This is a genomic window from Bacteroides sp. AM10-21B, from assembly GCF_003472565.1.
Lineage (GTDB): Bacteria > Bacteroidota > Bacteroidia > Bacteroidales > Bacteroidaceae > Bacteroides > Bacteroides propionicigenes.
This window is the reverse complement of sequence record NZ_QRME01000006.1, coordinates 173,015-230,685: the sequence shown is the minus strand read 5'-3', so window position 1 is coordinate 230,685 and position 57,671 is coordinate 173,015. Positions and strand designations below refer to the sequence as shown.

General features: G+C 46.3%; 36 protein-coding genes, 1 tRNA gene and 4 pseudogenes (2 of these 41 running past the window's edge). 13 read left to right on the top strand and 28 right to left on the bottom strand.

What is annotated here, in order from left to right; genetic code table 11:
• The 3 genes and pseudogenes from DW121_RS09840 to DW121_RS09830 form a co-directional block, all read left to right on the top strand.
• Window positions 1-601 carry the 3' portion of a radical SAM mobile pair protein B gene (locus tag DW121_RS09840; RefSeq protein ID WP_004329298.1) on the top strand. 275 nt of this gene lie to the left of the window's left edge, so 601 of the gene's 876 nt are visible here — the last part of the coding sequence; the start codon falls outside the window, past its left edge; it ends in the stop codon at window positions 599-601.
• Window positions 602-1,963, top strand: a pseudogene (locus DW121_RS09835) (hybrid sensor histidine kinase/response regulator); the annotation flags it as partial.
• Window positions 1,956-3,278, top strand: coding sequence for a sigma-54-dependent transcriptional regulator (locus tag DW121_RS09830; protein WP_005775887.1), 1,323 nt, complete (start codon window positions 1,956-1,958; stop codon window positions 3,276-3,278). The pseudogene DW121_RS09835 and the gene DW121_RS09830, both read left to right, overlap by 8 nt.
• Window positions 3,279-4,051: 773 nt before the next feature.
• Here DW121_RS09830 and DW121_RS09825 read toward each other — a convergent pair.
• The 3 genes and pseudogenes from DW121_RS09825 to DW121_RS09810 all read right to left on the bottom strand — a co-directional run.
• Window positions 4,052-6,688: pseudogene (locus DW121_RS09825) on the bottom strand (helicase-related protein); the annotation flags it as partial.
• A gap of 115 nt (window positions 6,689-6,803) precedes the next feature.
• Window positions 6,804-8,606, bottom strand: coding sequence for a reverse transcriptase domain-containing protein (locus DW121_RS09820; RefSeq protein ID WP_117589787.1), 1,803 nt, complete (start codon window positions 8,604-8,606; stop codon window positions 6,804-6,806).
• 564 nt (window positions 8,607-9,170) lie between these two features.
• Window positions 9,171-9,866: pseudogene (locus DW121_RS09810) on the bottom strand (DNA methylase); the annotation flags it as partial.
• 4 nt (window positions 9,867-9,870) lie between these two features.
• Here DW121_RS09810 and DW121_RS09805 point away from each other — a divergent pair.
• Window positions 9,871-10,488: a helix-turn-helix domain-containing protein gene (locus DW121_RS09805; protein ID WP_158573925.1), complete on the top strand. Its 618-nt coding sequence runs from the start codon at window positions 9,871-9,873 to the stop codon at window positions 10,486-10,488.
• Between the two features lie 96 nt (window positions 10,489-10,584).
• Here the strand turns inward: DW121_RS09805 and mobA are convergent, their stop codons facing one another.
• On the bottom strand, window positions 10,585-11,007 hold the full coding sequence (mobA, locus tag DW121_RS09800; protein WP_118294543.1) for a conjugal transfer protein MobA: 423 nt from the start codon (window positions 11,005-11,007) through the stop codon (window positions 10,585-10,587).
• A gap of 281 nt (window positions 11,008-11,288) precedes the next feature.
• Window positions 11,289-11,798 carry a DUF3408 domain-containing protein gene (locus DW121_RS09790; protein ID WP_118294544.1) on the bottom strand — a complete coding sequence of 170 codons (510 nt, stop codon included), beginning with the start codon at window positions 11,796-11,798 and terminating at the stop codon, window positions 11,289-11,291.
• A gap of 271 nt (window positions 11,799-12,069) precedes the next feature.
• Between DW121_RS09790 and DW121_RS15615 the strand changes: the two genes are divergently transcribed.
• Genes DW121_RS15615 through DW121_RS09780 form a run of 3 tightly spaced genes read left to right on the top strand, consistent with a single transcriptional unit; the run spans window position 12,070 to window position 12,938 of the window.
• Window positions 12,070-12,216 carry a hypothetical protein gene (locus DW121_RS15615; protein WP_158573924.1) on the top strand — a complete coding sequence of 49 codons (147 nt, stop codon included), beginning with the start codon at window positions 12,070-12,072 and terminating at the stop codon, window positions 12,214-12,216.
• 52 nt (window positions 12,217-12,268) lie between these two features.
• Entirely contained in the window at window positions 12,269-12,580 is a 312-nt protein-coding gene (locus DW121_RS09785; protein ID WP_118294793.1) for a helix-turn-helix domain-containing protein, read from the top strand.
• 52 nt (window positions 12,581-12,632) lie between these two features.
• A complete protein-coding gene (locus DW121_RS09780; RefSeq protein WP_118294545.1) occupies window positions 12,633-12,938 on the top strand; it encodes a helix-turn-helix domain-containing protein in 306 nt (101 codons plus the stop codon).
• 147 nt (window positions 12,939-13,085) lie between these two features.
• On the opposite strand, the gene DW121_RS15720 is transcribed toward DW121_RS09780, so the two are convergent.
• The 3 genes from DW121_RS15720 to DW121_RS09765 are packed head-to-tail and all read right to left on the bottom strand — an operon-like array spanning window position 13,086 to window position 14,866.
• Window positions 13,086-13,310, bottom strand: coding sequence for a hypothetical protein (locus tag DW121_RS15720; protein WP_187120024.1), 225 nt, complete (start codon window positions 13,308-13,310; stop codon window positions 13,086-13,088).
• A complete protein-coding gene (locus tag DW121_RS09770) occupies window positions 13,279-13,653 on the bottom strand; it encodes a hypothetical protein (protein ID WP_118294547.1) in 375 nt (124 codons plus the stop codon). Before DW121_RS09770 ends, DW121_RS15720 begins: the two co-directional genes overlap by 32 nt.
• Window positions 13,625-14,866 (bottom strand): site-specific integrase, encoded by a 1,242-nt coding sequence (locus tag DW121_RS09765; protein ID WP_118294548.1) that lies wholly within the window; start codon window positions 14,864-14,866, stop codon window positions 13,625-13,627. The genes DW121_RS09770 and DW121_RS09765 overlap by 29 nt, the downstream gene beginning before the upstream one ends.
• Window positions 14,867-15,149: 283 nt before the next feature.
• On the opposite strand from DW121_RS09765, the gene DW121_RS09760 reads away from it, so the two are divergent.
• The gene (locus DW121_RS09760; RefSeq protein ID WP_410492040.1) at window positions 15,150-17,363 is read left to right on the top strand and encodes a TonB-dependent receptor domain-containing protein; all 2,214 of its coding nucleotides are present in this window, start codon (window positions 15,150-15,152) and stop codon (window positions 17,361-17,363) included.
• A gap of 9 nt (window positions 17,364-17,372) precedes the next feature.
• On the opposite strand, the gene DW121_RS09755 is transcribed toward DW121_RS09760, so the two are convergent.
• From DW121_RS09755 to DW121_RS09700, 12 genes are all read right to left on the bottom strand, one after another.
• Window positions 17,373-18,728, bottom strand: coding sequence for a glucoamylase family protein (locus tag DW121_RS09755; RefSeq protein WP_118323668.1), 1,356 nt, complete (start codon window positions 18,726-18,728; stop codon window positions 17,373-17,375).
• A 199-nt stretch (window positions 18,729-18,927) separates the two neighbouring features.
• The gene (gene bglX / locus DW121_RS09750) at window positions 18,928-21,261 is read right to left on the bottom strand and encodes a beta-glucosidase BglX (protein WP_118323667.1); all 2,334 of its coding nucleotides are present in this window, start codon (window positions 21,259-21,261) and stop codon (window positions 18,928-18,930) included.
• Window positions 21,262-21,580: 319 nt separating this feature from the next.
• A complete protein-coding gene (locus DW121_RS09745; protein ID WP_117711652.1) occupies window positions 21,581-23,104 on the bottom strand; it encodes a RagB/SusD family nutrient uptake outer membrane protein in 1,524 nt (507 codons plus the stop codon).
• Window positions 23,105-23,173: 69 nt separating this feature from the next.
• On the bottom strand, window positions 23,174-26,212 hold the full coding sequence (locus DW121_RS09740; protein WP_118323666.1) for a SusC/RagA family TonB-linked outer membrane protein: 3,039 nt from the start codon (window positions 26,210-26,212) through the stop codon (window positions 23,174-23,176).
• Window positions 26,213-26,391: 179 nt separating this feature from the next.
• Window positions 26,392-26,473, bottom strand: a tRNA-Leu gene (locus tag DW121_RS09735).
• An 80-nt stretch (window positions 26,474-26,553) separates the two neighbouring features.
• Window positions 26,554-27,585: a S41 family peptidase gene (locus DW121_RS09730; RefSeq protein WP_117711707.1), complete on the bottom strand. Its 1,032-nt coding sequence runs from the start codon at window positions 27,583-27,585 to the stop codon at window positions 26,554-26,556.
• A gap of 26 nt (window positions 27,586-27,611) precedes the next feature.
• Window positions 27,612-28,457 carry a DUF3316 domain-containing protein gene (locus DW121_RS09725; protein ID WP_118323665.1) on the bottom strand — a complete coding sequence of 282 codons (846 nt, stop codon included), beginning with the start codon at window positions 28,455-28,457 and terminating at the stop codon, window positions 27,612-27,614.
• Window positions 28,444-31,158, bottom strand: coding sequence for a DNA gyrase/topoisomerase IV subunit A (locus DW121_RS09720; RefSeq protein ID WP_117711649.1), 2,715 nt, complete (start codon window positions 31,156-31,158; stop codon window positions 28,444-28,446). The genes DW121_RS09725 and DW121_RS09720 overlap by 14 nt, the downstream gene beginning before the upstream one ends.
• 260 nt (window positions 31,159-31,418) lie before the next feature.
• The gene (locus tag DW121_RS09715) at window positions 31,419-32,870 is read right to left on the bottom strand and encodes a family 43 glycosylhydrolase (protein WP_117711648.1); all 1,452 of its coding nucleotides are present in this window, start codon (window positions 32,868-32,870) and stop codon (window positions 31,419-31,421) included.
• A gap of 2 nt (window positions 32,871-32,872) precedes the next feature.
• Window positions 32,873-33,571, bottom strand: a complete 699-nt coding sequence (locus DW121_RS09710; RefSeq protein WP_117711647.1) for an acetylxylan esterase — start codon at window positions 33,569-33,571, stop codon at window positions 32,873-32,875.
• A 27-nt stretch (window positions 33,572-33,598) separates the two neighbouring features.
• Window positions 33,599-34,759 carry an alpha/beta hydrolase-fold protein gene (locus tag DW121_RS09705; RefSeq protein ID WP_117711646.1) on the bottom strand — a complete coding sequence of 387 codons (1,161 nt, stop codon included), beginning with the start codon at window positions 34,757-34,759 and terminating at the stop codon, window positions 33,599-33,601.
• A 49-nt stretch (window positions 34,760-34,808) separates the two neighbouring features.
• Entirely contained in the window at window positions 34,809-35,864 is a 1,056-nt protein-coding gene (locus DW121_RS09700; protein ID WP_233514890.1) for an alpha/beta hydrolase-fold protein, read from the bottom strand.
• Window positions 35,865-36,165: 301 nt separating this feature from the next.
• On the opposite strand from DW121_RS09700, the gene DW121_RS09695 reads away from it, so the two are divergent.
• The 3 genes from DW121_RS09695 (at window position 36,166) to DW121_RS09685 (ending at window position 42,489) form a co-directional block, all read left to right on the top strand.
• Window positions 36,166-37,299, top strand: a complete 1,134-nt coding sequence (locus DW121_RS09695) for an esterase (RefSeq protein WP_117711644.1) — start codon at window positions 36,166-36,168, stop codon at window positions 37,297-37,299.
• A 20-nt stretch (window positions 37,300-37,319) separates the two neighbouring features.
• On the top strand, window positions 37,320-38,474 hold the full coding sequence (locus DW121_RS09690) for an esterase (RefSeq protein ID WP_118323664.1): 1,155 nt from the start codon (window positions 37,320-37,322) through the stop codon (window positions 38,472-38,474).
• 190 nt (window positions 38,475-38,664) lie between these two features.
• Window positions 38,665-42,489 carry a response regulator gene (locus tag DW121_RS09685; RefSeq protein ID WP_233555796.1) on the top strand — a complete coding sequence of 1,275 codons (3,825 nt, stop codon included), beginning with the start codon at window positions 38,665-38,667 and terminating at the stop codon, window positions 42,487-42,489.
• Window positions 42,490-42,603: 114 nt separating this feature from the next.
• Here DW121_RS09685 and DW121_RS09680 read toward each other — a convergent pair whose 3' ends face one another.
• From DW121_RS09680 to DW121_RS09660, 5 genes are all read right to left on the bottom strand, one after another.
• Entirely contained in the window at window positions 42,604-44,274 is a 1,671-nt protein-coding gene (locus DW121_RS09680) for a RagB/SusD family nutrient uptake outer membrane protein (protein ID WP_117711705.1), read from the bottom strand.
• A gap of 48 nt (window positions 44,275-44,322) precedes the next feature.
• The gene (locus DW121_RS09675; protein WP_233514888.1) at window positions 44,323-47,457 is read right to left on the bottom strand and encodes a SusC/RagA family TonB-linked outer membrane protein; all 3,135 of its coding nucleotides are present in this window, start codon (window positions 47,455-47,457) and stop codon (window positions 44,323-44,325) included.
• A 223-nt stretch (window positions 47,458-47,680) separates the two neighbouring features.
• A complete protein-coding gene (locus DW121_RS09670; RefSeq protein ID WP_117711641.1) occupies window positions 47,681-48,685 on the bottom strand; it encodes a glycoside hydrolase family 43 protein in 1,005 nt (334 codons plus the stop codon).
• A gap of 152 nt (window positions 48,686-48,837) precedes the next feature.
• On the bottom strand, window positions 48,838-51,282 hold the full coding sequence (locus tag DW121_RS09665) for a glycoside hydrolase family 9 protein (protein ID WP_118323663.1): 2,445 nt from the start codon (window positions 51,280-51,282) through the stop codon (window positions 48,838-48,840).
• 41 nt (window positions 51,283-51,323) lie between these two features.
• Window positions 51,324-52,652 carry a family 43 glycosylhydrolase gene (locus DW121_RS09660; RefSeq protein WP_118323662.1) on the bottom strand — a complete coding sequence of 443 codons (1,329 nt, stop codon included), beginning with the start codon at window positions 52,650-52,652 and terminating at the stop codon, window positions 51,324-51,326.
• 527 nt (window positions 52,653-53,179) lie between these two features.
• Between DW121_RS09660 and DW121_RS09655 the strand changes: the two genes are divergently transcribed.
• Window positions 53,180-54,721, top strand: coding sequence for a glycine--tRNA ligase (locus DW121_RS09655; RefSeq protein WP_117711638.1), 1,542 nt, complete (start codon window positions 53,180-53,182; stop codon window positions 54,719-54,721).
• A gap of 32 nt (window positions 54,722-54,753) precedes the next feature.
• Window positions 54,754-55,401 carry an FKBP-type peptidyl-prolyl cis-trans isomerase gene (locus DW121_RS09650; protein WP_117711637.1) on the top strand — a complete coding sequence of 216 codons (648 nt, stop codon included), beginning with the start codon at window positions 54,754-54,756 and terminating at the stop codon, window positions 55,399-55,401.
• Between the two features lie 87 nt (window positions 55,402-55,488).
• Here the strand turns inward: DW121_RS09650 and DW121_RS09645 are convergent.
• From DW121_RS09645 to DW121_RS09635, 3 genes and pseudogenes are all read right to left on the bottom strand, one after another.
• Window positions 55,489-56,091 (bottom strand): annotated as a pseudogene (locus tag DW121_RS09645) (GDSL-type esterase/lipase family protein); the annotation flags it as partial.
• Between the two features lie 100 nt (window positions 56,092-56,191).
• The gene (gene murQ, locus DW121_RS09640; protein WP_117711636.1) at window positions 56,192-57,007 is read right to left on the bottom strand and encodes an N-acetylmuramic acid 6-phosphate etherase; all 816 of its coding nucleotides are present in this window, start codon (window positions 57,005-57,007) and stop codon (window positions 56,192-56,194) included.
• A 16-nt stretch (window positions 57,008-57,023) separates the two neighbouring features.
• Window positions 57,024-57,671, bottom strand: the 3' portion of a protein-coding gene (locus tag DW121_RS09635; protein WP_118323661.1) for a BadF/BadG/BcrA/BcrD ATPase family protein. The gene runs 195 nt beyond the window's last position; 648 of the gene's 843 nt are visible here — the last part of the coding sequence; the start codon falls outside the window, past its right edge; the stop codon is at window positions 57,024-57,026.

Genomic DNA, 57,671 nt, shown 5'->3' with positions numbered 1-57,671 from the left:
AGAATTCCACCGTACCCGAAGGCTGCTCGAAGAGCTGCGAGGAAGCGATGCCGAGATTATGATATGCACAAAGTCCGATCTTGTCCTTCGCGATCTCGACCTGTTGAAGAGTTTTCCCAAAGTGACTGTGTCATGGTCTGTCAATACGCTCGACGAGCAGTTCTGCGCAGATATGGACAACGCCGTAAGCATTGAACGCCGTCTGAAAGCGATGCGTCAGACATACGAGGCAGGTATCCGCACCGTATGCTTCGTCTCGCCCATATTCCCCAGAATAACAGACGTGAAGGCAATAATAGAGGAGGTAAAAGATTATGCTGATTTAATCTGGCTTGAAAACCTGAATTTACGCGGGCAGTTCAAAGGCGGGATAATGACGTATATCCGTGAGAAGTATCCTGACCTCATACCGCTTTACGAGGAAATTTACAATAAAAAAAGGCTTGAATACTGGCAGGCATTGGAGCAGGACATTTCAAATTACGCCAAGGAGCAGGGCTTCCCGTATCGTATAAACGATCTGCCATACGGACGCTCGGAAAAAGGCAAACCTGTCATCGTAAACTACTTCTACCACGAAAAAATACGATTGACAAAATGAGGCTATGCCGGACTGATGCAGAAAAGTTGTAGCGCGGATAAAAGCACCATGTATGTGGATAATATCCGGCAATCTTCCGAGCGTATGCGGGAGATGCTCAACACGCTGCTGGATTTCTTCCGTCTGGACAACGGCAAGGAGCAACCCAACCTTTCCCCTTGCAGGATTTCCGCAATCACGCATATTCTTGAAACGGAGTTCATGCCCATTGCCATGAACAAGGGTCTGACTTTGATAGTGGAGAGCCACACCGATGCGGTGGTTTTGACCGACAGGGAACGTATCCTGCAAATCGGCAACAACTTGTTGTCAAACGCCATCAAGTTCACGGATAACGGTAGTGTATCATTGGCAGCGGATTATGATAACGGTTTGCTGAAACTTATCGTTGAAGATACCGGTACGGGCATGACCGAAGATGAGCAACAACGAGTATTCGGTGCATTTGAACGTCTTTCAAATGCCGCCGCAAAAGACGGCTTCGGATTAGGATTGTCCATCGTGCAGCGTATTGTGGCGATGCTCGGTGGAACTATACGCTTGGAAAGCGAGAAAGGCAAAGGGAGCCGCTTCACGGTGGAAATTCCCATGCAGACAGCCGAGGAACTGCCGGAACAGACAATTCAAGCGCAAATGCGCCATAATCATATCTGCCATGATGTGATTGCCATCGACAATGACGAGGTACTTCTCCTTATGTTGAAAGAAATGTATGCCCATGAAGGGATGCACTGCGATACCTGTACCAATGTTTCGGTACTGATGGAGCTGATACGAAAAAAGGAATACAGCCTGCTTCTGACGGATCTGAATATGCCTGAGATAAGCGGTTTTGAACTGCTGGAACTGTTGCGCTCATCCAATGTAGGCAACTCGAAGAGTATTCCCATAGTCGTGACAACCGCTTCGGGCAGTTGCAGCAAGGAGGAACTTATAGGGCGTGGATTTGCCGGATGCCTGTTCAAGCCGTTCTCCATATCCGAACTGATGGAGATTACGGATAAATGCGCATTAAGCAGCATATTGGATGAAAAGCCGGATTTTTTCACTCTGCTATCTTATGGCAATGAATCCGTCATGCTGGACAAACTGATAGCGGAAACCGAAAAGGAAATGCAGGCGGTCAAGGATGCAGAACAGCGTAAAGACCTCCAAGAACTGGACACACTTACACACCATCTGCGAAGTTCATGGCAGATTCTCCGTGCCGACCAGCCATTGAGGGAACTTTACGCCCAACTTCATGGAAGTGCCACTCCAGATGACGAAGCGATATGCAAAGCGGTGACCGGCTGTGCTGGATAAAGGTGCTGAAATTATCCGGCAGGCAAAAGAAGAAAGGAAAAATACGAAAATGGATAAAACAAGAATCATCGTGGTGGAGGACAATATCGTGTATTGCGAGTTTGTCTGCAACCTGCTGGCACGGGAAGGATTCCGTACCGTGCAGGCTTACCACCTCTCGACCGCGAAGAAACTTCTGCAACAAGCCTCAGACGGGGACATCGTGGTTTCTGACCTACGACTACCCGACGGTGACGGCATCGACCTATTACGATGGATGCGCAAGGAAGGCATGACACAACCGTTAATCATCATGACCAACTATGCCGAAGTGCATACGGCAGTCGAAAGTATGAAACTCGGCTCGCTGGACTATATCCCCAAGCAGCTTGTGGAGGATAAACTTATGCCTCTGCTTCATACCATCCTGAAAGAACGGAGTATCGGACGAAATCGTATGCCCGTTTTTGCCCGTGACAGTTCCGCCTTTCAGAAAATCATGCAACAGATAAGATTAGTTGCCCCTACTGATATGAGCGTGCTGATATTCGGAGAGAACGGCACGGGCAAGGAGCATATCGCCCACCATCTGCATGATAAGAGCAAAAGGGCAGGGAAACCGTTTGTGCCTGTGGACTGCGGTTCACTCTCCAAAGACCTTGCGCCCTCGGCATTCTTCGGACATGTCAAAGGCGCGTTTACGGGTGCGGACAGCACAAAGAAAGGATACTTCAATGAGGCAGAGGGTGGCACATTGTTCTTGGATGAGGTAGGCAATCTCGCATTGGAAACCCAGCAGATGTTACTCCGTGCCATACAGGAACGGAGATACCGCCCTATAGGTGACAAGACGGACAAGAGCTTCAATGTCCGCATCATCGCCGCCACCAACGAGGATCTGGAGAAAGCGGTCATTGAAAAACGTTTCCGACAGGATTTGCTGTACCGTTTGCACGACTTCGAGATAACTGTTCCGCCCTTGCGTGACTGTCAGGAGGACATCATGCCGTTGGCGGAGTTCTTCCGTGAGATTGCCAACAATGAATTGGAATGTAGCGTGACTGGGTTCGATGCGGAAGCCCGTAAGACATTGCTGACCCATCCGTGGCCGGGTAATGTCCGTGAGCTTCGGCAGAAGATAATGGGCGCGGTGTTGCAGGCACAGACGGGAGTTGTCATGAAAGAGCATCTGGAACTTGCCGTAACGAAACCGACCTCACCTGTCAGCTTCGCCTTGCGAAACGATGCGGAGGACAAGGAACGCATCTTACGCGCGTTGAAGCAGGCAAACGGAAACCGCAAGGTTGCCGCCGAATTGCTCGGAATCGGACGTACAACGCTGTATAGCAAGTTGGAAGAGTATGGATTAAAGTATAAATTTCAGCAATCATAGCCCGCAACTTGCCGAAAATAGAAGTAACGGTCAAACCGGATTATTCAGCGAAGATAAAAAACGTCCTGTGATAAAAATCATGGGACATTTTGATGTGTATCCGATTTTTATTGCTACTTTTGTACCAAGACGAGAGACATTGACAGCAACTCACAGCAGAACGTAGAAATAGACAGGGTTGCCAAATCATTACCTCATTTTTACCTTATCCTCAGAACTGCTTGCTAATAAAGTGGTTATAAAAATCTTCCAGAATTACGAAAAAAAATATATCTAACAAAAGTGGGAGGATTTTTTAACTTTTTACCATAGACATTTTATTAGGGAAGCGTAGGTTCAACTGGCAAGTACAAATAAGTAGAAATGTTTGAACAACACCGTTTTAGGAAGTTGAAAAATCAAGTTTCTCTCTCGGTATAGCGTTTATTTTGGCCAATATCTTCTTTAGTTTAGCATTTGTGTATTTCCCATTCGTGTTCTATTTAGCTCCTTATTATGAGTATGTAGCAAGTTACTTATCAAATTCAGCCTCTTTGAGGGTCAAATATGGTTTTGCAAATGGTGACTGACAAGACATAAACAAGGTCAGCAGGAATTTTTTACATAAATGGACATGAATGTATATAACCTAAAATAAGAATAAATTTTAATAAGGGCTGCCCAAAAAGAAAAAAATGCAGTTGCCATCCTATAGATACTTGCAGAAAGGATAAAATTTACTTTTAGACCTTTTGGGATAGCCCTTATTAATACTTCAGATAAAATTCCTTAGGTTATATTTTCAATCCTTTGGACCGGGTTTCCTCCTTGGCATACAGTCCCGGACGCCCGATTATGACATGGTTGGCAACGATACTATCCGCCGGACTGCGTATCTGCGGCGGTGCATTTTCGGGATATTGCGCCTGCCTGTTCCTCACATCTTCCGCTTCCGGCTTGAGCTGTTGCCCTTCATTCTCCTTTTCTGCGACTTCGGGCGTGGGTGGCGCAAGCTCCAGCTGAATTTTTCGGTCAAGGGCGGCAAGTTCGGACTTCAACTGCTTCAGCTCGTCCTCCTTCTTCCACACCTTACCCGCTATCTCCTGTAACTGCGGTATCTCCATCTCCAGCACCTCGTTCTTCGCCTTGTACTGGTCGATGATGGAGGGTATCCTCTCCATCGCGTTGAGGAAGTTGCGGGCGGCGGCCAACGGGTCAGCCATCGCCAGATGCCCGTTGTTGTAGGTGTACTTGTAGTTCCCCTCGACCACGAAGCGGTTGTCGGTGAACTCCAATCCCTCTTTGAGTATCCTTTCGCTCACCACCTTTATCGGAAAACCGTAAAGTTCACCGACCTGCGTGTACAACCCTCCGGTCGTGGCATTCTTGGCTATCTCCTGCAAACGCTTTCCGATGACCTTCTCATCGGCGGAATCCACTCCGTCCACCTTTATTATATTAAGGCGGTTGCCCTCCTTGTCGGTCTGCACCACCGACAGGAAGCGGTTCCAGTCCTCCGTCATGGCATCTATGAAAGCCGTGTTGTTGCGCAACTCGCCGGTCTTTGACTCCAGCTTGAACTCCGAATCACGCTTGCCCTTGTTGAACGACTTGCGTTCCCCTTCGAGCGATGCGATCCGCTTTTCCAGTTTCGCCTTGTCCAACAGGTCGGTATTGCCGGAGAGCAACGCCATGTATTCCGAGAAATTCATGCCCGATTTTTCGTCCATTGCCCCCTCGTCGATGGTACGCGCACCCATCGCACCGCTTTTGAGCTGGCTTATGAAAGTCTGCTTGCAGTGCAGGAGGTTGAACTTGTAGCTGTCCAGTGACTTCTCCACCGCGTAGATGATTACATCCACGTTGTTCCCGGCGAAATGTTTGGCAATCTCATTACCTGCCCTAACTCCGCGTCCGTCACGCTGTTGCAAGTCGGACGGTCGCCACGGCGTATCGAGATGATGGATAGCCACACACCGTTTCTGGGCGTTCACACCCGTTCCGAGCATAGAGGTAGAGCCGAACAGCACACGCACCGTCCCGGCGTTCATGGCGTCTATCACCGCCTTCCGCGCCTTGTCGGTCTTGCACTCCTGAATGAAGCGCACCTCGCTTGGCGGTATACCGTAGTCCTCCGTCAGTTTGCGCTTGATTTCCGAATAGACGTTCCACCCGTCGCCCGGCTGGTATGTCCCCAAATCAGAGAAAACGAACTGCGTGCCTTTCTGGGCGTCGTATTTTTGATAATACTCCGCGATCATCTTGGCACAGTGACTCGCTTTGTTGTCGGGATGATCTTCGTAATTCGGGTCTATCATGCGCATGTCGAGTGCCATTTTCCGGGCATAGTCCGTGGCGATGAGCATCTTCGCCTTTTCTTCCGTTTCCGAAAGCGGCAGCCTGCCCAACAAGGTGGCATCGCCCGTCTTGGCGAACTGCATCAGTTTCTGTATGAAGTCCTCCTGTTCCGGCGTGGGCGGTATATGGTGCAGTATCTCGTTCTTGGCAGGACGGTCAACGCCCACATCCTCCGCCGTGCGGTAGTCCGTGATTTCATTATAGAAGGCGGCAAGCTCCGGCACTTTGATGAAGTAGCGGAAACGCTCCTTCTGGACCACATTGTTCGTCACGTTAAATTCAAAATCCGTCGTCTTCTTGGCAAATATCGCCGCCCAAGCGTCGAAACACCTTATGTCCTGCCGTTCCAGCTCCTTCGGGCGCAGGTACTTGAACAGCAGGTACAATTCAGTCAGTGAGTTGCTGATAGTCGTGCCGGAGAGGAAGGTCGCACCCAAGTCTTTTCCTGTGCGCTCCTGTATGGTGCGTATGGCAAAGAGCATGTTAAGTGCCTTCTGGCTTCCCTCGCTGTTTCCCAATCCCGCCACACGGTCGTGGCGCGTGTTGAAAGTCAGATTCTTGAACTGGTGGCTCTCATCTATGAAGATGTGGTCGATGCCCATCTGCTTGAAATCCACCACGTCGTCCGTGCGTGACTTTATGGCGTGTTCCACCTTCTCCAGCTTCGCTTCAAGGTTGTGCTTGCGCTTCTCCAATCCTTTCAGCATCGCCCGCGACACGTTCTTTCCCTGCTGCCGTAGCACTTCGAGGTTTTCCTCCACCGTGTCAAGCTCTGCTTGCAGGATGCGCTGCTGCAATTCCGGCGACTGCGGTATCTTGCCGAACTGGTCGTGCGACATGATGACGCAATCGTAGTCGTTGTTCTTTATATTATTGAAGAAGCGCACACGGTTGGCGGTCGAAAAGTCCTTCTCCGAAGCGTACAGAATACGTGCGTTGGGATATGCCGCCTGATAGGTGGCTGCAATCTCCGCAACGTTGGCTTTCAGCCCGATAATCATCGGCTTGTGTGCCAAATTCAGACGCTTCATCTCATGCGCGGCGATGCACATTATCAGCGTCTTACCGGTTCCACAGGCTAAGCGCAAAGCGCCTTGCCGTCCTTTCGGACGGTAGGTTTCTAAACGCTCGCCACCGAACCGTACGTACACGTCTCCATGTATACGGCTCTCCATGGTTATTTTCAGTCTATTTCTTTTCATGAATCTTACGATAACAATTTTCACATACTGCTATTGTTTTTCTCTGTCTGGCAATCATGAAGCGTTCCCACTCCTGTTTGCCTTTCAGGTCTTTTAGCTTGCGGACATGCACCATTCTAAGGTTGTCCTCCGCTCCGCAATATTCACATTCACGGGCTTTCAACCGAGCCATAAGGCTGGTACTTTCAGTCCCGCGATAACTGGGCATGATATGCGCATTGTCAATACGCGCGTCTTTTCTCTGCTTGAACCCTCCATGATAAATAGTACGTTCCAACATTTCGCCCTTGTTGTTTTCATACCTTACTGTAAAGACTTTATTCCGGCAATATTTACGGATTATTTTCCTTACGGTTGATTCATACTTGGATGATAATGTTTTATACATACTCTCTTTCATGTAGTAATAGAAACTATTGAGAATGTTGACATTGTTTGCAATACAGTAGTAGTTATAGATTCCCCGAATTTCCGAATTGTATCGGTTGAGTATTTCAAGGTCATCATTACTACGGAGATACGGGCGTGAGGTCGATTCCCATGCTTCCTTGCCATTCTTGATTATTATGCGCATCGCATTATAGTCAAGCAGTTTCTTTCTCATAACCTCATAAGGCAGGAGAAGAACCACTTTATGGTCAAGTGAGCGTATGGGGATTCCTCTGAAATCCTTTCTCGTCTTGTCCGTACTGCGGACTGTAACATCAAAGCCGAGAAATTTGGCTGCGTCGTGTGAGTTGGTGATTAACGTCTTTTCATCCGAAAGTTCGAGTTTCAACGTATCTTGCAGAAAGGTCTTAATGTCCCCCTTTGCTTTTACACAGTCCTCTTTACTTCCGATTACGCAAATCAGAAAATCATCGGCATAGCGTACATACCTCATGCGTTTGAAGTTTTCGTCCATGTCAAGAGTTGCAGGAAGTTGTTGCATCTCACGGTGGAGAATGGCTATCTCCTTGCGCAATGCTTCTTTCTTCTGCTCGTCTGTTTCATTCTTCAGTTTCTTTACACGTTTGTCCTTACGATTTGCAACCCTTTTATATTCGGGGTTGCGTACACGTGCTTTACCTTTATTGAAGACGTTTATGTAGTTCCGCATAAATTTATCGAGTTTGTCAAGATAAATATTCGCCAAAATCGGACTTATTATGCCTCCCTGCGGTGTTCCGATATAGGAATTTTTGTACTCCCATTGTTCCATGTAGCCTGCTTTGAGGAATTTACGTATCAGTCGCAGGAAACGCTCGTCATTGATTCTTTCAGCAAGGATTCCGATTAAAACATCATGGTTGATGTTGTCAAAGAAACCCTTGATGTCTCCCTCGATGAACCAACGTGCTCCCGTACCTCCCTTTTGTAAGGAAGCCATAGCCGTATGACAGCCACGGTGTGGTCTGAATCCATGCGAGCAGTCTTCAAAATGACCTTCGTAGATGGATTCAAGAATCATCCTTACAACTTCCTGTACAAGTTTGTCCTTAAAGGCTGGTATGCCTAAAGGACGTTGCTTGCCATTCTTTTTGGGAATGTAAATTCTCCGTGCAGGGCACGGACGGTAACTTTCGTCTTTCAACTGTCCAATGATAGAGTGAATGTGCTTTATGCTCATTCCGTCTATGGTCTGCCCGTCTGTGCCTTTCGTATAGTTGCCCGCATTCTGCGACAACTTTTGATAGGCAAGTGCGTACAGATTTTCATTGAACAGCAGTCGGTAAAGCCGTTCAAACTTGTAATTAGGGTCTTGGCTGTGCCCAGCCAGACTGTTTAATACATTTGCTGAATCTCTCATAATGTCTCACACATCATTCGTTAAACATATTAAATAATAACTCACTGTCTCCCTTCGCCATGTACAAGGCTTTCCCTTGCTCGGACTACTACGGAGACTCTGTTGTCATATAGGATATTCAGAGGGCAAACCCCATAGCCTTTCGGCATTCCTACTTAGACAATCCCCATTTAGACATATAGTAACATAGCTCAATAGATTGTCGGATGCGATTTTCGTCCTTTTCCGCTTATTGCGGCTGTTCTGCAATCGGTTTTCGGCTCTCGTACTTGAGGTAGGAAAGTAGAAGTATTGCAGCCCGACGTTTGTAACTATCTTCCGTCGGGGTTTACCAACTAACAACTCGGACTGTCGTTCAAACAGTATAGTCTTCATCCTCATATCTATCATTTCATTTAGACATTCAGTAGCAGCATGATAGTTAGCTGACTTATGCCGTTTCCAACATGCGACACTCCCCACCGCCTTTCGGCTAAGTGGATAAGTTGGCTAATGACCGGCGTTGAAAACCCTTGCCGGGTAGGTTGCTAAGCCTACATTTACTATATGCCCTTATGGGCGCAGCACCTCGTGGTCGCAAATTCCGCCGCCGTTCTGTTTCAACATCCAGACGCAATCCATCTGTGAGGGATAGACGCTCTTGATACCCCGGCTTGCCAGCCCTTTCAGGTTGAGGTCGGGAAAGGTCTGATGGGAGCCGTCGTAGCGCGGGCGCACGAAACAGTTGAACTTGCGGTTATACATCGTCACAAGCCGCTCCTTGAACTGCGGCGACTGCTCTTCGAGCCATTCGGAGAAGCCGTTTCGTATCTCGTCAATCTTGGCGTTGGCGAGTTGTATTCCCTCGCTGTCGCGCATCTTGATGTCGTTGCCATGCTCGTCCTTGCCGATGGACTTCATCATGTCAGGGCAGGTGTTGTGCAGGGCGTGTTTTAGGAGGTGCATACCGTCATAGTTCCGGTAATACCCCTTCACCAGAAACTCGTCCGTGATTTTCATGGTGCGGTAGCCGCACACCACCGAAAACTCGTCCATGCTTGCGGAATAGGCGATTTTCACCTCCGTGTCGAACAGCCGGCTCATGTAGGCGGCATAGACACCCGTCGGAATCCAGCGTTCCCCGAAATTGAAGTCCAGATCCTCGAAGGCGATGCGCTGCGGCTCGGCATCTTTCAGAGCCTCCAACGCCTGCTTCACCTCCGGCATACGCTCATTTTCGGGATTGTCACCCATCCATGCCTCTATGCGTTCCGCTTTCTCATCCATGACAGCAGCATTCAATACTTTCTATTGTCTGATGAGCAGGGACTTTGCGGAAAAGTCTTTCTATGATATTCCCAATGGTTTTTACGACAGCTTTTATGCCTCGCCTATATTGCAGATGGGCGATACGATGGGCGATTGGATGAAAATACTGGGTGATATTTATACAGACCATGCCAATTTGTATCACCCAAATATCCTTTCAGGTTTGTTGCACGCCTTTGCGCTCGATTACTATGACAAATGGAAACGGTGCAATGGTGACCAGCCAGTGAAAGATAACAGAAATCCGGCAGAAGCACTCTGCATGAAATTCTATAATCTCTTATTCGACCATTTCAGAGAACATCGCACTACGGCTTATTATGCAAACCGGCTTTGTATAACACCTAATTATTTGGCAATGGTTACCCGTCAAGTCTGTGGAGAGACTCCCAAACAGGCAATAGACCGTCAAGTAATTTTGGAAATGAAGTATATGCTACGCAACACTACTATGACAGCAGAGCAGATGGCACTCCACTTACATTTTCCCGATACGTCTTATATGTGCCGTTTCTTCCGCAAACAAACGGGAACATCTTTATCTGAGTATAGGAAGAATAGTGTGATGCCGTAATGATTCAGGAAACAAAAATGCACCGGATTAAGGGTGCTTTTGTTTCCTGAACTACATAACTACACTTAAAACTTTCTGGTTACTTTATAAACATGGTCATTCCTTCCGTTGTTCCCATTTGGCATACATCTCTCTCGAAAGCCCAACAATCTCCCGGCTCAACTTCACAAGGTCGATGGTACACTTCTCCAACTTATAGAGTAGAGCCATTGCCTTCTTCTCCGAGAAATGGCAGCGCAATTCTTTCACGACTTGGTTATAGTTCGTGCCAATGGCGCGGAACTGGGCATGGAAGTCGGAGAGCTTGGTGCTGTATTCAAACATCGCCTTGTCCACCTTCATCACCTTGAATTTCTGCCCGAAGAAATGCGCCTTGAGAAAGACGGCTTTCGCATATACCTGTGATTCCTCGTACATCGTGAGGAACTTATTCCATTCCACATCATCGAAACGCACCATCACGCAGTGTGTCTTCGGATTCAACACGGGATTTCTCCCGTACTTACAGTTCTTTTTCATCCTATCTTCTTTTTTCAATTTAATGGTTCATTCACTATCTAATCTCCGATTAAAAAACTTGGAAATTATCCGACTGCGGAGGATAATTCAGCCCACGGCAGTGCAAGGGTTTTCAGTTACCGGAATCAACCGGAGTAACTGAAAATATATCTTGCTGTGTCTTTGAGGACACACAAATCCTCCGTCTGTCGGATTGGGTTGTGAGTGCAATAACTCACTTGGGGTATCGGTCAAACCGATGGAGTGCATCCACCGGCTTGACCGTTTCCACCACAATCCCCTCAAAGCTTGCGCCACTGCTCGATGTCCTCCCTGTAGGTCTCAAGGTGCAGGCGGACGATGTTCTCGACCATCCCCGATGCGCTCATGCCCCTGCCGCCGAAGTAGCGGACTATCCTGTCCAGACTGTCGCGCACCTTGCCGCTGACGAACACGGGCTTACGGTCGGCAATCTTGGGAACATGGAGATAAGTGGTACGGTACTCGTCCAATGACAGCTTGCGCTGCTTGCTGCTGATACGCCTCTGCGGCATTGCCGCTTTTCCGGGCATGTCACTTACAGCTTCTTCAAGCACTTCATTCGCCGCTTCTTCCGCTGTTTCTTCCGTCACGGAGATTCCCGTTTCAGAGATACCGGGAGCATCGGTATGTTCCGGCTCGTCCGGTTCCAAACCGATACGCTTGTAGAAGTCATTCAAGGATGTCCTGTCACGGGATTCCCTGCGCCCCATTCTTTCCACGATTTCCTGAACTTCTTGTTCACTGATGACTGATTCTTTTTTTGTTGCCATAAAAACAAATAGATTAAGTTATTACTATGGTCTTGGTCAGTACCTCGACCGATTGTCGCCAGCGAAATAAGGTGCTTTAATGCAGTCAGTCAAGCGTTTGGATTCGATTCGGCAATTTTGTGTGGCTTTGCTTAATACCTGTCCGGACATCAGTGCAGACTTCACCGTTTTGCTGGAGTGCTTGGATTAAACGGGATGCGATGCGGAAGAGAAATAAGGGCTTATTTCCAATCCCACCGATGGTTTGTTCTGTCTTGTTAAGAATACGGCAATGGTAGTCCGTTCCTACACTTATTACAATATAGACACTAGACACGACAATCGGGTAGGAAAGGTGTATTTAGCCATTACTACTATGGACAACCGCTACATCGTTGTGCCACAAGCTGCCAGTTTTGAAAAAACCATTGTTTTATAAAGGTTTACCCTTTTCTTTGCGACGAGAAGAAACAATAACAAAAATGAAGTATATGGAAATAGTATCAATCGAAAGAAAGACCTTTGAAGCGATGGTCGCCAAGTTCGACCATTTCGTCCGCCGCATGGAAGCCGTCTGCCAGCGGCACGGAGAGAAGAAAATGGCAGAATGGATGGATAATCAGGACGTGTGCCGGATGTTGAACATCAGTCCGCGCACATTGCAGACCCTACGGGATAACGGCACGCTTGCTTACTCGCAGATAAACCACAAGACGTACTACCGTCCCGAAGACGTGCAGCGTGTCGTTTCCGTTGTGGAAGACAGACGAAAAGAAGCGAGATTCAAGGGAAGGACGATATGAACTTGATTCAATGAGCGAAGTAAAATAACAATACCCACTAAATCCAAAATGTATGAATGAACTGATTGACAAGGACAGCGAGTGGATAATCCACTTCATGGACAGCATTGACCGTCTGCTTGACAGCTTTGAGCGTATGACTGCCAACTACCGCCCGACACTGGGCGGCGAGCGTTTCTTCACGGACAAGGAAGTGTCGGCACGGCTGAAAGTGAGCCGTCGGACACTTCAGGACTACCGTAATGAAGGACGGATACCCTACATCCAGTTGGGTGGCAAAATTCTCTACCGTGAATCCGACATCGAAAGGATGCTTGCAGATGGCTACCGCTCCGCCTATCGGCTGACAGGCACATGATTTTCTTGAAGGAGCGCAGTTTGCCGTCTGCCCTGTGACTGCGCAGCAATGGATTTCCGACAAAAAGAAAAAAGGAACGGCTTACGGATGAAGCGTCAAAATCCTGTTCCGTCTGTAAGCCGTTCTTTTCTATCCTCTGATTTTCCGTCAGTCGCTTGTTTCCGTTACCGGATGCCTTTTAAGCGCATGGCAGGCAGTGGCAAGGTTTTCGGGCTGAATACGCTCCACAGGAGGAAGATTCTGCCCGAAACGGCACAGCCGCCCGACCTTGCCGCTGCCATCAAACCATGCGCTACCTTTGCATCCGTGCATCGGGAACGAGTGGCTGGCGGAATGAATCTCAACTATACCATCGGTTGTTACCCTTGCCACAGGAAACAAACAATGTAATCGGTGTTTCTTTCTTGGTGGCGCAGATATTATTTATTACAAACCGTCTGAACAAGATACACTCTTTACTGCATATCCTGAATGCAATGGCGATAATCATTTCAAGGCTGTAAACGTCATAACTGATTCTATTCGCTTGCCTGACATACTTCATCGTATCAAAGTCGTTCAGTTCCTTGTTCTTGTAGATGGAATGAATCGCCTTGCGGACGTGGCAGGAAAATACGCCGAACAAGTCGGCTATCTCTTGTTGCGTCATCCACACGGGTGCGGTCGGCATGGTGACTGCACCCGTTTCACTGATTGTTATTATTCCTCTTTCCATATTCTTGCGTTGTAAAATGTCCGTCAATCCTGCTTTCAAACTGTGAAATGTCATGATCAAGTTTGGTACAGGTCACTTTTGCATAAATTTGGGTTGTCTTGATATCCGTGTGTCCGAGTATCTTGCTCACACTTTCTATCGGCATTCCGTAGTTGAGAGCCATCACAGCGAAGGAGTGGCGGCTCAGATGGAACGAGATTCGCTTGCTGATACCACACTTCTCCGCCACTTTCTTTATACGGCGGTTTACCATGTCGTATGAACTGATGTTGAAAAGATGATTGTCCTTCCTGAACGGCTCATAACGCTTGATTATCCGCAAGGCTTCGTCTATCAGTTTGACTTGGAACGGAACTTTCGTTTTCTGCCGTCTCGACACAACCCATAAGGAACCGTTCATTTCCACGATGTTCTCTATGGTCATGTTCTTGATGTCAATGAACGAAATGCCTGTCATTGCCCCGAACATGAACAGATCCCTCGCCTGGGCATAGTTGGGATTGGCAAGCTCAACGGAAGCGAATGCCCTCAGTTCCTTTTCCGTCAGATATTCCCGTTCCTTGAAATCAGGATCCACACGGTAGAGGGCAAACGGGTTACGTGGTATCTTACCATTGTAATGCGCTGCCGTGACCACGTGTTTAAGGGGAATAGAGTAAATCCACACGGAAGATTGGGCAAGTCCCACCTCATTGCGGAGATACAGGCAATAGTCGCGGATGAAATCCTCGGTCAGCTCGTTCATTGATATATCACTGCGTTTGTAATGTGACCGGATAAATTCCGCAAGATACCGCCTTACCGTCAGGTATTTGCGATAGGTGCGCACCGCACGGTCTTTGCCCACCCGTTTGGCGAACGCCTCGTTCTCCCTGTCGAAAGCCCGTAGCAATGTCTCGTATTCCGTGCCGAATCCCTGATAGGCATTGCGCACCATTTCTGCCGTCACATAAGCCTCACGGTCTGAAAGCCGCTGGTAATGTTTCGTTATCTGTGCCTTGATGTTGTCCAACGCGAAGTTCACCGCCTGTGCCTCCTTGCTCTTGCCTTTGGCACGGTTGCCCTTTGCATCCCAAAGGCTCTTTAAGATAGTCTGCTTACAACTAAACTGTGCGATGGTTCCGTTGATGGTCACACGTCCCATAATGGGGACAACTCCGTTTTTCTCCTTACTTGCGTTCACATAGAACACGGTCTTGAATGTCGCTCTCATACTTACTTTTTGTTTGGTGCAAAATTAAATTATGAGAGTAGCATGACTGTAAATGAAACTTGTGCAGAATATTGAAATACAAACCGTTATAGTTAAATCAGTTTCTGTAGTCAGGTAATGGTTTGGAAACGCAACCTTTGCTGTATTCCTCTCAAACCCCATATCTCTGCCATCTGCCAATCACTACATTACAGTGCAAATATCACTGGCTATCAGACAAATACTCAAATTCGCTCATTCCTGCATTATCGGAGAGGATTTTTCCTAAAAATCGGGAGAAAAGTTGGTAGATTTCGGTACTATTTACATTACGGATGCCTCCAACGAGCTGGGGCAGGTGGAAATCGTGGCACAAAAACCGCTGGTAAAGGCTGATATTGATAAGATAGAATATAATGTGCAGGACGATCCGGACTCCAAGTCAAACTCGGTTCTTGAGATGTTGCGCAAGGTTCCCCTTGTAACGGTGGACGGTGAAGATAATATTAAAGTAAACGGCAGTAGCAGCTTTAAGGTATACGTCAACGGCAGGCCTAACAACATGATGAGCAATAACCCGACTGAAGTCCTGAAAAGTATGCCTGCCAACTCCATCAAGCATATAGAAGTAATAACTAATCCCGGTGCGAAATACGATGCGGAAGGTGTCGGGGGTATCTTGAATATTGTCACCGTAGGTGGTGGTTTGGAAGGTTACACGGCCACATTCAGCGGTAATGTGAGCAATAGGGGGGCAGGTGCAGGCTTGTTTGGTACGGTAAAGAGCGGCAAACTGACGTTCAGCGCCCGATACAATTACAATTATAATAACCAACCCCGCAGTTATTCCGGCGGCAACCGACGTACGGTTGGCGAAACAAACAGTAGTTCGTCCGATTTGGATTATAGCGGAACAAGCAAGGGAAATGGCAACTTCCAGTCCGGCAGTATGGAAGCCAGCTACGAGATTGATACTTTACGCTTGGTAACCATGTCCTTCGGGCTTTGGGGCGGCAGGAATAAAAGTGACGGCGTAACTGATGTACTGGCTACATTTCCGGGTACAGCTGACGAGTTATATAATTATACGTCCGGCAGTCACAACAAAAGTTCGTGGTATTCCATTGACGGCGGCATCGACTATCAACGTCTGTTTCACGTGAAAGAACGTATGCTTACCTTCTCCTATAAGATTAATACCCGTCCGCAGAGTTCGGATGCTTATTCCGGTTACGAGTACGATATGGATAATGTGGCTCCGGATTGGCAAGACTTTATGAGACGTATGCTCGACCAGCACAATGACGGGTCGCAGAATACTACGGAACATACTTTCCAGGCGGATTATACTACTCCTATCGGCAAGATGCATACTGTGGAGGCCGGGGCCAAATATATCCTTCGCAACAACAGCTCCGAGGATGACCGTTTCCAGCGCACTGCCGGGCAACAGTCCGATTACGAATTCGATGAAGACCATAGTTCGCATTATAAACATCAGAATGATATTCTGGCCGCTTATGCCGGTTACTCATTGAAGGTAAAGAAACTGTCCGGCAGACTGGGTGTACGCTATGAGCATACCATACAGAATGTGAAGTATCTTTTAGGTAGGGGTGATAATTTCAAGAAAGACTTTGACGATGTAGTCCCCTCCGCCAGCATCGGTTGGAAGCTGACGGATATGGCTAACTTACGTTTCGGCTATAATATGCGTATTTTCCGTCCCGGTATCTGGTACCTGAATCCTTATCTGAACGATAGCAACCCCACTAATATTACACAGGGAAATCCTAATTTGGATAGTGAGAAAAGCCACGCATTCAATTTGAGTTACAGTAACTTTACGCAGAAGTTCAATATCAATCTTTCGCTCCGTTACTCCTTTACCAATAACAGTATCGAACGAGTCTCCGAGATGATACCCGATACCGAGATTGATGGTTTGCAAGAGACTACCGGTAAGGAAGTGCTTTACTCTACCTATCAGAATATAGGAAAGAGTAGAAATGCCAATTTAAGCGGTTATATCAATTGGAATGCCACATCCAGTACTCGTATTTATGCTAATATCTATGGTAGCTACTCATATATGGAAGGGGCCAATGGTCTCAAGAACGACGGATGGAATCTTTTTGCCTACGGAGGTGCACAGCAGACGTTGCCCCACGACTGGCGAATTAGTCTGAATGTATTCGGTCAGACCCCGTGGGTGATGTTGCAGGGCAAAGGAAGTAGTTACTTCGATTACGGGCTGAGCGTCAACAAGTCTTTCTTCGATAAGCGCTTGTCTCTTTCTGTCTTTGCCAGCAACTTCTTTAAGAAGTACATGAACAATACCGATATGCTGGAGGGTACAGGCTTTATGCAGGAGAACTGGAGCAAGTATAGCCGCCAACGCTTTGGTATCAGCATCAGCTACCGTATCGGCGAACTGAAAGCCAGTGTAAAGAAAGCCGCCCGTTCTATCAGCAATGATGATGTGAAGAGTGCTGAAGGAACAGGCGGGAATAATTAGCGGGAAAGCTTATTTTGTGGTTTCTGCCTGTCGGGTAGTGAACCCTAATTTCTGCAATCCCTGTTGCACGTCGGGATGGCTCATAAAGAGTTTCCAGAGTAATCCGCTACGGTAATTCTCAATCATTACCGCTATCGGACCTTGGTCGATGGCAAGATAACGTTGCGGATACCAGTTGTCCGTTTCGCTGAAAGCGTCGTAAAAACCGTAAGGCCCGAACACTTTATCGCCCATGCCGTAAAGGTGGCGCATCACTTGCAGTGAATACTCCGGTGTATATACGATAGAAGACAGAGAGGCTGTGGGGGAGATTACTCCCCGGTCGTCGTGCTCGTTTGGTGCGTGGGCGGCATATCCGTTTACGGAGTAGCTGGCGGTCAGTCCCCAGCAATCAGGGCCGAAACCTTTGTAGTGCTTGGGATTGCGGATGCAGTAGGCGCGGTTTACAAGTGTCAGGTTACGCATCTCACCGAAGTAGCCGGGGCAATACTCGTCTTCCAGCCCGTTGGGGTCGAGTCCGAGGAAAGAATACTGTGCCCAAAACAGGGGGCCGGCCTTTGTGCCTTGATACCGCAGATGCAGTTCGATGTTTTCCACCTTGTGAGGGCTGACGATAGCGCCGTTTTGTGCCCAACCTTCATGGTATACAGCCGCAGGTACGCCGTGGGTAGGCGAGGCGGCGGCGAGGATATACATGATGAGGCATTCGTTGTAACCGTGTACGGGAAAGTCCATTTCCCAGCCATATTCGGGGCTCCAATGCCAGTAGAGCACGTTTTGGTCACCCTGCCGGTAGAAGTTCCAGTCTACTTCGCGCCATAGCTTGTCGATGCGGGCGGCAAGTGCTTTTTCTTGCGGATTACCGTTTGCGTAGTACTGGTGTACGGCAAGGAGAGCTTGCATGACGAAAGCGGTTTCTACTAAGTCGCCACCATTGTCTTTCTGTCCGAAAGGCTTTACCCGCCCTGTGTCACCATACCACCAATGGGGGTAAGCACCGTGAAAGCGGTCGGCGGTTTCGAGGAAGGAAACGATGCGTTCCATGCGTGCCAGTCCTTCGTCGCGGGTGACGTAGCCGCGGTCGATACCTGCCAATACGGCCATGATGCCGAAACCGCTGCCGCCGGATGTTACTATATTTTGATCGTTTTCGGGGTATATACCGTCCATATGGATACGTTCGCGGGCAAGCCCGCTGTTAGGTTCGGCTCCGTCCCAAAAGTAATTGAAGGTTCGGCGCTGCACCGTATCCAGCAGGGCATCGTCACTCAGCGTTTCGGATGTGCTGTCGGTTTTCTTTGTACCGCAAGCTCCTGTAAGGAATAAGAGCAAGAGAAGCGGGATATGTATGTTCATTAATTTCATCTTATTTAGGTGTAAGAATTAATACTTTGTTGAAAGAACTTTGTTCGCAAGGGAGAAACCAAAAGTTTCAAAGGGGGAAACTTTTAGTTTCAACCGTATGGTACTTAGAGTTTCAATGCTTGAAACTCTGAGTTTCCCCCTTTGAAACTTTTGGTTTTCCTGTATGAAACTGTCGGTTCCCTCCATTGAAACTAATTTATCACTTCAAAGTGAAGCGTGCCGTTCGGGTAGTTTGGCTGTTTCCACCGATGAATATATCGAATTCTCCCGGTTCGGCTACGTGGTTCAAGTCATAATTATAGAACTGTAAGAGTTCGGGAGTAATCTTGAAGGAAACAGTCTTGCTTTCGCCTGCGCGAAGGAAAACCTTTTCGAAGCCTTTCAACTCGCGTACCGGGCGGGTGATGCTTCCTACAAGGTCGCGGATATATAACTGTACGACCTCTGCGCCGTCGCGTTTTCCGGTGTTGGTTACGGTGACTACGGCGGTTATGGAACCGTTCTGTCCCATTGACGGGGTGCTCAGGGCAATATCGCTATATTGGAAGGTGGTGTAAGACAAACCATATCCAAAGGGATAAAGCGGATTGTTGTCCACATCCAGATAGTTGCTGCGGAACTTCTCGAACCATTTGCCGTCCGGTAACGGACGCCCGGTATTCTTGTGGTTGTAGAATAGCGGTATCTGTCCTACATTCTTGGGGAAAGTCATTGTCAGCTTGCCACTGGGGTTGACATCTCCGAACAATACATCGCCTATGGCATAGGCGGCTTCGCTTCCGCCGAACCATACATTCAGTATGGCAGGTACGTTTGCCTGTTCCCATGTCAGTGTCAACGGGCGTCCGGTGAAGAGGGTCAGTACCACGGGCTTGCCCGTTTTCAGCAATGCTTCCAGTAGTGAGCGTTGCACGTCGGGCAGGTCGAGGTTGGTGCGGCTGGAGCTTTCACCGCTCATCTCGGAGGATTCACCGAGGGCGGCTACGATAACGTCCGCACCGGCGGCTGTTTTCAGGGCTTCATCCAGTAGCTCCTTGTCCGTGCGGTTGTCCCGGTTCAGGGAGCGTCCGAACATGGTGGCGCGCTCTTCGTAGGCGGCATCACCGATGAGATTACTGCCTTTGGCATATGTGATGTTCACTTTGCCGGACATCATCTCTTTCAGTCCCTCGTATAGGGAAGGATAGTCGTTGAGGCGTGCGGCCACACTCCATGTACCGGGCATATTGCTGCGCGTGTTGCCCAACGGACCTATAACGGCCACGGTTCCTTCCTTTTTCAGCGGGAGCAGCGGTTCGGGCAGAGAACCCGGATGTTGCTTGATGCTGTCGTTCTTCAACAACACGAAGCTCTCGGCGGCAATGCGGCGTGCGGCTACGCGGTGTTCTTTGGTAAAGATGTCACGAGCGGGACGGTTGAGGTCGCAGTATTTATAGGGATTGTCGAACAGCCCGAGTTTGTACTTTGCCTCAAGGATGCGGCGACAGGCAGCGTCGAGAGTCTTCATGCTTACCTTACCCGACATGACAGACTTTTTGAGCGTACCGACAAATCCTTCACTCACCATATCCATATCTATGCCGGCATTGAGAGCACGTGCGGAGACGGTTTGCAGGTCGCCGATACCATGTTCTATCATTTCGGATATACCGGTAAAGTCGGTCACAACGAAGCCGTTGAAGCCCCATTGCTTGCGGAGCACATCGGTCATCAGCCATTTGTTGGCTGTGGCGGGTACGCCGTCTATCTCGTTGAAAGATGCCATTACACTTCCCACACCTGCCTCTACGGCAGCTTCATAGGGGTACATATATTCGTTGAACATACGATTGCGGCTCATGTCTACTGTATTGTAGTCGCGACCTGCTTCGCCTGCCCCGTAGAGGGCGAAGTGCTTGACACAAGCAAGGATTTCGTCGTTACGCTTCAGCTGGTCGGAGAGGTTGGCTCCCTGATAGCCGTATACCATTGCTTTGGCAATCGCTCCACCGAGGAAGGGATCTTCGCCGCTGCCTTCGCTGACACGTCCCCAGCGCGGGTCGCGGCTGATGTCTACCATCGGACTGAATGTCCAAGAGATACCGTCGGCACTGGCTTCAACGGCAGCAATTCGCGCAGATTCTTGGATGGCTGCCATATCCCAAGTACAGGAAAGTCCCAAAGGGATAGGGAAGATTGTTTCGTAACCGTGTATTACGTCCATACCGAAGAGCAGGGGGATGCCCAAGCGTGAGTTTTCTACTGCCAGCTTCTGCACGTCGCGTATCTTGGCTACTCCTTTCAGATTGAAAAGACCTCCGACGAGTCCTTGTTCAATCTTCTTGGCTACATCACTGTTTTTAGCTTGTCCGGTAGTGATTTCACCGGTAACGGGTAGGTTCAACTGCCCGATTTTCTCTTCTACGGTCATTCGCTTTAGCAGTGCATCGATAAAGCGGTCCATGTCTTGAGGAGATTTCTGTGCCTGCATCGTGGCGGCGCCCATAAAGGCGGCCGCCAGTAACAGACTTGTTTTTTTGAAAAACTTCTTCATAATATGTTTCTTTGTAATATGTTTTTAATGTTATGTTTCTTAATGCTATGCTTCTTAATAAGTAAGTGTTGATTTTTAATTTATATCAAGAGTATCTGTCATTCAGAGCGTAGCGAAGAATCTCTTCTCTGTGTATACATCAAGAGAGTAGATTCTTCGCTACGCTCTGAATGACAGATAGTATAAACTAATTATGCACATTTACTTACTATGTATTCTTAACACTATATTCTTTTCAATTAACACTTCCTCAATAAAAGACTTTCAGCCTTAGGTTGTGTTATCATGCCGCATGGTACGAATCGTTACTCGCTACCGGCTAATAATCAGGATTCTGTACCAGTACCCCATTCGATTTGTCAATCTCGTCTTGCGGCAATGGCAGTAGGGCATTCTTGTCCTGATAGTTTTTTCCGGCAGCTTGCAGTACCTCTTTGGCAATTCCCCAGCGTACAAGGTCGTAGAAGCGGTCGGGCTCCAATGCCAACTCTACACGGCGTTCGTGGCGGATGGCATCACGCAGTGTGCTTTGGTCGATAGACGTAACTTTGGGAAGTATGCTGCTGTCCGTACCGCGTGCATGGGCGCGAACTTGTTCCAGATAGTCGATAGCTTCACCCGAAATACCTTTTTCGTTGGCGGCTTCGGCGGCCATGAGCAATACGTCCGGGTAGCGGATGATGCGGATGTTTACCCAAAAGCCGTCTTTGGTATATTTCTTACGCAGCTCGGGCTCGGTGTATGCCTTTTTGTTGAAGTAAGCTCCCATAGCGGTAGATACGGGAGACTCACCGTAAGGCTTATTAGTGTTTTCCGGGGTGATAGGGTCGCTGATGCTTCGGCGGAAATAGAGCAGGGATGCGTCTTTGCGAGGGTCGCCGGGCTCGAAGGCCTGTCCTAAAAGCGTAGTACCCATATGCCAACCCCAACCGAGGTCCCAGTCTCCTGCACCGCGCACACCTTGTACTTGGCAGAATTGGCTGCCGATGACATCACTGTTTTTCAGTGCGTCGGTCGATTCGCATTGCAACTCGAATACGCTTTCACCGCAGTTCTCACCTTCAACGGTAAATACTTTGTCCACCGGAGTGTTCAGATTGTAGATGCCTGACTTGACTACTTCGGTAGAGGCGTCGTACATATTGCCCCAATCGTTGCGCATCATGTAGGTACGGGCGTGCAGCGAACGGGCGGCTCCCCATGTGATGCGTCCGGTATATTCGGAAGTCCATGTCCGCGGCAGGCATTTCTCGGCTTCGGTCAGATCCTTGTCTATTTGCTCGTATATCTTGTCCGCGGCGGTTTTGGGTACATTGGCATCGGATGCTTCTTTTATTTTGAACGTTACTAACGGCACTTCTCCCCATGCGCGTACAAGGTTGAAGTAACAATAGGCGCGGAAAAACAGGGCTTCGCCTTTGGTGCGGACGTTCTCCAAATCATCTTTGTTTCCACTGTTCTCCAAATCATCGAGTATTTCGTTGCACTGGTAGATGATTTTATAATTCTGTCCCCAATAGGCACTGAGCGTACCATTGGAAGCTGTGTACTGGAAGTCGTCCCACATGGCTGCTTGGTCAGCACCATCGCCGGCATCGCTTCCTTTCTCGGAATCTTCGCTGCGCACCATGTGTATCATGAAGGCGGGTATGCCTGCAGTGATATTATAGCTGCGCATCAGGTAGTATACGTTGTACATCTTTCCGCCGATAAGGGCGTTGGGGGCATCGTCTTCGGTGAACTGTCCCAGAGGGTCACGGTCGAGGAAGTCATTACAGGATGTCAGGGCAAAGGTGGTGAGTGTGCCTGCTATCAGGGTTAATATCTTATTCTTTAGTTTCATAATTTTCCTATTATAGATTTAATAAAATACTGTTATTCTGCAAGGGAACTTTGCTCCGGGCTATGCAGGTCAGAATGTCAGATTGAAGCCGAACGTGTAAATGGCAGGCATCGGATAGCTGCCGTCGTCTACACCGAAAGCAATGGCTGTGCCGCCCAGTTCGGGAGTGTAACCGGTATTGTGTTTCCACGTTTTCAGGTTCTGGATGTTGACATAGAGTTTCAAGGCCTGCATACCGATTCCGGATATCAGGGTCTTGTCGAAGTTATACGCTAACTGTACGTTGCGGATGCGGAAGAAGCTGCCGTCTTCGATATAGTACTCGGAATTCATATTGTTGATGGTATGCTTCGTATTCAGCAAAGGTTGGGTATTGCTTGTGCCCGGTCCGTGCCAACGATCCATACGTTGCTCCATGAAGTTGAACTGGCTCCAGTTGTAGTTGTCCCATGTACGGAATATCTGGTTGCCGCCTTGCCCCATCATGTCGATGCCGAGTTCCCAGTTTTTGTAGTTTACACCGAGGGTGATGCCGTAAGTGACATCCGGAGTGGGGTCGCCTATCATGGTACGGTCGGCAGTGGTGATTTCACCGTCACCGTTCACATCTTTGAATTTCAAGTCACCCGGTGTAACGGTTGCCAAGGTATTTTTGGGAGATTGCGCTATTTCTTCATTTGTCTGGTATACGCCTTCCACCTTGTAGCCGTAGAAGTAACCGATAGGATAACCGGCCATTGTGTAGCTTTGGCTCTTGTCTCCGGCAATGATTGAGTAACCGTCTTGTACAAGATTCAATACTTTGTTCTTGATTGTTGTGAAGTTGGCGCCTACGTTATATCCCCAGTCGCCAATCTGGTCACGCCAGTTGATAGCGAGTTCCACACCTTTGTTCTCTATGGAACCGAGATTGCCGATGCCCGGAACCGTACCGGAGATGCCCGGCACTTCTGCCAGCAGGTCTTTGGTGGTTTTCTTGTAATATACACCCTCAAAGTGCAGGCGGTTGCGGAAGAAGTTGGCTTCTGCGCCTACTTCCCAAGCTTCCACTTTCTCCCAACGGAGATTGGGATTAGGCAGGTAGGACAGCTGGTAGCCCGGATAGATGGCGGATGGTTTGCCGAATACGGCAGAGTAGGCATTGGTGAGCAACGGCTCGGCAGGATAGGCTTTATCCAGATTCTGATTGCCGAGCGTACCCCATGAACCTTTCAGCTTCAACATATCCAACCAAGTAATATCTTTCATGAATTCCTCTTCAGACATCAGCCAGCCTGCACCGACGGAATAGAAGTTCTGCCACTGGTTTCCGGTATAAGAGAATGCGGAAGAACCGTCACGACGGAACGAACCGTTGAACAGATATCTTCCTTTGTAATTATAGAGCACACGTCCCAGCATGGATACGGTGCTGCGCTCCCATTGCTTGCTTTCGTTGGTGGCGGTTGCCGCATCGCCAATACTGACGTACCACTTATCGGGATTGTCGGGAATAACCAGACCTACTCCTTGCGTACGTTCTCCGCCCAGCATCTCCAATTTATTATAATAGGTTGTGAAGCCGGCGGTGGCGGTCAGACTATGGTTGCCCCAAGTATTGGTGTAGGTCAGGAGGTAGTCGCTCTGTACTTTGGCTTCGGTTTCTTTGGATTGTTTCACTCCGGTCTTTCCGTTGCCGAGGGTTACGATGTTGCCTTCCACACTGCTGTCGAATACGGTGATGATAGGGGTGTAAGTGCGGTTGCTGTTGGAAGCATAATCCATGGAATACATCACTTTGAACTGGAAGTTCTTCAGGAAATCCCATTGACCGTATACATTGCCCGACGCACGATAGTTTTCCGCACGGGTGGTGTTGGCTTTCAAGTCCACATCGACCATAGGGTTATTCATCTGTGCTTTCTGAAAGCCGGGTAGGGTGGTGTACAGGTCGTATTCCGCATTGTATACGGGAGCTACCGGTGCGGCGCGGAGAGCTGTTGCCACACTCTTGGTATCGGCAGGCAGTATGCGTGCACCGTTAAACTGGAAGCCGACTTTGAAGTTATCCGTAACTTTATAGTCGTTGCTTACATTCAGTGTGACTTTGCTGTATTTCTCGTGCTTGATATTACCTTGCTCGTAGGCATAACCGGCACCGAGGTAGAAGCTGTGTTTGGCAGAAGCGCCCGTGATGCTGACGTTGTTGTTGGTGATGAATCCGGTTTGGAAAATTTCATTCTGCCAGTTGGTATTGCCCGTCCAGGGAGTGAAGTCGAATTCGGGATTACCTTCATTCCTCAACTGTTCGTTGTAAAGCTCTTTGAAACCGGCTGCGTCGACCATTGCAATCTTGTTCGTTACGGTCTTGAAACCGAACGAGCCGTTGATGTTGACACGCGTCTGCCCTTCTTTGGCCTTCTTGGTGGTAATGATGATGACACCGTTGGCGCCGCGCACACCGAAAATGGCGAGTGATGACGGGTCTTTCAGGATTTCCATGGACTCGATGTCCTGCGGATTGAGGAAGTTGATGTTGTCATTGAACAGGCCATCTACTACATACAGCGGTTTGTAGCCGTTGATGGAGTTTGTACCGCGCACGCGTATTTCGGGGTCGGCACCGGCTTTACCGGAGTTGATGACCTGTACGCCGGCTATCTTGCCTTGTAGGGCAGCTACCGGGTTGACTACGGGTTTGTTGGCAATTTCATCACCTTTGATGTTGGTGATGGAACCGGTGAGGTCGCGTTTCTTGGCGCTACCGTAACCGATGACGACTGTCTCGGCAAGCATCTGCGAATCATCGTGCATCTGTACATCGATAACGCTCCGGTTGCCCACCTTGATAGATTGTTTCACCATGCCTACATAGGAAAACTCCAAGATGGCTTCGGGCGGTACTTGGATGGAATACTCTCCGTCAATGTTCGTAATGACACCGTTGGAAGTACCTTGTTGCAGTACGGACGCTCCGATAAGCGGTTCGCCTGTTGCATCGGTCACCGTGCCGGTCACTGTTTTGTTTTGAGAGAAACTGGGAGTTGCCGCAAGGAGCAAGCATGCCGTCAGAAATAGATTTTTCAGCCAAAAGGCTCTCTTCATAGGAAGTTTAGGTTTTTTCTTCATTGCATAAAGTTTTAGTGGATAACTAACTTTGATAATTTCCTCTGAAACAATCAGGATGCAAAAAAGATTTCAGACCTTTATATATCTCAGGTTTTTAACACAATCCGTGGGAAAAGAAAAAAGAAGATGTATTTATGTACATCTTCTTTCCCTGTTGTTTGTCTTTTATAAAATATGTGTGCGGGTGATAGGACTCGAACCTACACGCCTCACGGCACCAGATCCTAAGTCTGGCGCGGCTGCCAATTACGCCACACCCGCAGGGGATTTTCCGTTAAGCGGTGCAAAGATAAGAAGTTTTCCCGGTTCTACAAGCAAAAGGGTAAAGAAAGTTATTCATTTCATTCCGGATTCCATTCTCCTTTAAGGAAAGCCCGGGCTTTTTCGATGATAGTGTCTATATGCTTTGCTTCATCAGCCTCGTCCATATCAATTTTGATGTCAGGCTCTATTCCCCATTCTATCTGTTCCATGTTGACATTGAAATGCGGGCTGGCAGAGAAGCGGACTGTCCACCCGTTAGGCAGTTCGGAGGTAAAAGGCATACCGGAGCCGCCACCGGTTTTGTCACCCATGATGGTGACATTAGGCAGGCAACTCATTTGGTTGACAAAATCGTTGGTTGCACTGTATGAGCGGCGGTTGGTCAGTACTACCACTTTCTTTTGCCAGCGTATGCTGTTGCTGGGTTCTAACTCTATGGGGTAGGGTTCGGAAAAGTCATTGTGTCCCTTGCCTGTTTTATGGCAGATATATCCGGTCTGCACTTTTTCGTTGGTGAAACGGGCGGCAATGCGTGTGGAGTTGGTTACATTGCCGCCGCCATTACTGCGCACATCTATGATAAGTCCGTTGCATACGGCAAGGTAGGAGAGAATCTCGTCCAGATTGCCATTGCCTATTCCCGAAGAGAAACTTTCGTAACGCATATAGCCGATATTATCTTCAAATATCTTATATTTGACACCTGCGGCGGTACGGTAGTCGGTACTGGCCTTACCCAGATAGACATCTTCTACGATGTCTTCACGGAAATTGCGTGGATAATCTTGATACCATGCGTCATAGTAAGATACATTATGGGCGGAGGCTAAGTTAACGTGCCCATCCTGCAGTTCATTCAGCATATTTCCCAGTACTTCAAAAAGCCCTTCACTACTCATTGTATTGGTAATGAGCTTACTGTATTTTGTATGGATGGCATCCCAGTCTATTTGCTTGTATTCCAAGAAACAATACTGCTCATCGATAATTTTCCATAGTGCCTCAAAGTTCCCTTTCGGAGAATTGGTAGTTTCTTCTTCGCGGATACAACTGCTTAGCAAAGAAAGCACGACAACCAGAACCATTATCTTTTTTAGAAATCCTATCATCTTATCATTTACCATTTATTATCCTATCACCTTTTCCTCTTATTTTTTAATAAATAGAGCTCCTTTATAAAGCCCACCATGAATACGTGTGAATAGACATGCGTCTTTATATCGTTCACTTTAGATTGCTGAGCATCCCATATATAGGCGAGACGCATTTTGGCTCGCCCTATCGGAAAGTCTGCCGTGAGCATTTGTCGCAATGAAGGTTGGTTGTGTAATGAGGTGAATTTCACTACTCCGCTACTGTTTCCTAATGAGAAAATTTCATAGTAGGATTGACCATAGTGCGGTGAAAACATGATACCCATTAGCGGCAGGTTGATTTGGTAACGTAATGTCAGTGGGTAGTTTCTTACACGTAAGTTCCAGATAGCCATACCCGATGCATCCAAATTGATATAGGCACGTGCCGATGCCGGATTGTTGGTATTGCGCAGGTTATAGACGAAACCGCCATTTAGGTCGGCAAGACCGCCGGCAAGTAACTTGAAGTTACTCGTTATCGGAAAGTTGTAGTGCAGACCATAGTTCCAGTTTGCCAATGCGGAGAATGTATTGTTATTATCCACTTTGTTGTGGGTATAACCGATGTCGGCTTGAAAGAAGCTTTGCAAAGACAATCTGCCGTTCATCCATTTGGTCATACGCATACTTTCGCGTGAGACACGAAAGTCGATTCCGGTATATTCTTGTGGGGACAGATAGGTGTCGAATATGTTTGTAAAACCTATACCGTACATGGTGGCACGAGTTACTAGACGGCTTTGCTCCAAGCCTTCCGTTTCTGCGGGAAGCTGGGCCTGTATGGTACTGCTGTGTAGTAACAGAACAAGGCAGATAATGGCTATCACCGGCTTAGGTAGTTTCATGTTCCTCGCTATCATCATTGTTAGAGAACAATTTCATTTGCCCTGTCAGTTCATCTAATATGTCGCTTTCACTCTTTCCATGATCCGGGTCCAGGATCTCTGTTTCTTCCTCATCAAAGCTTTCGGTAGTTTGCGGAGCTTCCGGCTGGCGGGTGGGCTCTAATTCGTTGATAGTGTCCAGTGTGTAAGTAGTCAACCGTTTTCCTTTGGCTTTGAAACCTTTCACTGCGATAAACTCATCCGCATCAATAATTAACGGTTCACGGAAATTATCATGACCACCGAATATGACTTCCAGCCGCGGATAATATTCGTCAGTTAACAGAATGAGACGATTGTCCTTATTTTCACCCAAATAGTTCTGCTTGCGGTTGCTTGCATCAAAACAGAAACGCTTGATATACGGATAACCTTGCTGGTCGGCATCATAAAGAACAGCTGTCCAAACCTTGTTCGGATCATATTTCTCCAGTACCCGTATGCTGTCTTCGTAATGATTGTTTACATCGAAATTGCTGGTGTAAAACTCACCGTTATTCAATACCACCAAGATTTGTTCGTCACTTTGGAATTCACCAAGATACTCTCCGCGACCGTCATAGTTGAGGCGCAGCACATCTTGGTCAAACCATACTTTTCGTCCGCCCAATGTAGAACCGCCGCGTTGTTTCAAGGCTATCTTATGAACCGGGTTACGGGTGAGTATATTACCCATAGCCTGGCGTCCTTTGATGTTGATTTGGCTGAAATCCTCTTCGAAGATAATGCGACGTATACGCGGGTTAGGCTTAAGCGTTACCTTGATGACCTCGGCCTCACCGTTGGGATTGGCAGTGAAATATACGATACGTGAGTCGGGTGCACCTTGTGTCACGTCATATTCGCGGTCACGTACTACGGAAGTTACGGCAAAACGTTTGATATAATGTGTACCTTCTTTTCCGTCACGGTAGACGACGTTGTAGATGGTGCGTTTGTCGTTCTTCTTAAATACGTTGGCATAGAGTATATTCTTGCCTACGAATTTTTTGTCTGCTACCGGAGTAATGATGTAACGTCCGTCGCGGAAGAAAATGATTACGTCGTCGAGGTCAGAACAGTTGGCTATGAATTCGTCTTTCTTCAAGCTTGTGCCGATGAATCCCTCTTCGCGGTTGATGTACAGTTTCTCATTGGCTTCCACCACTTTGGTAGAGTCGATGGTATCGAAGTTACGCAACTCGGTACGGCGCGGGAAGCCTTTGCCGTATTTCTCCTTCAGCATACGGAACCAGTCTACCGTATATTCCACGATGTTTGCCAGATGGCGGTCTATCTCCTCGATGTCCGCTTTCATGCGGGCAATCAGTTCTTCTGCCTTGTCGGAGTTGAACTTGAGGATGCGCGCCATTTTTATTTCCATCAGTTTGAGGATATCTTCTTTAGTCACTTCGCGGATGAATGTGGGATAGTAAGGAGTTAAACGCTCGTCGATGTGCTCGCAGGCGGCATCCATGTTTTTGGCTTGCTCAAACTCCTTATCCTTATAGATACGCTCTTCAATGAATATCTTCTCCAATGAGGAGAAGTGCAGGCTTTCCAGTATTTCGTTTTTGCGTATTTCCAGTTCTTGGCGCAATAAAGCCAATGTATTGTCCACTGACTTTCTCAGTACATCGCTCACGGTGAGGAAGTGTGGTTTCTGTTCGTCAATGACGCAACAGTTGGGTGAAATGCTGACTTCACAATCCGTAAAGGCATAAAGTGCATCAATCGTTTTGTCTGATGATACACCTGGAGCAAGGTGCACCAGTATCTCTACGTTTCCGGAAGTTAGGTCTTCTACTTTTTTTATCTTGATTTTCCCTTTTTCGCTTGCTTTGACAATAGAATCGCAAACACTGGCTACTGTTTTCCCGTAAGGAATTTCTCTAATGACAAGTGTTTTGTTATCTACTTTTTCAATCTTGGCACGTACACGTACAGCTCCTCCGCGCTCACCGTCGTTATATTTTGATACGTCAATATTTCCGCCTGTTTGGAAGTCGGGATAGAGTTTGAATTCCTCGTTGTGAAGGTATTTTACAGATGCATCACACAGCTCGTTGAAATTGTGCGGCAATATTTTGGAAGACAGACCTACAGCGATACCTTCCACTCCTTGTGCTAATAACAGGGGGAATTTGACGGGGAGCGTCACCGGTTCTTTATTTCGTCCGTCGTATGACAGCTTCCATTCTGTTGTTTTGGGATTGAACACTACATCGAGCGCAAATTTGGAGAGGCGTGCTTCAATGTAACGGGGGGCGGCTGCGCTGTCTCCCGTAAGAATGTTACCCCAGTTTCCCTGGCAGTCAATAAGCAAATCCTTCTGGCCGAGCTGTACCAGTGCGTCACCGATGCTGGCGTCACCGTGAGGGTGAAACTGCATGGTATGTCCCACGATGTTGGCTACCTTGTTGTAACGCCCGTCTTCCATACGCCGCATAGAATGTAGAATACGTCGTTGGACAGGTTTTAATCCGTCCATGATGTGAGGTACGGCACGTTCCAGAATTACGTAAGAGGCATAATCCAAAAACCAGTTCTGATACATACCGCTCAGCTGGTGCTTGATGCTTACATCATTGGTATCTGCAGGTTTATAGTCCGAATGCCCTTCACCCCTTTCAGGGAGTTCTTTATCCAAATCGTCTTTTGGTCCTTCAAAGTCTTCGCTCATATTTATTCGGGAATTGTCTATTCATGAATTGCTGCTGGTTTGGCAGTTGCAGGCAAAAATACAAATTATATTCCATTAAAGAAAAACTGTATAGGAGTTTTTTAAAGCAGGTTGTTCTCTATACTAAAATAAGGAAAACGTGAATCGTACAGGGTTGAGTATGAAACAAAGTGTTTCTTGACAAGCCTGCGTGATTCACGCCTGATATTTATGTTTTTGTCTTTGTGTCTTTTATCTCTGTAATGCTAATGTATCCACTTTTAATGATTGCGGAAATTCCATTTGGAATTATCACTGTTCATATCAAACTTACCCAATGAGGGGGTGCTGTCACCTACAGATACCAATACTAGTTCTTCATCAGTACCGGGTACTTTCTTAGGCATAATGCGGTAGGTGCCGTCTGTGAGTTGCTCTATCCGCCAAAGTTGTTCGGGAGTACCGGTGAACTCAGGTACAGTTGAAACTTCAGCATCCGCTGTGGCAGTCAATGCACGGTTGGTGCCTTCGATTACTATCTTGTAGTAGGGAGCTCCCAAATATCCGCCGGCATCAGGTACGGCAGTTATAGTCCATCTTTGGTGAGGGCGGAACATATAGTCGCCTATTCTTACATCAATATTACCTTGTGGCCATGTGCCTATTACATCCTCCAAAGTCTGTGATTTCAGCGGTAGAAGAGGTTTATCGCTTTTTTCCCAGAAACGATGTCTTTCTGCCTGCATACGTATGAAGTCAACGCAAAGTTCAAGGGCATAACCTCTACGTTCGGATTCTATTTCATATGTGCCTTCCTTAAACACTTCGCCTGCTACCGGCCAATCATTCTTCCACAAAAGCGGACGTATGGCGAGTACGCTGCGACCGCCGCGGTCGAAATCGGCTTCGAAGTGGCATGACATTTTCTCTACTCCGTCGGCCTCAATGAAACGTCCGAAGTGTCCGGCTCCCGTTTGGCGGTTTCCTGCAGCAAGCACCATTTTACCACCGCCTTCCAGCATATCTCTGCCCATATTGTCGATATATGGTCCTGTGACTTTACGTGAACGGCCTACTACAATATTGTAGGTAGAATTAGGACCGTCACAGCAAGTACCATGTGTTCCGAGCAAGTAGTACCAGCCGTTGCGATATATTAAGTCAGTGGCTTCACAGTCAATGGCGATATTGATAGGTTCGTTGCCTTCTACTCGTTTACCGGTGGTAGGATCAAGTTCTACCAATCGGATAAAACCGAAATAGGTTCCGTAAGATAGCCACAGGCGGCCATCGGTAGGATCTAATAGAAGTCCGGCATCGATGGCGTCGCAATCTTCATTGTCTTCGGATGAGGCAACTGCTATTGCTTCTGTATATTTGAAGTCGGGTGAATTGGGATCTAACGTTTTATTCCACATAGTCAGTACTGTACCGCGATGACTACCTCCAAGACCGCCACCGGTAGCACTATAGGCAATCAGGTAACGATCGCCTATTTTTACGGCATCGGGAGCGGCACCTCTTCCGGGTCTTACCCCACCGCCATTCCATGTCCAGCCATCTTCGGAAATTAGTCCGCCTCCACCTGTGCCGAAAGTGTAATATTTACCCTCACATTCCATAATGGTGGAAGGGTCGTGTATGTAGGGTTCTCCGATTTGTGCGATTGCTTTTTCTGATATCAGCAAAGATAGTAGGGTTGCAGTACCCCAAAATATAGCTTTTGTTTTCATGATTATTTATAACTGATGGTAATGTTTTTAATAGGTGCTCCCTTTTCATCCAGAAAGCGAATACAGAAATCACTCATTCCGGGACCGTTAATGACAGCTCCACGTATAATGTTTTTCCCTTTCTTCAAGGTCAGGCGCTTTGACAGGCAATCGTCTTTAACCATGCGGCGGTCTCCAGACAGAATAACAGCTTCTTCACCATTCAACCACCACATAGAAGCGGAGTTCGAGCCTACCGACATCCTGACGTTGGACATATCTTCCGGACAATTGATAACAGTAACAGCCCAGAACAGAACGCCGTATATTTGCTTTTGAAGGTTGGATGCAAAACGGAACAGTTTTACATTGAATAGATTGCTGTCAAGGGCGTGCCATCTAAGTTTTTGCTTGCCTACCTTTACTTTATCGCCATCTTTGGGTAATATAGTGAACTGTTTTGGGAAATATTCGGTAGTAAAGGCCTCACGGATATAGCTGTCTGTAAATACTGTATTGCTACGGTTAGGCTTGTCTATGGGTTCAAGTAATAGCCAACGACGTATAAAGCCTTCTTTGTCAGGATACATGACATCAGTGCTACCCGGTGAGAAATAAGGTGCTAAAGGATAGTCGCTCTCTTTGTTCTGTGCATATGTATGCACATTCATTATAGTGGCGAAACAAATCGCCAACAATGCTTTGCAATAAGGAATTTTCATTATTGTAGTGTGTTTCTCAATGATACATTAATTATTGGTTTTGAATAGAAGCGGGATAAATTCCTTCAGACATCTGCGCCAAGTAAGGAACTCATGGGCAGTACCCGGAGACTCGTAATAGATGTTATTGATGCCGACTGCCTTTAAGCCATCACTGAGTTTCTTGGTTCTTTCGGGATTCTCTTCCGAACCGATTCCTAAGAAGAATGTATGTACTTTATCATTAAAAGCTTGGCGGTCTTTAAAAACTCCGTTGTAGGTGGTGTCAATGTTTTTCAGGTCAATACTGCCTGCTCCGCTGAAACCGCCTATGTAAGCAAATTTATCCAAGTTATTCAGTGTTGTGTTGAATGTAAGAAGTCCTCCCCATGAAAGTCCGGCCATAGCGCGATTCTCCCGGTCGGTCAGTGTCCGGAAATTGGATTCGATATGCGGGATGATTTCCTTTACCAAGATATTGGGGAATTGAGCTCCGAATCTTGCTCTGGCTTCAGCGGGACTTTCACCCGGATTATTTTTGAATACTTCGATGTTACCGTTGTCCATCACTACAATCATGGGTTTGGCTTTACCCTCGGCTATAAGGTTATCCATGATGAAGTTCATCTTGCCTTGGTTGGCCCAGCTTGTTTCATTTTCTCCCATTCCGTGTTGCAGGTATAATACCGGATACTTTTTAGAGGGATTCTTGTCATATTCAGCCGGTGTGTATACAATGCATCTGCGCCATTCTTGGCGGATCTTGGAATAATACCAGCTTTGGCTTATTAATCCATGCGGTACATCTTTGATGGCATAATAGTCAACGCCTTGTTCAGGAATCTCGATTCCGCTGACCCATTTGCCCATTCCGAAGAACGGTTTGCCGTTAGGATCGGCTGTGCTTACGCCATCAACTATAATCTGGTAATAGTGAAAGCCTACAACTTCAGGTTCTTTTGATACTAACGACCAATATCCGTCTGCTTCTTTAGTCATTTCACCACGGAAACTGATTTCGACTTTTTGTGCATTGGGAGCAAATATTCTGAAATGTACTCGGCGGTCTTTTCCTATACGAGGATATTCCGCTCCGTTAATGTTGTGTTCGTTGGGAACCGTTCCTTCCGGAAAACTTTGCTGTTGGGCACACACAGCTAAAGGAAGTGCTAATAAAGATGAAAAAATAAACTTCAATGCGTTTTTCATAATTTGAATATTTAAAATAATTATAGTTTTTGATAATTCGTTGTTACTGCTATTTAAAAAGGAGTGGCGCAAACTGATACAAGCTTTCACGCCATACTGGCCAAGTATGACCGCCTGGAGTTTCATAATAAGTGTATTTGATACCTATTTGGTCAAAGCGCTTCATCATTATTTGACAATTGTTGTAGGCTATGTCTTCTTTACCACCCATGGAAATCCAGAACTGCTTTAACTTCGTGTTGTAGTCCTCCTTTTTGTCTTGTAGCATTTTGTAATATCTTTCGGTATCATTGTCTCCTCCGAAAGGAGTGGGATTAGCCCACCATCCGGAACTGAATACACCTAAATAGGCAAAGTAGTTAAGGTTGGGAATACCTACATTTAAGGTATGGATGCCGCCCATGGAAAGCCCTGCTAATGCGCGGTTGTTGCGGTCGGTCTTTACGCGGAAATTCTTTTCTACAAACGGGATGCATTCTTTGAGAAGTTCGCTTTCAAAATCGTGTGTATTACCGTCTGCCATGACAATGATCATTGGCTTTGCTTTTCCTTGGGCTATCAGGTTGTCCATGATGATGTCAGTGCGTCCCTGATTAGACCAGCCACGTTCATCTTCGCCACCGCCATGTTGCAGATAGAGTACCGGGTAGGACTGTTTGGATGTGTCATAACCGGGTGGACAGTATACAAACATTCGTCTCCAATCATTGGCTGTTTTCGAAAAATATTTTTTTATACGAATATCTCCATGAGGTACATCTGCCATATAGAATCTCACGTCATCATCGGGATACGGAATTTCGACACCGCTTGTCATCATGCTGCAGCCGTAAAAAGATTCGCTGGCCGGGTCGGCAACGGATACTCCGTCTATGATGAGAAAATAGTAGTGAAATCCTTGTGTAAGCGGATCTGTAATGCCGGTCCATTCGCCATTGGCATTACGGGTAAGGTCGTATATGCGGCCTAAATTGATTTGCACCTTTTGGGCATCAGGCGCTTTTATTTTGAATTCTATACGATTACCGGGTAAAAGACGCGGGTATGCGGAACTACGTACATTTAGTTCGTTGCGTTTGCCGGGTAAAGCGGATTCATCCTTCACTGGTCGGCCAGGTTGTGCCAGAAGAATACTTGAACATATTACTTGAAGTAATAGGAAAAAGAGGAATCTGTTCATAAAGCAATTAGTATTTTTAGTTGTTAACCACACAAAGATAGCCGTGTTTTGGCTTTTCTTCTTTGTACTTTTGAACACTTTCCTTACACTTTTAAATAACATGGGAAGGTGTATTCTCTTTTTTCTTTAATTTATCTGAAACTGTAAAGACTTTATCTGAAACTGCATACTTTTATAATTTTGTATCGTGTATTTTTGTTAAACTATTAATTTTACCTTTTGTGATATGAAGAAAAACATTTTATCATTAATTTTATTGTCGTTTATTGTCGCATATAGTGCAGCTCAGCCACGTGGCAATAACGGTTGGCGGCAACCAAATACTACTTCACCGGAAGTACATGCCGATAATAGGGTTACTTTCCGGTATTTGGCTCCGGATGCTAAGAATGTGAAGCTAAGCGGGCAGTTTGCTACTCAACCATTTGATATGGTGAAAAACGGAGAGGGAGTATGGACTGTTACAGTCGGCCCTATTGAGCCGGATATGTATCCGTATGAATTTGTGGTGGATGGCGTACGTGTGATGGACCCGGGTAATGCCGATTATTTCCCCAATGAGAATTTCAAAGGCAGTTTGCTTGAAGTTCCTGGAGATGAGTCTTTAGTACACTCCATTCAGAATGTACCTCATGGTAATGTGGAGTACGTGATATATGATGCTCCCTCTATCGGGGCTACAGGTAGAATGTTGGTTTATACTCCCCCCGGCTATGATCCGAAAGAGAATAAGAGGTATCCGGTATTTTATTGCATCAGTGGTACTACCGATACTGAAGAAGTTTACTTTAAAGTAGGGCGTGCTAATTTTATTCTTGATAATCTGATTGCCAAAGGTAAAGCAGAACCGATGATTGTGGTAATGCCTTATGGAAATCCGGCTGCTTATTTTTCAACAGTTGATGAGATGCCGAAAACAGATCTGTTCAGCACAGAACTGATGTCAGACATTATACCTTTCGTTGATAAAAACTATCGTACTATCACGGCTCGTGAAGGACGTGGTATCGGTGGCTTTTCGCGTGGCGGTGGACAAGCTTTACGAAATGGGTTGGCGCATACAGATAAGTTTGCGTGGGTATGTTCGTATAGCTCAGGTCTTGGAGTTGACGACTTTGAGAAGAACTTCAGTTCGTTCTATGCCGATCCGGATAAAACCAATCGTGAGATGAAACTTATTTGGTTAGGGGTAGGCAATAACGATTTCCTTTATAAAATGGCTTGTGATTTTGGTGATGTACTTTCCAAGCATCGCATTAACCATACGTTTTTTGTCAGTAGTGGCGGGCATACATGGATGAATGCCAAACTCTACTTGCACGAAACTTTTCAGCGTTTATTTCAAACTGCAAAATATTAACTTTTATCATCTGTAATATAATGAAGAATAGATTTACAATTATAGTATTGGCAGCATTTTCGCTTGCTCCTGTTTCGCTTACAGCGCAAGCACAGTCGGCTCGGCCTCAATCGGTATCACGTTCGAATGCTCGTTTTATCCGCATTGTATCGCCTGAAGTGCATGCCGATCAAACGGTTACTTTTCGTTATTTAGCTCCCAATGCCACAAAGGTTGAATTGAGCGGGCAGTTCCTAAAGAAAAACTTGCCGCTTATCAAAGATGACAAAGGGGTTTGGAGTGTTGTGACAGGTAAGGTAAAGCCTGATATTTATCCTTATAATTTCATAGTCGACGGCGTTGCTGTGGCTGATCCCAATAATGTGGATCTCTTTCCCAACGAACGTTTTAAGGGGAGCTTATTGGATGTAAAAGGCAAATCCCAATCAGTACAGGATCTTCAGAATGTACCTCATGGTAAGGTAACTTATGCTTTTTATCATTCTCAAAGTCTCGATTTGGAGCGTCCATTACTAATTTATACACCACCCAGCTATTCCGAGAATAAACGTTATCCTGTACTTTACCTAATTCATGGCATGACGGATACACACGAAACATGGTATAAAGTGGGTCGTATGAATAATATTCTCGACAATCTTATTGCTCAGGGTAAAGCTGAACCTATGATTGTAGTAATGCCTTACGCTAATGCTTATCCTGCTTTGATGAAGAAAGACCCAAACACACAAATGAATCTGATGAGTACGGATTTGTTTACGAACGAATTGTTGAAAGAGATTATTCCCTATGTGGAAACGAACTATTATGCTAAAACAGACCGTGATAATCGTGCCATTGCCGGATTCTCGCTTGGTGGACGGCAAACATTAGGTGCAGGTTTAGGACATCCGGATATGTTTGCTTATGTATGTCCGATGGCTCCGGCTGTCTTTCCGCAGGGAGTGGCTGAGAGTTTCCAAAAGGATTATGCTGCACCCGGACAGTTGCGTACATTGAAACTCCTTTGGATTGGTTGTGGTAAGGATGACAGCTTGTATGCCGGCGCTAAAGCCATGGCTGCGGAGTTGAAGAAGAATAAGGTTCCCTGTGAGACATTTTATACCTCGGGTGGACATACATGGATGAACTGCAGAATATATTTAACAACAATCGCACAAAAATTATTTAGATAATTATAAATATATAATTGGATGACGAGAATAGGTTCTTCCAATACTCTCTGATAGCTGATATAAAGAATACTACCTTATCCCAATTTCAATGGTAATTCGAAATTTGTCGACATACTGTTGAGGTTGGGATATGTTAGTATTGGTAATATTATTATCTTTGTCGTGTTTTGGATGAAGAAATATAAGGTATATGAAAAACTTACTATTACTAATATTTGCCTTTCTATTGTTAGGACCTCATAATGTAGTGTCTCAGGATTTTACTTTCAATAATATCAATGAATTATCCGGTATTTCTATGCGGGAGATAACAGCTGTGGTACGTGATGATGATGGCTTTATTTGGGCTGCTTCGCGTACAGGGATTTTACGTGTTACGGCCGATGATTACCGGCTTTATGAACTTCCCTATGCAACAACGGATGTGATGCAGGTAAAAATGGCTTGTCGTGGCAACCTGTTGGTTGCTGCTACCCAAAACGGGCAGATCTTTCGTTATAATCCTATTTTAAATAAGTTTGAACAGTGGTTTACAATCTCATCATTATTGGGCAATGAAGATTGGGTGACTAATTTATTGATAGATACCGACGGGAAAGTGTGGGTAAGTACTAGTGTCGGTATCTTTTTTTGGACAGGTGAAGAAGTAGTGCGATTTTTTAATGATATAGAGGGCTTTTCCAGCATCACCTTGCTGGAGGATTGTCAGGCATTGGCTTTTATACAATCATCCATTTACCACATAAATACCCGTGACTGTACACAGCACAAATTACATGGGCATTTTCCCTATCTTATCTCGTCTGTCCGTTATGATGAGCGTACACACCGTGTTTGGATAGGTACTTATAATGCGGGATTGTGGAAGTATGAGCTTATGGACCAAACTGTTCGGAAAGCAACGGTTACTCAGTTACCAAGGTTTATCGTGCGGGATATTCTGATACCTGATACCACTTCAATCTGGCTTGGTATTGATGGTGGTGGCATATGGATACTTGACTCGGAAGCTAGCCGGGTAGAACAAGTATTACATGAAAATCTTGACAATCCTATTTCTCTACGCGGCAACGGGGTTTATTCCTTATTGATGGATGATCATCAGCGGATATGGACAGCTACTAATAGCGGAGGCTTGCAATATACAGAAACGGCGCGTTCTGAGGTGGAACATCTGGTACATGGGATTAATAATCCTCAATCGTTGCATAATAATGAGGTAAACCATATTTTAACGGATACTAGGGGAAATCTTTGGATTGCGACAAATGATGGCATCAGCCTGCGCGATGCTCATACTCGTAAATGGAGACAGCTATATAATGGTTCTCAATTAGTATTCTTATCATTGGCAGCTGATAAAAAAGGACGTATTTATGCAGGTACTTACGGTGGAGGAGTTTATGTGCTGGATGAAGCTACAGGTCGTGAGTTGTATCATTATACAGGCAACGAGGCTGGTTTATTTGGTGCAGGCGGGTTTGTGTTTGCTACTTATGTTGATAGTCAGGGTGATGTGTGGATGGGCGGTGTTAAAGGGAGTGTATATTGCCGTCATTCTGTTACCGGAAAACTCCGTGCTTATGATACGCAGCCTGTTTATTGCTTTGCGGAATTTTCACCCGGGCAGATTTTATTGGGATGTGCGTATGGCTTGTTATTGTTGGATAAAGAAACGGGAAAGTTTGATGTGCTTTTGTCCGGTTATACAGTACATGATATTGCTGTGTTGGGGCATACTGTATGGATTTGTACCTCAGGTGATGGTGTGATAGGTTTGGACTTGCGTAATGCCGAGCAAACACATATTACTACACAGCAAGGGTTACCCAGTAACTATACTAAGAGTGTGCTGTTGGCTGATAATAACCTATGGATAGGTACGGACAACGGACTATGTTGTTATTATCTTCCGTACAGGCAAATTCAAAAATTTGGTACTCAGCAACAATTGGCGAATACGTCGTTTAGCGTCAGTGCAGCTTGTCAACTGCCTGATGGAAGATTGGCTTTCGGTAGTAACAATGGAGTGGTGCTGTTTGATCCTGATAAAGTTAATTCTATTAGCGCCTCGGGACGCATCTATTTCTCGGATATACGCGTATCGGGGCGTTCTATTCGGGAAATAGCTGACTTTGATTTGTCTGTTCCGATTGACAGCCTCTCCACGTTGCATTTAAGTTATCCGCAGACGTCTTTTACACTGTCGGTACTCCCACTGGGATATGTCAGTAAATCCGTTTCCTTTTCTTGGAAACTGATGGGGCAGGATGATGAATGGACTGCCTATACCACTAACCGATATATCAATTATACTAATTTACGGGCAGGAAATTATATGCTGTGTATCCGGATGTATGATGGCAGTCTCTTGTCAGAACGTCAAATTTCTATTGTTATAGATCCTCCTTTCTGGCAGACGATTTGGTTCCGGTTACTGATGTTTGCCGTTGTTGCTGGTTTATTGTTTCTTGTTGTCCGTTATTATATACAACATTTGCATCGCCGCTATTCTGATGAGAAAATACGCTTTTTTACGCGGATGGCGCATGATATACGCACCTCACTGATGCTTATTAAAGCACCGATGGAAGAATTGAATAAGGAGCAGGCTCTCTCAACATGGGGAGTCAAATGTCTGGCATTAGCTTTAGAACAAACTACACGATTATCTGATACGGCTACGCAGTTGCTTGATTTTGAGAAACTCGACATCGGATGTGAGCAGCCGGTGTTTACGGATCTTAATTTGACTGATTTAATTAGACGGCGTATAGGAATATATACGGCATATGCAGCCGGAAAACAGATAGATGTGATAACTGACATTACACCGGAAAATTATTGGGTACAGGCTGATGTACGTATGTTGGAAAGGGTGGTTGATAATTTGCTTTCCAATGCAGTTAAATATTCCACTTCAGGTGGACGTATTGAAGTAACCTTTACAGGAAAGGCAGCTGAATGGACATTGCGTGTCAGGGATCATGGTATGGGAATCAGTAAAGCGGCACAGCGTAAACTGTTTCGTGAATTTTACCGGAGTGACAATGCTGTAAACGCTCAAATTGTAGGGTCGGGAATCGGCTTGCTGATGACTAAAGAATACATTTCTATTCATAATGGGAAGATTACCGTAACCAGCGAACTTGGTATGGGGACTACTTTTGATGTGACTATACCACTACGGGTAGCTTCCAAGACTCAGACAGCTGATAATCCGGTGGAAACTAAAGCCGGCGTATTGATAAGTGATGATGTGGAAGTGCATGATATGCATATTCTTATCGTGGAAGATAATCAGACTTTACGCGAGTTTATGATGCATCCGTTGCGCGAGCATTTCCGTGTAACTACTGCTCAAGACGGACAAGAGGCTTGGGAAATGATGAATGAATTGCAACCGGATCTTGTAGTTTCGGATGTTGTTATGCCGCGTATGGACGGTTTTGAACTTTGCCGTCGAATTAAGTCTACTTATGAAACATCTCATATCCCTGTGATTCTGCTTACAGCCCTTTCCGACAAAACTAACCAACTGCATGGATTGGGGCTGGGTGCTGATAACTATCTGGTCAAACCATTTGATATGGCATTGCTGGCAAGCCGTATAACTTCTATCATTCGTAATAGACGTACTGTACTCCAAAAAGCCATTGAAGCGAAACATGACGATGCGCGCTCTATTGTGGCAAATCGTATGAATGATGAATTTATCAAGAAAGCTATTGAATGTGTGCGTACCAATATTGCTAACGAGAACTTTGGTAAAGAGGAGTTTGCTGCCGCGCTTGCTTTGAGCCAGTCATTGCTGTATAAAAAGATAAAGGCGCTTACTAACTTATCAGTGGTGGAATTTATTCGTTCAATCCGATTAAATTATGCGATGGAGAAACTTCGTTCAGGAGAATATAATGTGACTGAGGTGAGCGAGATGTGCGGGTTTAATACACCTGCCTATTTCAGTAAAGTTTTTAAGGAATATTTTGGAAAGACACCGACAGAGGTTATGTAGGGATATTCAGTAAATTTCCTGAAATAAGGTCTTGTGAGAAATATGTATTGCAGTGAATAAGGCATAAAAAATGAAAGCTGAACCTTTTAAAGTTCAGCTTTCATTTTTTATGCCTTATTCACCACTTGGGTTTTGTTTCAAGTTTGGATTAACGGAAATTGCATCAAATGGGAATGCGAAATATTCATGCTTGCCTTTTATGAAACCTGTCGTACCCTTGTTGGGATTTGAATATTCTACGTAGATACGATGCTCAGGTTCGCCTTTTGTGAAGAAAGCATCGTAAGCGGAAGGGATGTTCTTTCCATTATCTTTAACACCATCTGTGTCGCCCCAGCGTACCATGTCCGGAAAGCGAACTCCTTCAAGCCACATTTCGAAACTCTTCTCTTTTTTGACTTCGTCCAAAGTCAGTTGGGTAGAGATATGGTTTGAACCTGCACGTCGTTGGATGTCTTGAAGGCATTGAAGACCCAGTCCATCCGAGTCATCTGTTTGGGCACAAGCTTCGGCATACATCAAAAGAACTTCAGCATAACGGAAAATCGTCAAGTTTTTGAATCCCCAATTACCTTTTACGTTATCTTCTTTCCAAGCGATGAACTTATTGGCAAAATACTTCCCAAAACCATAAAGTCCTGTCTGGTCTTTAATACCAATCTGATCAGATTTTTTAAGTTGTTCAAGGGTTAATCCCTTATCCTTTGTTCCATTCCATTCCATTTCATAGAGAAACTCTTCATCGGTAAGGAATGTTGCTTTACGACGAGGAGAGTCACCGTCGTTGGCCAGCATGCGTTCAGCAAAGTCCGGACGAATGGAGTGACCGCCCCAACCATCAACACCTATGAATGAAGGCACAGAAGCTAATTTGTCAGTTCGCCAGTTCCAGAATTGGATAAACATCCAGCCTGTGCGCTGAATATTGTTGCTCCAGTCACCGATATTTGTATTTTGCACTACATTAGCTTGGAAAATCATCTCTTCACAAAGATCACCTGAGGTGTGGAAAAGATTTGCCCAGCGATCAGTAGGTACAAGTTCATATTTTCTGGATTGGATAACTTGCTTGAGGTTGTTTTTGGCACCTGCGTAGTCTCCCATAAAGAGACGAGCCTTACCTGCAAGGGTGAGAGCAAAGCCCTTAGTAACCTTTGATGCTCCAACTTGGTCTGTTGGACTTGTACGTTCATCAAGGTCATTAACAACAGCTTCTGCTTCTTTTGCACACCATTCAAGAAGTCCATTATGTCCGCCTTCATAGTTGGCAGGCTTTTCGTCTGCGGGGAGGATATGGTCAACCAATGGAGGACAATTCCAACCGATGGTAAGCATGAAATGTGCCCAGGCGCGGAGAACACGGGCTTCACCACATACACGTTTCTTGATGTCAGTAGTAGGTTCTATATTATCAAGGATAAGGTTGCTGTCGTAAATTACGCCATAAAGTCCCCAATAGGCATTCTTGATAACTTCGTTTTGTGAGTCATAACGAAATTCATTGAGCTGTGCACCGAAATCGTTGTCACCATAAAAGTTACCTGCTGCCAACATATCGTCACCGGGTTCATTGAAGAGTACGGGAAGAGCGACATAGATACCCTCATTACCAGCAATATTCAAACAAAATGACTGGTAGAGGTTGTTGAGCGCATTTTGTGCATCGTCATCGGTTTGGTAGAAGTTTTCAAACGGAATGACACCCTTCTGCCCAATGTTGAGGCGATCCTCACAAGCACTGAAGAGGAATGCAGCACCTAAAAGTGAATATATAATCTTTTTCATAATGAATATACTTTTTTTTTGAGTTTTTTCAAGTAAGACTTGTCTCGATTAGAATGAGAAACTAGCACCGAATGTACATTTCTTCATAGTGGGGTAAGAACCGATATCAAAACCTGCACCACCGTTTCTGCTTGTGGTTGCGGTTTCCGGATCCATACCCGGGTACTTGGAGAAAGTAAAGAAGTCATCCAAAGACACAAAGAAGCGGAGATTTTTGATTGCCACTTTCTGAGTAAGTCTCTTGGGTAAGGTGTAGCCGAGCTGGAGCTGCTTGATCTTGAAGTAGGAACCATTAAACATAGAAGCACTTGACCCCCAGAAATTAAGGTCTGTTGCTACTTGATCCGGTGCTGGCATGGAAGCCCCTTTGTTCTCCGGAGTCCAGGCGTTGTCCATATAGTATCTCAATGAGTTACGTAACGGGCTGTCTGCACGATAGAGGATATTGAAAATCTTATTGCCTGCTACACCGGTACCGAATGCTGTGAAGTCAATTCCTTTATATTCGAGGTTAATGGTGATACCGTAAGTGAATTTTGGAATGGCACTACCGATGTCTGTCATATCCTCATCAGTCAATTCTGAAGAGTTTACGATTTTACCTTCATGGTTGCGGAACTGAGGAGCACCTGTCTCTCTGTCGACACCGACATAGTCAAATGCTCGGAAATACCAAATGGAATGTCCTTCCTCAAATGCGGTATGTACCTTATTGTTTGTACCGTCTACACCGCCTTTGCTGGCTGTAATGCGTTGGAGGTCATCATAAAGGTATGTCACTTCGTTTTTCAATGTTGAGAAGTTAGCATTAACATTGTATGCAAGGTCTCCGATATGGTCTTTCCAGCTGGCTTCAAATTCAAAACCTTTGTTGTTCACTTCGCCGGCGTTTACGGTAGTTTGGTTTGTATAAACTTCAGGAACCGGATTGATCTTTACAAGAAGGTCTTTTGTGTTCTTGTTGTAGTAGTCAAGGCTAACCGTCAAACGATCGTTCAAGAAACGCATATCAAGACCGAGGTCCAACTGTTCGGATGTTTCCCATTTGAGGTTCGGGTTGGCAAGACCGGAAGGATAAGAACCATAGTATTGATCGGGGTTATTTCCGTATTGATACCAAGCTGAATTATAGCTGATAGGTGCGGTATACGGATAATTGTTGAGAACGTTGACATTACCATTACGACCCCAAGAGGCGCGGATTTTCAAGAATGAGAGAATATCGCTACTGATATTTTCTTTAATGAATTTTTCATTACTGATGGTCCAACCTGCAGACATTGAAGGGAATTTTCCCCAACGTTTGTCAGCCGGAAGTTTGGAAGTGTCAAATGCGTCAGCACGATAGTTGAACTGTAAACTATAACGGTTGTCATATGTATAGAGTAAACGACCGAAGTATGAGAGACTGGTTGAGACGCCCGGAAGGTTTCCGATACTTTTTGTTGTAGTCGAAGCTGAATTGACATAGTCTAGATACTTAAAGTTGTCAGCATCGCCGGAGAGAATTTTATTACCGCCTGAACCGGTAGCTGAAGCCGATACATTGTCCGAACGGTATTCCGTATAGGACATACCAATCATGGCGCCTACATTGTGTTTGTCAAACAATGTCTTGTTGAAGTTCGCAAAGTTTTCCCATTGGTAGTAGTGGTTGTTGTTGGCATTGGCCGAAATAGAGTAATCATCAGCTTTTGCCTGACCATTCATGTAGTATGGTTCGGAATAGTTATGTGAATTGCTCTGCGCAATGCGGTAAGAGAAGCGGGATGTCATCACAAGACCATCGATAGGAGTAAGATCTACGAAGGCTGTTCCGCGAACAGTGAAACCGGAGTTTTTTTGATTACGGCGGTCACGCTGAAGGAGCGGATTACCATTGTCGTCATTTTGGAATTTTGAAGTAGCGTAGTATTTGCCGTTTGGAGCGACAAGTATCTTGTCTGGGTTTGTGTTATATACATCCTTCATGCTTGTTGGAAAGTCATCGACGCTGTCCCAATATACAGGGGTCAACGGGTCGAGTAAGAGGGTTGATGCAAGCATGGAACCATAAGCGCTTTGGTGGGTAATGTTGCGGGTTGCCCATTTCTCAATAGAGGTGTTGGTACCGACCTTTATCCACTTATAAAGTTGGTAGTCCGCATTGAGCTGAGCGGTAAGACGGGTATAGGTATCTTTCTTGCCACGTACAATACCATCATTGTCAATGTAATTTATAGAAGTAAAGAAATGACCCTTGTCGTTACCGCCCTGGAATGTAACAGAGTGTTGGGTAGCCCAGCTGTTATCGAATACTTCTTTTACCCAGTTTGTCTCTTGAGGATTGTTGTAGTCAACGCCATTAGCTTCACATCGGGCCTCCATGTCGGTAAAGCCTGACATTTCTTTGTATTTAATCCAGTCTTTTGCACCGAACAGTTCGGGTGTCTTGCCAAGACGCTGGTTGATGGCTTTGAAAGAGTACGTAATTTTAGGACGACCGTTTGCACTACTACCGGTCTTTGTAGTAATGAGGACGACACCATTACCGGCTTGGGCACCATAAATTGCAGCTGAAGCAGCATCTTTTAGGACTTCCATTGATTCAATCATGGAAGGGTCAAGATATTGGATATTGTCAACCTTCAAACCATCGACAATCAATAGCGGACCAAGTTGGTCTGAGTTAGAAGAATAACCACGGATACGAATCTGTGCACCTTCACCGGGTGCACCGGATGTGTTTAAAATCTGTACACCGGCAGCCTTACCTTGAAGAGCTGCACCAGCATCAACAGTCGAAAGGTTTTTAATGTCATCCGAATTGACAGAGGCAACAGCACCTGTAAGGTCGCTTTTGCGTTGCACACCGTAACCTACAACAACAACTTCATCGAGGACTTTTGTGTCTTCTTCCAAACGGATATTGATTACACTACGACCATTGACGTTGATTGTTTGCGTTTTGTAACCTACAAAAGAAACGGTAAGGGTAGCATTGCCATTTTGTACAAGGAGAGAGTAGTTACCATTGAGATCGGTAATACAACCGTTGGTAGTTCCATCTTCGAGAATAGCAACACCAATCATTGGCTCAGAATCATTAGCTGAGACAACAGTACCTTTGACTTGGGTTTGTGCCATTGCTGTAGTACAGCAGAAAACAACAAACGCCAGCAACAACAAAATTCTTGTTTTCATAAGCATAGATTGGTAATTTTTAATAAATAATATGGTTTAGTATTAGATTGATTATATAAAAAAGTTTGCAATATATATTGTAAACCTTACTGCAAATTGTGTTTTTCTCTTTAATTTTTTCTCATAGGCAAAATACTTGTTTAGTTTAACAAAGATGAATAACTATATTTAAATAATTTATTCCTATCCTATCTCATAATAAGATAGGATAGGACAGTGAAATTTATTTTGATACCCCTTGTTTAGTTTGTATCACCGGCTGCATAGTACCGTCCGGGTTGTAATGTAGTTCGTCCACACATACGCTGCGCCGTCCTATTGCTCCGGCATGGCCATCGAGCGTTAGTGTAGCATTGTGATAGAATAGATACCATTTACCTTGGAACTCTATAATTCCCGGATGGATTGTGAAGCTGTTTTCTGCCATACCGGTCAACTCGCCTTGCGGTGTCCATGGACCTTCCATACTGGGTGCGGTAGCATAAGATATGGTTTCGCGTCCTTGTCCGAAGGATGCATATGTAAGGTAGTATAAATCTCCGTGTTTATGTAGCCAGGGACCTTCAACGTAGCGGGGTAAGTCTACTACTTGAATATCACCGTCAATTTCGATAAGATTGGGTTTCAGTTTGGCAAGGAAGCAAGTGCCGTTTCCCCAAGAAAGCCAGGCTTGCCCGTTCGCATCGATGAAAGCTGTAGGATCTATGTCGTTCCACCAGCCACGAGCACCGTTGGAAGTCATGTCGTCAGTAACGAGGGGTTTACCTATTGCATCGGTGAAAGGACCGGTGGGGGTATCACCGATTGCCACACCAATAGCTTTACTGTTGTAAGGTTCGCCGGCTTGCACGGTGGTATAGTAATAGAATTTTCCGTTGTGTTCTATCACCTGTGATGCCCATGCTTCACCTATTCCCCATTTAAAGTCAGTAGGTTTCAATACGACACCGTGGTCAGTCCATGTCTGCATATCTTGGGTGGAATAGCAGAGCCATTCGGTGATGTTGAATTCTTTGCCGCCGTGAGCGGTGTCTTGACCTTCGTAAAATTCGTCGTGTCCTACGTAAAGATAGAGAGTGCCATCGTGTACAAGCGGAGCCGGGTCTGCTGTAAATTTGTCTTTAATAAGCGGGTTGCCTGTGTTGCGGAAAGTGGGCAACTGTGGGCGTTGTGTACATCCTGTGAGAAGGACAATGGCACAAAAAACAAGGAGAAGATTCTTTTTCATATATCTTTATGTTATTAAATAGTATTAATTGTTAAGGTGCGATAAGGCATAAATCTTAATGCAAAAATAACCCTGCAATATGTTTATAGGCTTATATTTTTAGATATTCAGTTTGTAAAATTAGATATATCAGAAAAATATAAGCCGTTCTTTTACTTTAATAGCTTGTTCACTGCATTGACCAAGTAGATGTAATCGGGTGCCAGCGGAATTACGTACTCGTTCTCGCTCCAGTGGAATTGGTAATCGTCACGGTTTTCCGGGAAGTCCGGTTTAAGGAGACGAACCCCCGGCACTATACCTCCGGGGATGAATGAATGATCGGCGCGGTTGTTGCCGTAGCCTATTTTCTTGGGTTGGGCACCCACTCCCGATACAAATGAACGGTTATGATAGGGGTGGCAACCGTAGATGTAGTTTAAATTACGGAACACCAGTTCCGGGTCGACCAGTTCCGGGAAGATTTTATGGATTTGGTAATTGGTGATACCATTGCGGAGTATCGTGCCGTTGCCTGCCCAGTTGCTCAAGCTGATACCAATGCCGAAAGGAGTCTTGCTTTCCAGTTTGGTTTGTTGTGCTATATATGTTTCAATCTGCGGCTTCATCTGTTGTTTGAAAGCATCATCCATAAACGGTAACAGGCGGATAATGAAACTTGTGTTCCTGCCGAACTGTTGGGTCAAGCCGGGCAGCAGCTCGTCTACCCGCGCCTTATAAATCTCATTACCTGTGGTACGCCATAATTCAAAGGCGGCACGGCATTCGTTATTCTCTTTTTTTCCGGTTTGGCGGCTGTGTTCGTCTTTCCAGATAAATTCGGCTATGCGTAAGGCTTCTTTGGCAAGTGGAGGATTGAGGGTGGGCAGAGCACGTGCAGCTGCGGCAAGCGCAGTGGCCGTACCATAGTTGAGGGCAGGGGTACGGTTGGTGAATGCCATACGGTCGTCTTCATTGCCTACAATACCATCGGTTTTGGTCACGGCATCACCTAAATGGCGGTATTGATAGAGATGTGATTCATTGATGCCCGGAATGGCGTATCCTACAGCATTGACTTGTGCCACGAGCTGCAATACGCCATGTTCTATTTGCTGCAAAACATCCGGTTTGCCGTCAGGCAGATGTATTTCGGTGTAACGAGCTTTCTGATTGATGGTCGTTTCATCGTGGGTGAGGGCAAATTCTTCCCAAATATCCACCAATGACTGTACGGTTTGCTGTTGCGAAGGTGTTTGGATGTCGAAGTCTCCGGCATCAAACCAGCCTCCTACATTCAGTCCGGGGATGTGTTGTCCGGGCTTGAATCTGTTGTCTGTGCTCGGTCCCTGTCTCCAGCCGTCCCAATGCGAGTAGTTCACCGGTGCTTGGCGGGCATCGTCCAAGTGGGCTGCACCGTGCCATACGCGATAGGCTTCACGGACAAACATATGATCCATTTGTACCGGCATGAAGACATCCAGCGTAGGATACCAAGCGCGTTGATATACATCCGTATCAATAGGGAACGGGCCGCTTAGCTGTTCGCCGTAAGCTATTTTATAAATACCGGGTTCTTTCACTTGCGAGAAGTCGAATTGCAGGTAGTTATAGCGGGTGTATATACCCCATGCAGTAGGCTTGCCCGACAGGGCTGTTGCCAAAGAACCGTCTGCATTTACCTTATAGAGGGTGGCGTTTGAAAGTGGCTTGTCGTTTTTGTCTAATTCTATCACGGCCATTTTCTGTTGCGCAGGATGATAACCCACTTGCGAATAGCTGATGGTAGGAGTGCGTAACCAGCGGGTATCGGTTTCGGCTTGTATGAACCATTCGGCTATTTTACCTGTTTTGCCGGCAGGCAATAGGGTGCGCACCACGAAAGTTCCGTTTTGCTGTTTGTCACGTCCGTCAAAGAGCATTAGCTTGCTGTCTTCCAATGTGGTACGGATTGTGACGTGTTTCATCGGAGCATCGGGAGCTATTTCAATTTTAGTACCGGTAGCCATTGGAGTAGGTTCAACAATGCCGTTGATAACAGTCATGTTGTCGGCTGCCGAGGTGGGGAACAGTCCCGGTTTGCCGTCCATCAGGTAGGAGTGCTCAAAAAATACGGGTGGAAAGAACTCCATATTCAGTCCGGCTACTCCAACCAATGAGTCGGGTAGCGCTTTGTCTGTCGATATGCTGAGGTAGAAACCGCCATCACGGGCTTCTCCGGTCAATGTATATGCAAAAGAGTATTGGGGGTATTCCAGATTCACATCGATACGTTTAGCCTCTTTGTCTACGGTGCGGTTTACAAATCTGGGCAGCTTGTCCCATTGTCCCGGTGTGGGGTTGAGACGAACATCACCGTTGGTAGCTGTACGAACTCCATGGTGAATAATCTCGACGGCGCTGACTTTGGAGTCATCGAACATGGCATCGTAGTTGTTGTTAAAGACGAAATAGTTCAGCCCGCGAGTTTCGAAATAGCTGGAATCGTTTAACACCAAGTTATTGACCTGTGTGAATGACGGAGAGCCGCCCTGCCCGCAGGCGCTGAGCAATGATAGCCCGACGACTGCTGAGGCGGCTTTGTAGCATAATGATGAGAATGAATGGTGTTTGTTCATGAGGTAATGATATTAAAGGATTTGAGGATACCAGCCGCAGATTATTCAAAACTTATCCAGTCTACGGCTACCGGATTTCCTCCGGTTTGTGTAACAATCAAGTCCTGCATACCTGTAGGTGCATTACGCACGCTTGTACTGATTTCTGTCCATTTCTCGGATGGCTTTATGGGTAATTCGGCAATGGCCATACCTTTGTCACCGGGAGTCCGCAGGGTTATCGTCCCTCCTTTTTCTGAGCGCACACGTGCTTTGAGACGTTTTACGGGTGCATTGCCGAAATCTACTCTGTTATATGCCACCCATGTGTCTGCTCTGTGGAATAAAGTCTGCCATCCCTCGAATGTATTGGAGGGGTTCAAGTAGTCGATGGAAACTCCATAAGGGCTTATTGCAGAGTAGCGGTCAATCTGTATTTTGCTGCGTGCATCGGTTGTCCCCACGCCGCGCAGTGTCGGTCTCACTTTCTTGATAGTGCCGTCTGCATTGAAGAAAAGCGAGTCGATGCGTGCCGAACGGTTTTTGTCGAAATTGGGAGAATAATCATTATGGTGGTAGAAGAGATACCACTGGCCGTTGTATTCCGTAATAGAGTGGTGGTTGGTCCAGCAACCGGAGGGTGACTCATCCATGATTATCCCTTTAAAGTCAAACGGCCCCATCGGGCTGTCTCCCATGGCGTAAGCCAGGGTTTCGGTCTTGTCTTGTACCCAAGGGAAGGTGAGGTAATATTTGCCGTTGTGCTTAAATGCGTACGGGCCTTCCTTGAAGCCTTTGGAAGGCAAGCCTTGCACTTGCATCGGTTCAGAGGCGAGTTCGGTCATGTTCGGTTTCAGTTTGGCAACCGATAATCCGCGTCCGGACCAGTACATATATGCTTCTCCGTCTGTGTCAATGAGCACGCAGGGGTCAATGCCGAATACTCCTTTTATCGGTTCGGCTTCCGGTGTGAACGGTCCTTCCGGGCTGTCGGCAGTGGCTACACCGATGCTGAAACCGCGTTTGCCTTCACCTTTGGGAGTACTGGGGAAGTAGAAATAGTATTTTCCGTCTTTGTACACGCAGTCGGGAGCCCACATAGAGTAAGAGTCGGGCTGTACCCAAGGTACATCGTTTTGGGTGAGAATGACACCGTGGTCTGTCCAGTCCGTCAGGTTGGTTGAGGAGAATACGTGATAGTCAGCCATACAGAACCATTCTTTCAGACGGTCGATGGGACTGGGGATGTCGTGCGAAGGATACATATATACCTTGCCGTTGAACACTCGCGCCGTAGGATCGGCGGTAAATTGGTTTCTGATAACCGGGTTTTGTGCCTGCGTACTTGCGATAGTAACTGCTGCAGAGAGTAGAAGGAAAAGTCTTTTCATAATATTATAAATTGTTACATATTGCAAATGTAACGGGCATGCCCTTTCTTTTCCTTATACTTTTAGATACAACTCTTATATTTTTAAGTAAAGACTACGGTTTTTATCACAGCGGTTTGCGATATGAGCGGGGAAGAGTTGTGAGCATAATCCCGGTTTGTCAGGTTGGTAATGCGGAAGTGCACGATGGATAATGCCGCCAAGCTATAAGTAAAACCTCGTTTTCCAGCTGCGGGCTGTCCGGTTGCCAACTGCGGGACGGAGAGCCCGCAACTGGAAACCGTCGGGCCCGCAGCTGGAAAACGAAGAAAACAACGTAGGGAAAAAACATTACTTCTGAAGCATTGCCGTATTTGTGACGAAGCAAATGAACATTTACCACGAAGGAAATGGCGGTAGCATGAGCCGTGGTTGCAAACATTACCATAAATTAATACCCCTGTTGTCCTACAATATAAGATAAATCCCTATCTTTGTGGCGTTTTTAGCTAAACAAAGATTTCAAATTAATTAAGATACAACAAAAAATGGCACAAGAAGACGTTTTTAAGAAACTCGTATCACACTGCAAGGAATACGGATTCGTGTTCCCTTCAAGCGACATCTACGACGGCTTGGGAGCCGTATACGACTACGGACAGATGGGTGTGGAACTGAAAAATAACATCAAACAATACTGGTGGCAGAGCATGGTGCTGCTGCACGAAAACATAGTAGGCATTGATTCGGCTATCTTCATGCACCCCACAATCTGGAAGGCAAGCGGGCACGTAGATGCGTTCAACGACCCTTTGATTGATAACCGCGATTCGAAGAAGCGTTATCGTGCCGATGTTTTGATTGAAGACCAACTCGCCAAATATGACGACAAGATAAACAAGGAAGTGGCCAAAGCCGCCAAGCGTTTCGGCGAGGCTTTTGACGAAGCGCAGTTCCGCAGCACGAATGCCCGTGTACTGGAACATCAGGCTAAGCGTGACGCTTTGCACGAACGTTTTGCCAAAGCGTTGAATGATAACAATCTTGACGAACTTCGCCAGATTATCCTTGACGAAGAAATTGTTTGCCCCATCAGCGGTACAAAGAACTGGACGGAAGTTCGTCAGTTCAACCTGATGTTTACCACCGAAATGGGTTCTACCTCGGAAGGCGCCATGAAGATTTATCTTCGCCCGGAAACGGCTCAGGGTATCTTCGTGAACTATCTGAACGTACAGAAGACAGGCCGTATGAAGATTCCTTTCGGTATCGCACAAATCGGCAAGGCTTTCCGTAATGAGATTGTTGCTCGCCAGTTCATCTTCCGTATGCGTGAGTTCGAGCAGATGGAAATGCAGTTCTTCGTAAAACCGGGCACTGAACTCGACTGGTTCAAGACGTGGAAAGCTACCCGGTTGAAATGGCACAAGGCACTGGGCTTTGGTGACGACCATTATCGCTATCACGATCACGACAAGCTTGCCCACTATGCCAATGCGGCTACTGACATCGAGTTCCTGATGCCTTTCGGCTTCAAGGAAGTGGAAGGTATCCACAGCCGTACGAACTTCGACTTGTCTCAGCACGAGAAATTCTCCGGTAAGAACATCAAGTATTTTGACCCGGAAACCAATGAAAGCTACACTCCGTACGTCATCGAAACCTCTATCGGTGTAGACCGTATGTTCCTTAGCATCATGTCAGCTTCTTATTGCGAGGAGCAGTTGGAGAATGGCGAGACGCGTGTTGTCCTGAAGTTGCCTGCAGCATTGGCTCCGGTGAAACTGGCCGTTATGCCGTTGGTAAAGAAAGACGGGCTGCCCGAAAAGGCCCGCGAGATTATCGACGACCTGAAGTTCCACTTCCACTGCCAGTATGATGAGAAAGACAGCATCGGCAAGCGTTATCGCCGCCAAGATGCTATCGGTACTCCGTACTGTGTGACGGTAGACCACCAGACCTTGGAAGACAACTGCGTGACTCTGCGTAACCGTGATACGATGCAGCAAGAGCGTGTGGCTATCTCCGAACTGAACAATATCATTGCAGACCGCGTAAGCATTACGTCTTTGCTGAAGACGCTGCAATAAGAAATAATAGTAATTCCGTAATTTATAATTAGATGAAGAGACCGTTCCTTTTGTTTTTACCTTTCTTGCTATTTGTGGCAGGTGCGTTTGTGGCTTGCGAAGAAGTGGAGGAAGCCGGTAAGTATGATAATTGGCAACCGCGCAACGAAGCTTTTATTGACTCTATAAAGGGGAAGACAGGCGACAGGCTTGTGCTTACAGCTGAAGATGCCGATAAGATGGAAGAGGGTGAGTTGTTTGCTATACAAGTGCCGACAACCAGCACGAATATAGTACCTCAGTATGTATATTGCAAGAAACTTGTAAAGAATAACACTGGAGAACGTCCTAATTTCGACGGATATAATTCTACTGTTGAGGCTTTCTACTATGGAACTCTCATCACGGGTGATGAGTTTGACGGTAACTTTGACGGTTATGGAGCAACAGACCGCGATATATCATTGCCTTTAACCGATTCGTCCAAATGGCCCACAGTTTTCAATTCTTCGTCTGAATTTACTGTTTCGGGAGTTATTCCGGGATGGACGTGGACTTTGCAGTATATGCGGGTAGGTGAACGCTGGATGCTGTATATTCCTTGGCAAAGCGGATACGGTTCAAGCGGCAGTTCATCCGGTTCTATTCCGGGCTATACATCATTGACGTTTGATGTGTATTTGACAGGACTTGTTGAATAAACGAATTTGATACAAACAGAAAAGGTGATAAAGAATACGCTTTATCACCTTTTCTGTTTGTTAGCGGTTGCTTATGTGTATCTTTTGCTAAATCTTCTTCTTGATGGCTTTTACCCAAATCTTATATCCTTCTTCTTTTAGATGTAGTCCGTCTGTCGTCAAGTCGGCACGCAGCACGTTACTGCCCTTCTCCGTGAAGAGTGGGAAGAGGTTGATGTAGGTCAGTCCTTTCTCTTTGGCAAGTGCTTTCAGCTGTTTGTTTATTTCGGGTATCATGCTTGTCTTTCCTGCCAGCTTCTTATAGCGGCCGAAGTTTTCGTTGATGGGAAGCAGGCTTTGCAGATAGAGTCTGGTGCCGGGAGATTCTTTCCGGATGCGCTCTATCGTTGTACGTATCATCTTGACAATACTGTCGCTCGTCAGGTCATGGGAGATGTCGTTCACACCGATAAGCAGAAACAACTTGGCAGGATGTCCCGGCAATATCTGGTGGAGACGGTCGTATACCCCCATTACTTCATCGCCGATGATGCCGCGATTGCGCACGTTCTTATTGCCAAGACGGGCAGCCCAGTTACCGCCATTCTCCGTCAGGCTGTTGCCCAGCATTACGATGTCTTTATTACCGATGGCCGGTTCGTCCATAAACTGCCGAAAGCGTTTGTAGTAATGGTCTGTATAAATGCGCGGGGATTGTTCGCCGGCAGCTTCGGTCTGCAAAGGTTGTGCGACAATCGCTTGCAGGCAGGACATAATTAAAAGGATGCTGATAAGAGTTTTCATAACATTATCATTCCTTTGCCCGATATGCATCTGCAGCTTTCTTCACGGAACCGTGCATCAGCAAGAGGGCTTTGGCTTTTCCATAGTCAAGTCCTAATTCTTCAACCAACATACGTGTTCCACGGTCTACCAGCTTCTTGTTGCTAAGCTGCATATTGACCATTTTGTTGCCTTTCACGCGTCCCAATTGTATCATTACGGAAGTGGTAATCATATTCAGAATCATCTTCTGTCCCGTGCCCGACTTCATGCGGGAACTGCCCGTAACGTATTCCGGACCTACAACCATTTCGATAGGCACATCGGATTCCGCTGCCATAGGGGAGTCGGGATTGCTCGTGATGCAAGCCGTAAGAATGCCATGCTCGCGTGCTTCATGCAGCGCACCGATTACGTAAGGAGTAGTACCGGAGGCAGCTATGCCGATAACGGTGTCTTTATCCGTGATATTGCGTTCCACCAACTCTTCCCAGCCGCGTTGCGTATCGTCTTCCGCATTTTCCACCGGATTGCGCAGGGCTGTGTCACCACCGGCTATCAAGCCGATAACCAACGTAGGAGGCATACCGAATGTCGGCGGTATTTCAGATGCGTCGAGTACGCCGAGGCGTCCGCTTGTGCCGGCGCCCATATAGAAGATACGTCCCCCCTGCTTCATGCGGGGTACAATCTGTGTCACCAGTTTCTCTATCTGGGGAATTGCCTTTTGTATGGCAAGCGCCACTTTCTGGTCTTCTCTGTTGATGTCTTCCAGTATTTCACGGACAGACTTCTTTTCCAAGTCGTTGTAGAGCGAGGGCTGCTCTGATATTTTTATAAACATAAGGCTATTTGCTATTTTATGATTTATGATATTCTATTAATCCTTCCATCGGACTTTTGATGACAGTGCCCAGTTGGACACCCATTTCCTGAGCCGCTTCCGCCAATATTGCTTTATAGTAGAAAGCTACAGAACCGATAAAGTGCACTTTACTCTTGCGGTAATTCTCGTATTGCATGACATTGCGTTTGAGGAATGCCTTGAAGCTGTCCAGCACTAATGTACGTATGCAAGGCTCATCCAGATTCTGGGCGAGGAATGGAGAGAGACTTGCAAGGAAACGGTTGGGGAACGGCTTGCGGTAAACACGGTCGATGATGTCGGCAGGTGTCAGGTTGAACTGTGCGAGGAACTTTTCCTTCAGTTCCGGAGTCATCTGGTTTTTAAGAATATTACCCACCAGCAATTTTCCCAATACGGCGCCGCTGCCTTCATCCCCGAGAATGAATCCTAAGGGAGATACATTGCGTACAATCTGTTTCCCGTCATAATAGCATGAATTGGAGCCTGTACCCATGATGCAGGCAATGCCGGCTTCATGTTGGCAAAGTCCTCGGGCTGCGGCAAGCATATCTGTATTCACTTCCACTTCTCCTTTTACCTGAAGATGCTTGGTTATGGCCCGGTGAACCATGGCTATCTTGTCGGGAAATCCGCATCCCGC

Bases quoted from the DNA above. Each gene is read 5' to 3' on its own strand.
- DW121_RS09655 (WP_117711638.1), top strand. From the start codon at position 53,180: ATGGCACAAGAAGACGTTTTTAAGAAACTCGTATCACACTGCAAGGAA.
- DW121_RS09715 (WP_117711648.1), bottom strand. From the start codon at position 32,870: ATGAAAACAAAAGCTATATTTTGGGGTACTGCAACCCTACTATCTTTG.
- DW121_RS09740 (WP_118323666.1), bottom strand. From the start codon at position 26,212: ATGAAGAAAAAACCTAAACTTCCTATGAAGAGAGCCTTTTGGCTGAAA.
- DW121_RS09695 (WP_117711644.1), top strand. From the start codon at position 36,166: ATGAAGAAAAACATTTTATCATTAATTTTATTGTCGTTTATTGTCGCA.
- DW121_RS09820 (WP_117589787.1), bottom strand. From the start codon at position 8,606: ATGAGAGATTCAGCAAATGTATTAAACAGTCTGGCTGGGCACAGCCAA.
- DW121_RS15615 (WP_158573924.1), top strand. From the start codon at position 12,070: ATGGTAGTCCGTTCCTACACTTATTACAATATAGACACTAGACACGAC.
- mobA (WP_118294543.1), bottom strand. From the start codon at position 11,007: ATGAAAAAGAACTGTAAGTACGGGAGAAATCCCGTGTTGAATCCGAAG.
- DW121_RS09780 (WP_118294545.1), top strand. From the start codon at position 12,633: ATGAATGAACTGATTGACAAGGACAGCGAGTGGATAATCCACTTCATG.
- murQ (WP_117711636.1), bottom strand. From the start codon at position 57,007: ATGTTTATAAAAATATCAGAGCAGCCCTCGCTCTACAACGACTTGGAA.
- DW121_RS09785 (WP_118294793.1), top strand. From the start codon at position 12,269: ATGGAAATAGTATCAATCGAAAGAAAGACCTTTGAAGCGATGGTCGCC.
- DW121_RS09805 (WP_158573925.1), top strand. From the start codon at position 9,871: ATGACAGCAGCATTCAATACTTTCTATTGTCTGATGAGCAGGGACTTT.
- DW121_RS09730 (WP_117711707.1), bottom strand. From the start codon at position 27,585: ATGATAGGATTTCTAAAAAAGATAATGGTTCTGGTTGTCGTGCTTTCT.
- DW121_RS09650 (WP_117711637.1), top strand. From the start codon at position 54,754: ATGAAGAGACCGTTCCTTTTGTTTTTACCTTTCTTGCTATTTGTGGCA.
- DW121_RS09790 (WP_118294544.1), bottom strand. From the start codon at position 11,798: ATGGCAACAAAAAAAGAATCAGTCATCAGTGAACAAGAAGTTCAGGAA.
- DW121_RS09765 (WP_118294548.1), bottom strand. From the start codon at position 14,866: ATGAGAGCGACATTCAAGACCGTGTTCTATGTGAACGCAAGTAAGGAG.
- DW121_RS09705 (WP_117711646.1), bottom strand. From the start codon at position 34,759: ATGAAAAACGCATTGAAGTTTATTTTTTCATCTTTATTAGCACTTCCT.
- DW121_RS09720 (WP_117711649.1), bottom strand. From the start codon at position 31,158: ATGAGCGAAGACTTTGAAGGACCAAAAGACGATTTGGATAAAGAACTC.
- DW121_RS09745 (WP_117711652.1), bottom strand. From the start codon at position 23,104: ATGAAACTAAAGAATAAGATATTAACCCTGATAGCAGGCACACTCACC.
- DW121_RS09770 (WP_118294547.1), bottom strand. From the start codon at position 13,653: ATGGAAAGAGGAATAATAACAATCAGTGAAACGGGTGCAGTCACCATG.
- DW121_RS09755 (WP_118323668.1), bottom strand. From the start codon at position 18,728: ATGAAATTAATGAACATACATATCCCGCTTCTCTTGCTCTTATTCCTT.
- DW121_RS09665 (WP_118323663.1), bottom strand. From the start codon at position 51,282: ATGAACAAACACCATTCATTCTCATCATTATGCTACAAAGCCGCCTCA.
- DW121_RS09725 (WP_118323665.1), bottom strand. From the start codon at position 28,457: ATGAAACTACCTAAGCCGGTGATAGCCATTATCTGCCTTGTTCTGTTA.
- DW121_RS09660 (WP_118323662.1), bottom strand. From the start codon at position 52,652: ATGAAAAGACTTTTCCTTCTACTCTCTGCAGCAGTTACTATCGCAAGT.
- DW121_RS09710 (WP_117711647.1), bottom strand. From the start codon at position 33,571: ATGAAAATTCCTTATTGCAAAGCATTGTTGGCGATTTGTTTCGCCACT.
- DW121_RS09680 (WP_117711705.1), bottom strand. From the start codon at position 44,274: ATGAAAAAGATTATATATTCACTTTTAGGTGCTGCATTCCTCTTCAGT.
- DW121_RS09670 (WP_117711641.1), bottom strand. From the start codon at position 48,685: ATGAAAAAGAATCTTCTCCTTGTTTTTTGTGCCATTGTCCTTCTCACA.
- DW121_RS09685 (WP_233555796.1), top strand. From the start codon at position 38,665: ATGAAAAACTTACTATTACTAATATTTGCCTTTCTATTGTTAGGACCT.
- DW121_RS09690 (WP_118323664.1), top strand. From the start codon at position 37,320: ATGAAGAATAGATTTACAATTATAGTATTGGCAGCATTTTCGCTTGCT.
- DW121_RS09675 (WP_233514888.1), bottom strand. From the start codon at position 47,457: ATGAAAACAAGAATTTTGTTGTTGCTGGCGTTTGTTGTTTTCTGCTGT.
- bglX (WP_118323667.1), bottom strand. From the start codon at position 21,261: ATGAAGAAGTTTTTCAAAAAAACAAGTCTGTTACTGGCGGCCGCCTTT.
- DW121_RS09830 (WP_005775887.1), top strand. From the start codon at position 1,956: ATGGATAAAACAAGAATCATCGTGGTGGAGGACAATATCGTGTATTGC.